Source organism: Polynucleobacter sp. MWH-Adler-W8, from assembly GCF_001889925.1.
Lineage (GTDB): Bacteria > Pseudomonadota > Gammaproteobacteria > Burkholderiales > Burkholderiaceae > Polynucleobacter.
In genome coordinates this window covers 1-57,671 of record NZ_LZFI01000008.1, presented here as the reverse complement: position 1 = coordinate 57,671, position 57,671 = coordinate 1, and the positions used below count along the sequence as shown (strand labels likewise).

Annotated in this window: 50 protein-coding genes, 1 other RNA gene, 1 pseudogene and 1 riboswitch; of the genes and pseudogenes, 33 read left to right on the top strand and 19 right to left on the bottom strand. The window is 46.5% G+C overall.

Going from position 1 to position 57,671, the window contains the following annotated elements; translation table 11 throughout:
* Positions 1-48 precede the first annotated feature (48 nt).
* The 5 genes from AOC28_RS09805 (at position 49) to AOC28_RS09785 (ending at position 5,950) form a co-directional block, all read left to right on the top strand.
* Positions 49-1,353, top strand: a complete 1,305-nt coding sequence (locus tag AOC28_RS09805) for a malonyl-CoA decarboxylase (RefSeq protein ID WP_072583799.1) — start codon at positions 49-51, stop codon at positions 1,351-1,353.
* A gap of 142 nt (positions 1,354-1,495) precedes the next feature.
* Positions 1,496-2,530 (top strand): TRAP transporter substrate-binding protein DctP, encoded by a 1,035-nt coding sequence (dctP, locus tag AOC28_RS09800; RefSeq protein WP_072583798.1) that lies wholly within the window; start codon positions 1,496-1,498, stop codon positions 2,528-2,530.
* Between the two features lies 1 nt (position 2,531).
* A complete protein-coding gene (locus tag AOC28_RS09795) occupies positions 2,532-3,050 on the top strand; it encodes a TRAP transporter small permease (protein WP_072583797.1) in 519 nt (172 codons plus the stop codon).
* Between the two features lies 1 nt (position 3,051).
* Positions 3,052-4,407, top strand: coding sequence for a TRAP transporter large permease (locus AOC28_RS09790; protein WP_072583796.1), 1,356 nt, complete (start codon positions 3,052-3,054; stop codon positions 4,405-4,407).
* Between the two features lie 13 nt (positions 4,408-4,420).
* Positions 4,421-5,950, top strand: a complete 1,530-nt coding sequence (locus tag AOC28_RS09785; RefSeq protein WP_143143928.1) for a malonyl-CoA synthase — start codon at positions 4,421-4,423, stop codon at positions 5,948-5,950.
* On the opposite strand, the gene AOC28_RS09780 is transcribed toward AOC28_RS09785, so the two are convergent.
* From AOC28_RS09780 to AOC28_RS09760, 4 genes are all read right to left on the bottom strand, one after another.
* Positions 5,951-6,769 (bottom strand): sulfite exporter TauE/SafE family protein, encoded by an 819-nt coding sequence (locus AOC28_RS09780; RefSeq protein ID WP_072583794.1) that lies wholly within the window; start codon positions 6,767-6,769, stop codon positions 5,951-5,953.
* A non-coding RNA gene (ssrS, locus tag AOC28_RS09775) (6S RNA) lies at positions 6,770-6,988 on the bottom strand.
* Between the two features lie 295 nt (positions 6,989-7,283).
* Positions 7,284-7,571 carry a hypothetical protein gene (locus AOC28_RS09765; RefSeq protein ID WP_072583793.1) on the bottom strand — a complete coding sequence of 96 codons (288 nt, stop codon included), beginning with the start codon at positions 7,569-7,571 and terminating at the stop codon, positions 7,284-7,286.
* A 27-nt stretch (positions 7,572-7,598) separates the two neighbouring features.
* Entirely contained in the window at positions 7,599-9,566 is a 1,968-nt protein-coding gene (locus AOC28_RS09760) for a TonB-dependent receptor (RefSeq protein WP_072583792.1), read from the bottom strand.
* Positions 9,567-9,708: 142 nt separating this feature from the next.
* A riboswitch (cobalamin riboswitch) is annotated at positions 9,709-9,925 on the bottom strand.
* Positions 9,926-10,007: 82 nt separating this feature from the next.
* Here AOC28_RS09760 and AOC28_RS09755 point away from each other — a divergent pair.
* From AOC28_RS09755 to AOC28_RS09700, 12 genes and pseudogenes are all read left to right on the top strand, one after another.
* The gene (locus tag AOC28_RS09755; RefSeq protein WP_072583791.1) at positions 10,008-10,625 is read left to right on the top strand and encodes a Crp/Fnr family transcriptional regulator; all 618 of its coding nucleotides are present in this window, start codon (positions 10,008-10,010) and stop codon (positions 10,623-10,625) included.
* Positions 10,626-10,830: 205 nt separating this feature from the next.
* Positions 10,831-12,540, top strand: coding sequence for an oxalyl-CoA decarboxylase (oxc, locus tag AOC28_RS09750; RefSeq protein WP_072583790.1), 1,710 nt, complete (start codon positions 10,831-10,833; stop codon positions 12,538-12,540).
* A 49-nt stretch (positions 12,541-12,589) separates the two neighbouring features.
* The gene (gene frc, locus AOC28_RS09745; protein ID WP_072583789.1) at positions 12,590-13,840 is read left to right on the top strand and encodes a formyl-CoA transferase; all 1,251 of its coding nucleotides are present in this window, start codon (positions 12,590-12,592) and stop codon (positions 13,838-13,840) included.
* Positions 13,841-13,922: 82 nt separating this feature from the next.
* A pseudogene (locus AOC28_RS09740) lies at positions 13,923-14,351 on the top strand (PAS domain S-box protein).
* Between the two features lie 139 nt (positions 14,352-14,490).
* A complete protein-coding gene (gene frc, locus AOC28_RS09735) occupies positions 14,491-15,738 on the top strand; it encodes a formyl-CoA transferase (RefSeq protein WP_072583787.1) in 1,248 nt (415 codons plus the stop codon).
* Between the two features lies 1 nt (position 15,739).
* Positions 15,740-16,672 (top strand): methionyl-tRNA formyltransferase, encoded by a 933-nt coding sequence (locus tag AOC28_RS09730; protein WP_072583786.1) that lies wholly within the window; start codon positions 15,740-15,742, stop codon positions 16,670-16,672.
* A 187-nt stretch (positions 16,673-16,859) separates the two neighbouring features.
* Positions 16,860-17,612, top strand: coding sequence for a transporter substrate-binding domain-containing protein (locus AOC28_RS09725; protein ID WP_072583785.1), 753 nt, complete (start codon positions 16,860-16,862; stop codon positions 17,610-17,612).
* A 20-nt stretch (positions 17,613-17,632) separates the two neighbouring features.
* The gene (locus AOC28_RS09720; RefSeq protein ID WP_072583784.1) at positions 17,633-18,292 is read left to right on the top strand and encodes an amino acid ABC transporter permease; all 660 of its coding nucleotides are present in this window, start codon (positions 17,633-17,635) and stop codon (positions 18,290-18,292) included.
* Positions 18,289-19,017: an amino acid ABC transporter ATP-binding protein gene (locus AOC28_RS09715; RefSeq protein ID WP_072583783.1), complete on the top strand. Its 729-nt coding sequence runs from the start codon at positions 18,289-18,291 to the stop codon at positions 19,015-19,017. Before AOC28_RS09720 ends, AOC28_RS09715 begins: the two co-directional genes overlap by 4 nt.
* 2 nt (positions 19,018-19,019) lie before the next feature.
* Entirely contained in the window at positions 19,020-19,691 is a 672-nt protein-coding gene (locus tag AOC28_RS09710; RefSeq protein WP_072583782.1) for an amino acid ABC transporter permease, read from the top strand.
* A 37-nt stretch (positions 19,692-19,728) separates the two neighbouring features.
* A complete protein-coding gene (locus AOC28_RS09705; protein ID WP_072583781.1) occupies positions 19,729-21,168 on the top strand; it encodes an amino acid permease in 1,440 nt (479 codons plus the stop codon).
* A 6-nt stretch (positions 21,169-21,174) separates the two neighbouring features.
* On the top strand, positions 21,175-21,663 hold the full coding sequence (locus AOC28_RS09700) for a cupin domain-containing protein (protein ID WP_072583780.1): 489 nt from the start codon (positions 21,175-21,177) through the stop codon (positions 21,661-21,663).
* A gap of 24 nt (positions 21,664-21,687) precedes the next feature.
* Here the strand turns inward: AOC28_RS09700 and panC are convergent, their stop codons facing one another.
* The 4 genes from panC to metG all read right to left on the bottom strand — a co-directional run bounded on the left by panC (position 21,688) and on the right by metG (position 25,366).
* Positions 21,688-22,539, bottom strand: a complete 852-nt coding sequence (panC, locus tag AOC28_RS09695) for a pantoate--beta-alanine ligase (RefSeq protein ID WP_072583779.1) — start codon at positions 22,537-22,539, stop codon at positions 21,688-21,690.
* The gene (locus AOC28_RS09690) at positions 22,536-23,375 is read right to left on the bottom strand and encodes a ScpA family protein (protein ID WP_237767787.1); all 840 of its coding nucleotides are present in this window, start codon (positions 23,373-23,375) and stop codon (positions 22,536-22,538) included. The genes panC and AOC28_RS09690 overlap by 4 nt, the downstream gene beginning before the upstream one ends.
* Before the next feature lie 28 nt (positions 23,376-23,403).
* On the bottom strand, positions 23,404-23,592 hold the full coding sequence (locus AOC28_RS09685) for a DUF3460 family protein (protein WP_072583777.1): 189 nt from the start codon (positions 23,590-23,592) through the stop codon (positions 23,404-23,406).
* 103 nt (positions 23,593-23,695) lie between these two features.
* The gene (gene metG, locus AOC28_RS09680; protein ID WP_072583811.1) at positions 23,696-25,366 is read right to left on the bottom strand and encodes a methionine--tRNA ligase; all 1,671 of its coding nucleotides are present in this window, start codon (positions 25,364-25,366) and stop codon (positions 23,696-23,698) included.
* Between the two features lie 161 nt (positions 25,367-25,527).
* On the opposite strand from metG, the gene AOC28_RS09675 reads away from it, so the two are divergent.
* The 4 genes from AOC28_RS09675 to AOC28_RS09660 are packed head-to-tail and all read left to right on the top strand — an operon-like array spanning position 25,528 to position 30,168.
* The gene (locus AOC28_RS09675; RefSeq protein WP_072583776.1) at positions 25,528-26,370 is read left to right on the top strand and encodes a formate dehydrogenase accessory sulfurtransferase FdhD; all 843 of its coding nucleotides are present in this window, start codon (positions 25,528-25,530) and stop codon (positions 26,368-26,370) included.
* 40 nt (positions 26,371-26,410) lie between these two features.
* Positions 26,411-26,977, top strand: coding sequence for a dCTP deaminase (gene dcd / locus AOC28_RS09670; protein WP_072583775.1), 567 nt, complete (start codon positions 26,411-26,413; stop codon positions 26,975-26,977).
* A 12-nt stretch (positions 26,978-26,989) separates the two neighbouring features.
* Positions 26,990-27,904: an ion channel gene (locus AOC28_RS09665; RefSeq protein ID WP_072583774.1), complete on the top strand. Its 915-nt coding sequence runs from the start codon at positions 26,990-26,992 to the stop codon at positions 27,902-27,904.
* A complete protein-coding gene (locus AOC28_RS09660; protein ID WP_072583773.1) occupies positions 27,901-30,168 on the top strand; it encodes an arginine/lysine/ornithine decarboxylase in 2,268 nt (755 codons plus the stop codon). Before AOC28_RS09665 ends, AOC28_RS09660 begins: the two co-directional genes overlap by 4 nt.
* A 294-nt stretch (positions 30,169-30,462) precedes the next feature.
* On the opposite strand, the gene AOC28_RS09655 is transcribed toward AOC28_RS09660, so the two are convergent.
* Genes AOC28_RS09655 through argH form a run of 3 tightly spaced genes read right to left on the bottom strand, consistent with a single transcriptional unit; the run spans position 30,463 to position 33,967 of the window.
* Positions 30,463-31,995, bottom strand: coding sequence for a TRAP transporter large permease subunit (locus AOC28_RS09655; protein ID WP_072583772.1), 1,533 nt, complete (start codon positions 31,993-31,995; stop codon positions 30,463-30,465).
* A complete protein-coding gene (locus AOC28_RS09650; protein ID WP_072583771.1) occupies positions 31,992-32,543 on the bottom strand; it encodes a TRAP transporter small permease subunit in 552 nt (183 codons plus the stop codon). The genes AOC28_RS09655 and AOC28_RS09650 overlap by 4 nt, the downstream gene beginning before the upstream one ends.
* A gap of 5 nt (positions 32,544-32,548) precedes the next feature.
* Positions 32,549-33,967 (bottom strand): argininosuccinate lyase, encoded by a 1,419-nt coding sequence (gene argH / locus AOC28_RS09645; RefSeq protein WP_072583770.1) that lies wholly within the window; start codon positions 33,965-33,967, stop codon positions 32,549-32,551.
* Positions 33,968-34,010: 43 nt separating this feature from the next.
* On the opposite strand from argH, the gene hemC reads away from it, so the two are divergent.
* Both hemC and AOC28_RS09635 read left to right on the top strand, forming a co-directional pair.
* Positions 34,011-34,976 (top strand): hydroxymethylbilane synthase, encoded by a 966-nt coding sequence (gene hemC / locus AOC28_RS09640; RefSeq protein WP_072583769.1) that lies wholly within the window; start codon positions 34,011-34,013, stop codon positions 34,974-34,976.
* Between the two features lie 23 nt (positions 34,977-34,999).
* Complete coding sequence (locus AOC28_RS09635) at positions 35,000-35,824, top strand: uroporphyrinogen-III synthase (RefSeq protein WP_072583768.1); 825 nt, start codon at positions 35,000-35,002, stop codon at positions 35,822-35,824.
* 9 nt (positions 35,825-35,833) lie between these two features.
* Here AOC28_RS09635 and AOC28_RS09630 read toward each other — a convergent pair whose 3' ends face one another.
* Both AOC28_RS09630 and AOC28_RS09625 read right to left on the bottom strand, forming a co-directional pair.
* Entirely contained in the window at positions 35,834-36,406 is a 573-nt protein-coding gene (locus tag AOC28_RS09630; protein ID WP_072583767.1) for a chorismate lyase, read from the bottom strand.
* Positions 36,407-36,408: 2 nt separating this feature from the next.
* The gene (locus tag AOC28_RS09625) at positions 36,409-37,944 is read right to left on the bottom strand and encodes a DEAD/DEAH box helicase (protein ID WP_072583766.1); all 1,536 of its coding nucleotides are present in this window, start codon (positions 37,942-37,944) and stop codon (positions 36,409-36,411) included.
* A gap of 65 nt (positions 37,945-38,009) precedes the next feature.
* Between AOC28_RS09625 and AOC28_RS11415 the strand changes: the two genes are divergently transcribed.
* A complete protein-coding gene (locus tag AOC28_RS11415; protein WP_158009060.1) occupies positions 38,010-38,183 on the top strand; it encodes a hypothetical protein in 174 nt (57 codons plus the stop codon).
* Between the two features lie 56 nt (positions 38,184-38,239).
* Here AOC28_RS11415 and AOC28_RS09620 read toward each other — a convergent pair whose 3' ends face one another.
* Positions 38,240-39,637 (bottom strand): coniferyl aldehyde dehydrogenase, encoded by a 1,398-nt coding sequence (locus AOC28_RS09620; RefSeq protein ID WP_072583765.1) that lies wholly within the window; start codon positions 39,635-39,637, stop codon positions 38,240-38,242.
* A 49-nt stretch (positions 39,638-39,686) separates the two neighbouring features.
* Here AOC28_RS09620 and msrA point away from each other — a divergent pair, with 49 nt between their 5' ends.
* Positions 39,687-40,259 (top strand): peptide-methionine (S)-S-oxide reductase MsrA, encoded by a 573-nt coding sequence (msrA, locus tag AOC28_RS09615; RefSeq protein ID WP_072583764.1) that lies wholly within the window; start codon positions 39,687-39,689, stop codon positions 40,257-40,259.
* A gap of 13 nt (positions 40,260-40,272) precedes the next feature.
* Here msrA and pdxH read toward each other — a convergent pair whose 3' ends face one another.
* Positions 40,273-40,908 (bottom strand): pyridoxamine 5'-phosphate oxidase, encoded by a 636-nt coding sequence (pdxH, locus tag AOC28_RS09610; protein ID WP_072583763.1) that lies wholly within the window; start codon positions 40,906-40,908, stop codon positions 40,273-40,275.
* Positions 40,909-40,930: 22 nt separating this feature from the next.
* Between pdxH and AOC28_RS09605 the strand changes: the two genes are divergently transcribed.
* The 5 genes from AOC28_RS09605 (at position 40,931) to pepN (ending at position 47,757) form a co-directional block, all read left to right on the top strand.
* Positions 40,931-41,680, top strand: a complete 750-nt coding sequence (locus AOC28_RS09605; RefSeq protein ID WP_072583762.1) for a tRNA threonylcarbamoyladenosine dehydratase — start codon at positions 40,931-40,933, stop codon at positions 41,678-41,680.
* 302 nt (positions 41,681-41,982) lie between these two features.
* Positions 41,983-43,308, top strand: coding sequence for an amino acid permease (locus tag AOC28_RS09600; protein ID WP_237767786.1), 1,326 nt, complete (start codon positions 41,983-41,985; stop codon positions 43,306-43,308).
* A gap of 12 nt (positions 43,309-43,320) precedes the next feature.
* Positions 43,321-44,439 carry an alanine dehydrogenase gene (gene ald, locus AOC28_RS09595; RefSeq protein WP_072583760.1) on the top strand — a complete coding sequence of 373 codons (1,119 nt, stop codon included), beginning with the start codon at positions 43,321-43,323 and terminating at the stop codon, positions 44,437-44,439.
* An 87-nt stretch (positions 44,440-44,526) separates the two neighbouring features.
* Positions 44,527-45,102: a TMEM165/GDT1 family protein gene (locus AOC28_RS09590; RefSeq protein ID WP_072583759.1), complete on the top strand. Its 576-nt coding sequence runs from the start codon at positions 44,527-44,529 to the stop codon at positions 45,100-45,102.
* Between the two features lie 45 nt (positions 45,103-45,147).
* Positions 45,148-47,757 carry an aminopeptidase N gene (pepN, locus tag AOC28_RS09585; RefSeq protein ID WP_072583758.1) on the top strand — a complete coding sequence of 870 codons (2,610 nt, stop codon included), beginning with the start codon at positions 45,148-45,150 and terminating at the stop codon, positions 47,755-47,757.
* Between the two features lie 4 nt (positions 47,758-47,761).
* On the opposite strand, the gene AOC28_RS09580 is transcribed toward pepN, so the two are convergent.
* On the bottom strand, positions 47,762-48,145 hold the full coding sequence (locus AOC28_RS09580) for a type II toxin-antitoxin system VapC family toxin (protein ID WP_072583757.1): 384 nt from the start codon (positions 48,143-48,145) through the stop codon (positions 47,762-47,764).
* Positions 48,146-48,147: 2 nt separating this feature from the next.
* Positions 48,148-48,351 (bottom strand): DUF2191 domain-containing protein, encoded by a 204-nt coding sequence (locus AOC28_RS09575; protein WP_072583756.1) that lies wholly within the window; start codon positions 48,349-48,351, stop codon positions 48,148-48,150.
* Positions 48,352-48,538: 187 nt separating this feature from the next.
* Between AOC28_RS09575 and AOC28_RS09570 the strand changes: the two genes are divergently transcribed.
* On the top strand, positions 48,539-49,519 hold the full coding sequence (locus AOC28_RS09570) for a class 1 fructose-bisphosphatase (RefSeq protein WP_072583810.1): 981 nt from the start codon (positions 48,539-48,541) through the stop codon (positions 49,517-49,519).
* Positions 49,520-49,589: 70 nt separating this feature from the next.
* Here the strand turns inward: AOC28_RS09570 and cphA (AOC28_RS09565) are convergent, their stop codons facing one another.
* Entirely contained in the window at positions 49,590-52,160 is a 2,571-nt protein-coding gene (gene cphA / locus AOC28_RS09565; RefSeq protein ID WP_072583755.1) for a cyanophycin synthetase, read from the bottom strand.
* The gene (cphA, locus tag AOC28_RS09560; protein ID WP_072583754.1) at positions 52,161-54,353 is read right to left on the bottom strand and encodes a cyanophycin synthetase; all 2,193 of its coding nucleotides are present in this window, start codon (positions 54,351-54,353) and stop codon (positions 52,161-52,163) included.
* A 204-nt stretch (positions 54,354-54,557) separates the two neighbouring features.
* Here cphA (AOC28_RS09560) and AOC28_RS09555 point away from each other — a divergent pair, with 204 nt between their 5' ends.
* Complete coding sequence (locus AOC28_RS09555) at positions 54,558-56,891, top strand: ABC transporter ATP-binding protein (RefSeq protein WP_143143927.1); 2,334 nt, start codon at positions 54,558-54,560, stop codon at positions 56,889-56,891.
* On the top strand, positions 56,888-57,355 hold the full coding sequence (locus AOC28_RS09550) for a DUF1854 domain-containing protein (protein WP_072583753.1): 468 nt from the start codon (positions 56,888-56,890) through the stop codon (positions 57,353-57,355). Before AOC28_RS09555 ends, AOC28_RS09550 begins: the two co-directional genes overlap by 4 nt.
* The last annotated feature ends 316 nt before the right edge of the window (positions 57,356-57,671 follow it).

Genomic DNA, 57,671 nt, shown 5'->3' with positions numbered 1-57,671 from the left:
TTAGTAGTCAACCCTCACCCTTTGGGTTGAATTCTTTGAGAGATACACATGCTTGAAAAGCTAGCAAAAGCCCGTTACTTTTCCCGCGTTACCGGCGCGGTTAATCGACTCATTTCCGAGCGCGGCGAATCGAATGCCGTCAGCATGGCTAATGATGTGATCCACAACTATCGCAAGCTCTCTAAAGATCAACACTCTAAATTTTTTAATTTTCTATTTGAAAAACTCAATCCTGATGCTGCTGCGGTCATGGCTGCTGCGCAAAATTTTTCAGCAGAAGCAAGTGCGCGTAATTACATTAAATTACAACGCGTGACTGAGCCTCCGAGGCAGGAATTGTTTCGTCGACTTAATCGTGCAACCAATGGAACTGCTGCGCTTGTAGGTATGCGTCGTGATCTGTTGCAATTACTTGAAAAGCAGCCGGAGTTAACAGCAGTTGATTTTGACTTGCGTCACCTGTTGTCTTCTTGGTTTAACCCAGGATTTTTAAAGATGCATCGGGTGGATTGGAAGTCACCTGCCGAGGTTCTGGAAAAACTGATTCAGCATGAGGCTGTGCACGCAATTGATGGTTGGGATGACCTGCGCCGCCGCTTGCAGCCTGATCGTAGGTGTTTTGCCTTCTTTCACCCGCAGCTTCCAAACGAGCCTTTGATTTTCGTTGAAGTAGCGCTTTTGCCAGAAATTCCCGCTGTGATTACGCCTTTGGTAGATAAGAAGGCAGAGACAGTTCATCAAACTTCACAATATAAAGTGGCTGCTTTTTATTCTATAAGTAACTGCGAGCCAGGCCTGCGCGGTGTTTCAATGGGTAATTTCTTGATTAAGCGCGTTGCCGAACAGTTACATGCAGAATTTCCTGGTCTCAAAACCTTTGTGACGCTTTCTCCAATTCCAGGCTTCATTGACTGGGTCGCAGCTGGTGCAGATATTGGCAGCGAAAAGACAGGTACCCAACTCAAGCCGGCAGTTCGCACAGCTCGTGAGCAATCCCTGGAGATCCTTGGACTTGCTAATCGCTCTTGGTCTGAGCGCTTAAGTGCTGGCTGGCATCCAGACAATGCTAATGAAAAAGAAAAGGCCGCTTTACTGTGCCTCGCAAGTATTTACTTGGGTTTAGGTTCTGCTGGCCGTAACGGTAACCCGGTTGCCAAGTTTCACTTGGGCAACGGCGCCAAGCTTCATCAAATTAACTGGGCTGGAGACCTCTCTCGCAAGGGTTTACGACAGTCCGCGGCACTTATGGTTAATTATTTATATGATCTTTCGGCTGTTGAGGAAAATCATGAGCGATTTACCCGGGGTGAAATTGATTATTCCCGTGCGGTTGGTCGTTTAATGCAGCCCTAAGTAAGAAATTTAGTAGAGGAGACGCTAAAGCAGAATTCACAGAGTATTCGCTTTAGAATGGAACATGAAGAAGCCGGCGGTCACAAAACTGGCAGTACCCACAGTTGTAAGTAGAAAAATAATAGTCATTTAGGAGATGAACATGACAGATTCAAAAGAAATTTCTCAATTGCGTCGCACATTGTTGCTGGGTGCGGCTGGAGCATCCCTTGCTGGTTACGATCTGAGCGCGTTTGCTCAATCAGGCGCCAAAAGTTTAAAGATTTCTCACCAATTTCCAAGTGGCACAGACTTCCGTGATCGCTTATGCAAGAAGTTCGGTGAAGAGGTTACTAAAAAAACAAACGGCGAATTGAAGTTCGACGTTTATCCGCAATCCTCATTAATGAAAACAAATGCTCAATTTAGCGCTCTCCGTAAAGGCGCCCTTGACTTTAGTTTCTACCCAATGCCTTATGCGGGTGGAGAAGTTGTTGAGGCTAACATTGGTCTAATGCCAGCGCTAGTTACTAGCTATGAACAAGGCGCTAAATGGAAAAATGCTGAAGTTGGCAAGATCTTGAATAAGGTCATGGAGTCCAAGGGCATTGTGATTGTTAGTTGGGTGTGGCAGGCTGGTGGCGTTGCTACACGTTCTGGTCCTATCGTGGTTCCGGACGATGTTAAAGGCGTTAAGGTGAGGGGTGGTAGTCGTGAATTTGATGCCATGCTCAAGGCGGCCGGTGCATCCGTAATGACCTCGATTCCTTCAAATGAGATTTATCAGGCCGTGCAAACTGGCTCACTAGAGGCAGCCTACACATCATCGGCAAGCTTAATGTCATTCAAGCTTGCGGAGTTAACTAAAAACTTTACTTCCGCCAAAAATAAATCCTATTGGTATATGTTAGAGCCGCTCATGATGTCAAAAACGGTGTTTGATTCTTTAACACCAAAACAACGCGATGTCATTATGGCGGTCGGAGTGGATATGGAAAAATTTGGTACCGAACAGGCCAAGTTGGATGATATTGATGCAGCGATTGCATTTGCTAAAGCCGGCAACAAGGTTTTTGAAATGGATACGTCGGTAGTTGATAAATGGAAGGCGGTAGCTAAAAATTCTGCTTGGAAAGAATTCTCCGAGCGTAATGAAACTTGTGCTGCAATGATACGCTCAGCAGAGAAGATTTCATAAAATGATGTGGATTCTAGAGGCTGCCGACAGAGTGATGTCGGCAGTGAATAAATTCTTGGTGTTACTGGGCTCACTGGCCCTGATGGCCGCAGCTCTCATTCTGAGTTACAGCGTTATGTCTCGTGGTTTATTTCATACGGCAAACGACTGGCAAGATGAAGCTGCTCTATTTTGCTTGGTGGGCGTAACTTTTCTCTGCAGTTCATATGTGCAAGAGAGGCGTGGCCATATAGGAATTTCTGCAATTGAGGGCCTGTTGCCTCACCCGGTTAATAAAGTGCGCGGAATTGTTATTGATGTGATTTCCTGCCTATTTTTTGCCTTTTTTTCTACGAAAACTTGGGATTTGCTTCAGGAAGCATGGGTAGATGGTCAAGTAACTAACTCCACATGGGCTCCTCCCTTGTGGATTCCCTATTTAATGATGTTTGCTGGCATGGCATTGCTCACATTTCAACTATTTCTACAAATTTTCATCAGAAAAACGATCGCTACTGATGTTGTGAGTGGGGGTCACTAATATGTCTATTCTTACCATTGGTCTTTTATTTGCTTTTGTAACCCTGGTGATTATGTTTTCGGGGATTTCAATTGCTTTTGCTTTAGGTATTGTTGCAATTATTTTTATGTATTTCTTCATGCCTGCTTCATCATTAGATACGGTTGCGCAGAACGTGTATGAGGAGATGTCCAGTATTACTTTGATGTCCATACCATTGTTTATCTTGAAAGGCGCCGCTATTGGCCGTTCACGTGCGGGTAAGGATTTGTATGATGCTCTTCATGTATGGATGGGTAAGATACCTGGCGGCTTAGGAGTTGCGAACGTATTTGCTTGTGCGCTGTTTGCTGCTATGGCCGGATCTAGCCCCGCAACCTGCTCTGCAATTGGTAGCGCAGGAATTCCTGAGATGCGTAAGCGTGGCTACTCTCCAGGTTTTGCAGCAGGCATTATTGCTGCTGGTGGCACCTTGGGAATTTTATTGCCACCTTCAATCACCATGATTTTGTATTCTGTGGCAGCAGAGCAATCATTGGGGCGCTTATTCTTGGCGGCTATTGGCCCTGGCGTAATGTTGGTCATATTCTTTTCCGTCTACACGGTCTATCGCTTCCGTAAAGAGTACACCAGCGCTTACGAGGCTTATGCCGTGACTAAGGTTTCTACGCCCATATTGGAGCGTCAAACCTACACCATTCAGCAAAAAATGAGCTCATTGCCTAGGGTGCTGCCTTTCTTAGTTTTATTGATCGGTGTAATGGTTGCCTTGTACGGAGGATATGCAACGCCTGCTGAAACAGCGGGCTTGGGCGCAGTCTTTGCATTTCTATTAATTGCAGTGATTTATAAGATGTGGCGTTTCAAGGACCTGTACCCATTATTAGATGTCACGATCCGCGAATCCGCGATGTTGATGTTCATCATTGGCATGTCCCTCTTATTTGCAAATGTGATGAGTTACTTGCATTTAAGTCAGTCTGCTGCACAGGCAATTGTTGATCTAAATACTTCCAGATGGGTGCTATTGGGAGCCATTCTACTAATGGTGATCGTCCTAGGATTCTTCTTGCCACCTGTCTCGATTATTTTGATGACTTCGCCAATTTTCTTGCCACCTCTGCGTGCCGCTGGCTTTGATTTAATCTGGTTTGGCGTGGTGATGACTATTGTGATGGAAACGGGCTTAATTCATCCACCAGTTGGCTTGAATATTTTCGTTATTAAGAATATTGCCCCTGATATCACCTTGCGTGAAATCATCTACGGCGTGATGCCATTTGTATTCATCATGCTTTTTTCTGTTGTATTGCTTTGCGCATTCCCAGAAATCGCCACTGGATTATCTAATTGGGTAATGGGTGCGCCTCTAGTTTAAGAAATCAAGGAATATTTTCATGAATTTGTATTCAGTATTGGAAAAAGGTTTTCCAAAGGATAAAAAAGCGTGCGCTCTCGAGACACACGACGGTCTTTATTACTCTTGGGGTGACCTTGAGTCAGCAACCGCCAGGCTGGCTAATTTACTTGCTAGCTTGAAGCTTCCAAAAGGAGCTAGGGTTGCAGTGCAGGTTGAGAAGTCTCCTGAAGCACTTTTTCTTTATCTAGCAACGATTCGTGCGGGCTATGTGTATTTGCCGCTGAATACTGCTTATCAGTCAGCTGAAATCCAGTACTTCCTAGAGAATGCTGAGCCAGCAGTGGTTGTGTGCAGCAGCAAGAATCTCTCTTGGGTTTCTAAGGTAGCTTCCAAGGCTGGCACTAAGCATGTATTCACGCTGGACGAGAATCGTATGGGTACTTTATTAGAGCGTGCAGGAAACCTGAGCGACAAATTCAAGACCGTTCCAGCGAAGGATAATGATCTTGCAGCGATTCTGTACACCTCCGGTACGACAGGACGCAGCAAGGGCGCAATGCTGACTCATAAGAACCTTGGCAGCAATGCACAAGTGCTGCAAAAGTTCTGGGGCTGGAAAAAAGGCGACGTATTGCTACATGCTTTACCTATCTTCCACGTTCATGGATTGTTTGTGGCGGCGCATGGCGCATTGATTAATGGCAGCAAAATGATTTGGTTGCCACGTTTAGATACGGCGCAATTGATTAAGCACATGCCACAGTCCACAGTGATGATGGGTGTACCTACATTCTATGTACGCCTATTGGCTGACAAAGGATTTACTAAAAAAGTAGCAAGCAATATGCGTCTATTTGTTTCCGGCTCAGCTCCTTTGCTGACAGAAACATTTAATACCTTCAAAGAAGTGATTGGCCAGCCGATTCTTGAGCGTTATGGCATGAGTGAGACGGTGATGTTGGTTTCTAATCCTTACAAAGGCAAGCGCGTAGGTGGTTCAGTTGGCCTACCATTGCCTGGCGTTAAGGTGCGTGTAGTGGATGAAGATAACAAGCCATGCAAAGTAAACGAGATTGGCAGTATTCAAGTGAAGGGCCCGAACATATTTGCAGGCTACTGGCGTATGCCTGAGAAGACTGCCGAAGAATTTACCAAAGACGGCTGGTTTAAAACTGGCGACGTCGGTCGTTGGGGTGGCGATGCCAATGGCGGTAAAGCTCCAAATGATTACTTGTGCATTGTTGGTCGCAGCAAGGATTTGATTATTTCTGGTGGCTACAACGTTTACCCGAAAGAGATCGAAAGTTTTATTGATGACATGACTGGCGTTGATGAAAGTGCTGTGATTGGTATTCCGCACCCTGATTTTGGTGAGGCAGTGATGGCAGTAGTGGTGCCTAAGGCCGGAGCAAAACTCAATGCAGAAGCCATGATTGCTACTTTGAAAACACAAATTGCAAACTTTAAGATTCCAAAGCGCGTAGAGATTGTTGCTGATTTACCTCGTAACGCTATGGGTAAGGTGCAAAAGAATATTTTGCGTCAGCAGTACACAGCGTAATTAGAAGCCGAATGCCTTGCGGCTTTCATTAAACATGAAGGCTGCAAGGAAAAAAAGCATGATGCCAAAAACTCGTTTGAGTTGAGCAATATCGAGTTTTCTGGCCATCTTTGCACCTAAAGGTGCAGTAAAAATACTGACCGTCACGATGCACGCAACCGCTGGTAAATATACAAAGCCCAAAGAGCCTGCTGGAAGATCGGGGTTGCCCCAGCTCCCGTACATATAACCAATAGTTGCGGCTGCAGCAATTGGAAAGCCCAAGCCAGATGAAGTAGCCATTGCTGTATGCGGCTTGACGTTGCACCAAAGCATAAATGGCACAGTAATAAATGCCCCACCTGCGCCTACTAAGCTTGCAAGGGCTCCAGCAAAGGTGCCAAACGAAAATAATCCAAGCGTCCCAGGTAAGTCTCTGCCTGCCTTAGGCTTCTTATTGAGCAACATCTGGATTGAGGTGTAAACAATAAAAACGGCAAAGAAAAGTGAGAGCCAAGAAGTTTTGAGCGCTTCAAATAATTCGCTGCCACCAACCAGTCCGCCAAAAACCATTCCGGGACTTAAGGATGCAACCAGCCTCCAATCAATTGAGCTATGTTTGTGATGTGCCCAAATAGCAGAAGTTGTCGTAAATAAAATGGTGGCCATTCCGGTGGCAATTGCCATATGTACGATGACTTCTTGGCTAAATCCCAGATGGTTAAAAACCAAGATCATGAAGGGCACCAGTATCATGCCGCCACCAATACCCAGCAGTCCAGCCAAGTAGCCAGAGATCGCGCCGCACAACATCAACATCAAGATATCGCTTAGTAACATGAATTCCCCGCCTTAGCCGCTAGGCCGTCATCCTGAACCCTAAGGTTCAAGGTGGAACGGCTACTCTGCTTCGGGTGCATTAAGAGGCTCAGGGAGTAACCAAGTCTAAGTTGGCACTGTGAACTTGCAAAACGCTCACGCCCACAAGGTAAAGATCGTTCCGGATGCTTGCGCATCGGTTCAAGGAACTATTGGCCTTGGCGAACCAGGCAGGGAAAGGGTTTGCATCAAAGCATCTACTTGACCTTCAAGCACACGAATCTCACCTTGAAGGCGAGTGACTTCATCTGTGCTGACATTGGAAGAGCTGCTTTGGTGCGATGGATTTTTTTGTAAGGTAATAAGATCGCCAGCAATTTTGAGTGCGGCCATCATGCTCGCTCTTTCAATGCTGCGGTTACCACCATTAATAGCCAGTTGAATTTGTTCGTCTACCAAGACACACGCTGCACGGAGTAATGGCTCATGCTCGGCACTGGTTGCCAGAGTAATTTTCTGACCGGCAAGACTTACCTCAATGCGTTGTTGGCTCATTGTCATCCTCGGGGTTATTTGGTGGGATAGCTTCGCCTAGTAGATTGAGTTGGCGACCGTCGCTTTGTTCTGGCAGGCGACTTAGGATATGTTGAATACGCTTTTGCGCATCTTCAATCTTGTTTTCGAGTTGCGCTCGATTTTGGTTTAAGTTTTGAACGGCTTCAGCAATAACCTGAATTTTTCCAGCCACTCGATTGATGGATGCGCATAGCGCATCCATACCTAAGGCTAGGTCGCCAGTGGAAAGAGGGGAGGTCTCGCTCATACTGGCATTGTAGTCTGAAAAAAGAGCTTATTTCATAGCGTAACGCAGCCCTACAAATACGTTTGAGCCCGGGGTGTTGTAGCCATAACTAAGTTGGTAGGTCTTATTTAAAGCATTATTCCAGCGGGCAAAGACGCTCAGGTCTTTCTCTAAATCGTAATTAGCATAGAGATTGAAGATGGTGTAGCCGCCCATGCCAGTGTTTGCACCCTGAAAATCGTCCCTTCTTCCGGAAAAAGTAGCCCCAATTCCGGTAGTTAATTTGAGATAAAGATACTCGCCCGCCACATTGCCGTATTGCTTAGCCTGTTTTATCAAAGTGCTATTAGTGCTCTCGTTTACCGGGTTTTGTTGTGTGAAGGAGCCTTTTAAGCTGAGTGAAGACATTTGTACGGCGCCACTCAAAGTGCTGCCAGTAATTTTGGCGCTGGCCACGTTGGATGCACAGCCAAAAATACCTGTTCCCACTGGGCAAGTATCTGAATTGCTAACTTGAATTAAATTTGAGATGGAATTACTAAAGACCACAACATGCCCATCAAGACCTGGTTTTTCATAATGCAGTCCTGCTTCAGTGTTTTTACTTTTCTCAGGAAGGATGGCTGTATTTCCGTATCCTGGGTAGTAGAGGTCATTAAAGGTTGGTGCTCTAAATCCAGTTCCGTAGTTGATGTTCGCACGCCATTCTTTGGTGAAGAAATAACCATAAGCCGCGGCACCGGTAGTTTGTGGTCCATAACCTGTAATGCTGTCATTGCGGAGCGAGAAGTTAGCTAAGTGCGCCTCTCTTTTTAGTTGATAAGCAATAGCACCTGAATTGGTATTACGAGTTTGACTAAAGCCTAAAAAAGGATAGGGCGCTGTCAAGTTGTTGAAGTCACCGTTGTTGTAGTCCAGTTGATTGCTGGAAACTTTTTGGGTTTTTCTTTCCGCTAATACTTGCAAAACATCAGTGCCAATAGCGAAATCATTTTGCCAGGTGTAGGTATTTTGTCTTTGATTCAGGGTGCTGTCGTATGCTGGGTTATCTGGCGTGCCAGGAGCATGGTTTAGTGCGGTTCCTGTTTGTGCGGATGCTTGCAGGAGGCTGCGCCAGTTTTCCATCACTTGATTTTTAGAGTAGAGGGAATAGGTTCCCAATTGAGAAACTTGATTTTGAGTTTGTTGATATAAAAACTCTTGTGGGTCAAACCCAGGTAGTTGGTTATTTAGACGACTATTTAAAAACTGTAATCCAAACTCTTGTCCCTTACTCCACTCCTGGGATAGTCTGCCAGTAATACTGTCTTGAACGTAGCCCGTTCTGCCTGATGCGCTAAGCCCATCCTTATTGTTCGGTGCGATGGTATTAAAGCCCATAGAGAGGGTTTGGCTTGCGGCAAGCGAGTAACGAATTTTTTGATCGCCTTGCGTAGAGCCATTAATGCTGGCTTCACTGATGCTCGTGCCGTAACTGCCGTATCCAAAAGAGGCGCCCACCTTAGCAGGGCCATCGCTTTTTTTGGTAAAGATTTGCACTACGCCACCGATGGCATCAGAACCATAAAGACTGCTCTGAGGGCCAAATACGATTTCAATATGATCAATGATGGTCAGTGGGATAACTGACCAGTTGGTGCCGCCATTTATTGCATCATCAATACGCACACCATCGATTAATACCAGAGTCTGATTATTGGTAGTGCCTCTTAAGAAAACGCTGGCATTGGATCCGCCTGTTCCGTAACTAGAAATGGTCACACCCTTTTGTCGTTGCAGCAATTCAACTAAGCTCGTCTGTCCGGCTTGCTCAATTTCTTCAGGACCAATGTAAACGTTATCGGCCAATACATCGCTCGCTTTGGTTGGCGTGCGCGTTGCGGTGACGATGATGGGGTTAAGTGGACTAGATGTGCTTGCTAAAACTAGTGGTGAGTTGTTTTGTGCGAAGGCATTGATGCTGATGAGGGTGCCCAATAGAAGTGCGGCTTTTTTGTTGTTGAACTGCTGCTTCATGATTCACTTTCTGTTATCGATTGCCTAGCTAACTTCCCCGTTAGCTGGGTCGAACAGAATTTCCCGTGCAGGAGTTCAGGCGTCAATTGGGCGCAGTATCGTGAAACTCGGCGCTTTATTGGCGCGCGAAGATCCCCGTCCGCAAAATTCCACCTGTCTTGGCCGGTATCCGGGCTAGTAAATATCAGAATCTGGCCTTCCCATGCGATTGACGCGCACAGTGGCTTTGTCAGATTCCTGACGCCCCAAATAAACCAAAAAGGGCGCATTTACCTACCGTTGCGGGGGCAGCACACGTTTAGTGTTTCCCGTTTAACTTTATTGCACTGCAATAAAGCACCACTACCTCATCATTCTAGCAGATTTGAAGTGCGCCAAGAGGGGATCCAAGGCTTTGAGAGGTAAAGAAGCCTACAATAGAGGGTCTTGGAGCAAGGATTCATGACCGTATTAGATAAGCATCCCGAAAAAAACCTGATTCGCTTACAGTTGAGTCAAAACTCGGTCTTAAAAAGCTTGGATCCCTCAGCAATGGCTGATTTAGAGCGCCATTTAGAAATTGCGGACCTCAAAAAATCAGAAATTTTGCTGCATCAAGGTGATCACCAGATGGAGCAGTACTTCGTTTTGGATGGCATTCTGAAGCGGATTGTTTCAAGCGCTGATGCCAAAGAGATGATTTTGCGTTTTGCCATCGAAAAAGATATTGAAACGAGCTATGCCGCATGGCGCTTAAAAACCGCTGCCCCCTACAGTATTGCGTGTGTCACTAAGGCGCGTGTGGCCCGGATGCCCATGAAGAAGTGGGCTGAATTTCTTGAGGAGCACAAACCTCTCAAAGAGAGCTTTGAGTTCGAGGTAATGCGCCTGATGAGTGAAATCATGGCCCACACCATTACCTTGCATATGCTCGATGCCCCAGGCCGGGTAGAGCGTTTCTTGCGTAAATATGAGGATTTGTTCGAGCTTCTACCAAAGAAGGAGCTGGCAGCCTATCTCAATCTCTCTCCTGAGACCCTAAGTCGCCTTAAAACGAAGCATAAAGAGCTCTTTGTTTAAGGGGCAAAACCGCCCGTAATTACAGGATTTAGGGGGGAAATTGACCGAAGTCAATGATGAACTTCTCCCCCAAGCCTAATATTCATCTCAGCCTAAGCGGGACACAAAACCCGTTATGCGATTTATAACTACATTGGAGACGTTAGCGAAAGCTAAATTGCATTGGCTCTACAAGAGCAAACCCGCAATTTCTATATCAATTTCTATGACAACTGATAATCAAAACACACAATTAACCGATGGCTTTCACCTCGTCATTGACGCCCTGAAAGCAAACGATCTCGATACTATTTTCGGCCTCGTTGGTATTCCAATTACTGACTTATGCCGTTTAGCGCAAGCAGAAGGTTTGCGTTTTATCGGCTTCCGCCACGAACAACACGCAGGTAATGCTGCCGCTATTGCTGGTTACATGACGCAAAAGCCAGGTATCTGTATGACTGTTTCTGCTCCTGGTTTCTTGAACGGTTTGACAGCTTTAGCTAACGCCACTGTGAACTGCTTCCCAATGATTTTGATCTCTGGTTCAAGCGAACGTGAAATCGTTGACTTGCAACAGGGTGACTACGAAGAGATGGATCAGCTGAATGCTGCTAAGCCATACTGCAAAGCTGCATATCGTATTAATCATATTGAAGATATCGGTATCGGTTTTGCTCGCGCAATCCGCGCTGCCGTTTCTGGTCGTCCAGGCGGCGTGTATTTAGATTTGCCAGCTCAGCTGCTTGCTCAAACCATGCCTGCTGATGAAGCTAAGAAATCCATTTTCAAAGTAATCGATCCAGTTCCACGTCAAATCCCAGCGGCTGATGCAGTTGCTCGTGCATTGGACGTGCTCAAAGGCGCAAAGCGCCCCTTGATTCTCTTGGGCAAGGGCGCTGCTTATGCTCAAGCCGATAAAGAGATTCGTGACCTAGTTGAAAAATCAGGTATCCCTTACTTGCCGATGTCGATGGCTAAAGGTTTGTTGCCAGACAATCACCCACAATCTGCTTCTGCAGCGCGTTCATTTGTATTGGCTGAAGCTGATGCAGTGTTATTGGTTGGTGCACGTTTGAACTGGTTGCTGGCACACGGTAAAGGTAAAACTTGGGGCAAAGAGCCTAAGAAATTTATCCAAATTGATATTCAAGCAAACGAAGTGGATAGCAACGTTCAAATTGCTGCTCCATTGATTGGTGATATCGGTTCATGCGTTGGTGAACTCTTGAAGGGCATCTCTGCTGTTCCTAAGCCAAGTGCTGAGTGGATTGCTGCGATCACTGAGAAGAAGGATAAGAACTTAGCCAAGATGGCAGAGACATTGGCTAAAGAAGCAAATCCAATGAACTTCCATGGCGCATTACGTGTGATTCGTGATGTGATCAAGAAGAACCCAGATGTGAACTTGGTAAACGAAGGTGCAAATACACTCGACTATTGCCGTGCAATCGTTGATATGTACAAGCCACGTAAGCGTTTTGACTCTGGTACTTGGGGCATTATGGGTATCGGTATGGGTTATGCAATTGGCGCGGCCGTTACTAGCGGCTTGCCAACAGTTGCAGTTGAAGGCGATAGCGCATTTGGCTTTAGCGGTATGGAATTGGAAACAGTTTGCCGTTACAACTTGCCAATCACGACTGTTGTATTCAACAACAACGGCGTATACCGCGGTACTGACGTTAACCCAACAGGCGGCGCTGATGTTGCACCAACTGTGTTCGTTAAAGATGCTCGTTACGACAAAATGATTGAAGCATTTGGTGGTGTTGGTTACTACGTAACTACCCCAGCAGAATTAGAAGCAGCGTTAACAGAAGCGATTGCTGCCGGTAAACCAGCCCTCATCAATGCTGTTATTGATGAAACTGCAGGTACTGAGAGTGGACGTTTAACGAACTTAAACCCATCCACAGCAGCTGCTAAGAAGTAATTCCAGACTAATTTAGAAGTAAACAAGAAAGACTTAAGGAGAAACAAACATGACTAAACCATTAGAAGGTATTCGCATTATTGACTTCACACACGTACAGGCAGGCCCTGCATGTACTCAGTTGTTGGCTTGGTACGGCGCTGACGTAATCAAGGTTGAGCGTCCAGGTTCTGGCGACGTAACTCGTAGCCAATTGCGCGACATTCCAGGTGCAGATGCTTTGTACTTCACAATGTTGAACGGTAACAAGCGTTCATTGACTTTGGATACTAAGACTCAAGAAGGTAAAGAAGTTTTAGAGAAGATGATCAAAACTTCTGACGTCATGGTTGAGAACTTTGGCCCAGGCGCTTTGGATCGTATGGGATTCTCTTGGAAGCATATCCAAGAATTGAACCCAAAAATGATCATGGCTTCTGTTAAAGGCTTTAGTGATGGCCACTCATACGAAGACTTAAAAGTGTATGAGAACGTTGCTCAGTGCGCTGGCGGTGCTGCTTCTACAACTGGCTTCTGGGATGGTCCTCCTACAGTTTCTGCTGCTGCTTTGGGTGACTCAAATACTGGTATGCACTTGGCAATCGGTATCTTGACAGCTTTGATGCAACGTCAAAAAACTGGCAAAGGTCAAAAAGTTTCTTGCTCAATGCAAGACGCTGTATTGAACTTGTGCCGCGTGAAGTTGCGCGACCAACAACGTTTGGACAAAATTGGTTACTTGGAAGAGTACCCACAGTACCCACACGGTTCATTTACTGACGTAGTTCCACGTGGCGGTAACGCTGGTGGTGGCGGTCAGCCAGGTTGGGTGTTGAAGTGTAAGGGTTGGGAAACAGATCCAAACGCATACATCTACTTCACTATTCAAGGTCACGCTTGGGAGCCAATTACTCGTGCGATTGGTAAGCCAGAGTGGGCAACTGATCCAGCGTACATGACTGCTGAAGCGCGTCAAGACAAGATTTTTGACATCTTCGCAACTATTGAAGACTGGCTCAAAGATAAGACTAAATACGAAGCTGTAGACATTCTCCGCAAGTTTGATATTCCATGTGCCCCAGTTCTCTCCATGAAAGAATTGGCTAACTCACCTGACTTGCGTAAGAGCGGTTCTATTGTTGAAGTGGACCACAAAGTACGTGGTAAGTATTTGACTATCGGTAGCCCAATCAAGTTCTCTGATTTGGAAATCGAAGTTGGTCCATCACCAGTATTGGGCGAGCACACTGACGAAGTATTGGCTGACCTTGGCTATAGCGCTGATGACATCGCTAAGTTGCACACAGCTAAAGCAGTTTAATAACAAGTAACATTGGCATTAATTTGAAGGCGCTCCTAGTGAGCGCCTTTTTTATTTCTTAAAAACTCTATAGACTGATCACATGAACACCAATATTGATTTACACTAGTTAGTAGAGTGCGTAGGCGATGCGATTGTGGTTGCCGATGCTGATGAAAAGATCGTGCTGTGGAATCCTGCGGCCACACGTATCTTTGGATACTCAGAGCAAGAAGCCCTTGGAAATACTTTAGATCTCATTGTTCCTGAGCGTCAGCGCCAGAAACACAATGAGGGATACAACCATTCAATGGAGACGGGCACGACCCGTTATGGCGCATCCTTATTGAAAGTGCCAGCCAAGCACAAGGATGGAAGCACTATATCGATTGCATTCACTGTAGGCATGCTGTTTGACGCCTCGGGGAAGGCTAGCGGGGTGGCTGCCATTATTCGGGATGAAAGCGAGCGTTTTGCCGAAGAAAGGGCCCTTAAAAAGCGACTTTCTGAGCTTGAAAATCCCCAGGCTTAGTCGCATATAGACCCTAACAAGAGTAAATGCAGGTTTAGACGGAATATATGCCCAAAAAGCGGGCACGCCTCAATTTCCCCTATATCCCACTGGTAAAATCGTCTTAATTCAAAATTTCATTCTTATTGGGACTTAAATCATGGCAAAAGCACTAGAAGGGGTCAAAATTCTCGACTTTACGCACGTTCAATCAGGTCCGACCTGCACTCAGTTGCTGGCTTGGTTTGGTGCAGATGTTATCAAAGTAGAAAAATCCGGTGAAGGCGATGCAACGCGTGGCCAATTGCGCGACATCCCCGATGCGGATAGTTTGTATTTCACGATGTTGAACCATAACAAGCGTTCCATTACCGTGAATACCAAAACCCAAAAGGGTAAAGAAATTCTAGAGCGCCTCATTAAAGAGTGCGACGTATTGGTTGAGAACTTTGCACCCGGCGCACTTGATCGCATGGGATTTTCTTGGGAGCGCATTCAAGAACTCAATCCAATGATGATCATGGCTTCTGTCAAAGGCTTTGGTCCTGGTCCATATGAAGATTGCAAGGTGTATGAGAACGTAGCGCAGTGCGCTGGTGGTTCTGCATCTACTACTGGTTTTGATGACGGCCCTCCAATGGTGACTGGTGCACAAATTGGTGACAGCGGAACCGGTTTGCATTTAGCACTTGGTATTGTTACAGCTCTATACCAACGTACGCACTCTGGCCGTGGTCAGAAAGTATTGGCAGCAATGCAAGATGCAGTCTTGAACCTGTGCCGCGTGAAGTTGCGCGATCAACAGCGTTTAGAGCGCGTTGGTCTGATGCAAGAGTACCCACAATTCCCGAACGGTGAGTTCGGTGACGCTGTACCCCGTGCTGGTAATGCTTCTGGCGGTGGTCAGCCTGGTTGGATTGTGAAGTGTAAGGGCTGGGAAACTGATCCAAATGCTTACATGTATGTGATCGTACAAGCGCCAGTTTGGGAAGCAATTTGCAAAGTAATCGGCCGTGAAGATTGGATTACCGATGTGCGTTTCGCATCGCCAATGGCACGCTTGCCACACCTTATGGAAATCTTCGGTGAGATCGAAAAGTGGACCATGACCATGACGAAGTTTGAAGTCATGGACGTATTGAATAAATATGACATTCCATGCGGTCCAATTCTTTCTATGAAAGAAATTGCTGAAGAGCCTGCATTGCGCGCGACTGGGACAGTTGTTGAGGTTGATCATCCAATTCGTGGCAAGTACCTCACTGTTGGTAACCCAATCAAGATGTCTGATAGCCCAACCGATGTGACTCGTTCACCTTTGCTTGGTGAGCATACTGATGAGATTCTTAGTGAGTTAGGTTACTCAACTGATGAATTGATCGCATTACGTCACGAGAAGGTGATCTAAGATGCGGGTTGCTTTAATTGGGAGTGCGGATTTTGGTAAGGCGGCGCTAGAAGCCTTTTTAGATCGCGGCGATGAAGTGGTTGCCGTTTTCTGCCCACCCGGCAATCCTAAATCAAGCAAACCCGAAGTCTTAAAAGAAGCGGCGTTAGCAAGGGGCTTAACCCCCTTGCAGTTTTCTTCCTTGAAGGGTCCAGAAGCTGCTCAAGCCATGATTGATGCCAACGCAGACATCTGTGTAATGGCTTATGTGCTTCAGTTTGTGCCGCAAGAGCTTTGTAAGATTCCGAAGCACGGCACGATTCAGTACCACCCATCCTTGCTGCCTAAATACCGTGGTCCGAGCGCCATCAATTGGGCAATTGCATTGGGTGAAGAGAAGACTGGTTTAACCATCTTCCGTCCATCCGATGGCTTAGATGAAGGCGAAGTGATTTTGCAAAAAGAAGTAGCCATTGGGCCTAATGACACATTAGGCAAGATCTACTTTGATCATTTATTCCCGATCGGTGTACAAGCCCTCCTAGAGACTGCTGATCTTGTAGTTGTAGGTAAGCATCAAGAAGTTGTTCAAGATGAATCGCAAGCGAACTACGAAGGTTGGTTTGATGCGAATGCCGCACAGATTCATTGGGCGACTCATATCACTCAAATCTATAACCTGATTCGTGCATGCAATCCTGCGCCTGGTGCATGGACTAAGTTTGGCGAACAAAAAGTACAGATCTATGATTGCCACAAACATGTGGCAGCAACGTTTGGTGCCGTTAAAGGTAAGCCAGGTGAAGTGACTCAAATCACGCTAGATTCTTTCTTCATCACCTGCCATGGTGGACAGATTGAGGTCCTGAAGGCTAAAGGGGCTGCGGGTAAAGTGACTGGTGCTGAATTGGCTAAAGAGTTGAATCTAGAGGTAGGACAGTTCTTTACTCTTTAGATTGGTTGGCAAACAGCCCGATGAGTCAATCAACTGCGATGCTCTGCAGTTCCTGCCGCAAGATCATCGTTTACAAATTGCTCTTCCGCTGCTATCTTTTGATGGAATGCTTTTAAGGCTAATTGACTTGAATTAGCTTGTTTAGCTTAGAAGGCGCCATTTGATTTTTACTACAAGGATTTTGTCTATGAAACGCCGATTTTTGCTATTACTGATTTGTGCCCTAAGTCTAGGAATGGTTGCCTGTTCTAAAGGCACTAATTCAAGTGAAATTAAGGTTGCTGTATCGCCTGCATCACCACCGATGCTATTTGATCAGAATGGGCAGATTGTTGGCGTAGATATGGATATTTTTCAGGGCTATTGCAAATCTCGTGGCTGCACCTTAAAAGTCACTCCTTATGATTGGCAGGGAATGCTTGGTGCAGTGTCAAGCGGTCAAGCTGATGTTGCCTTCTCTGGCATCTCGATCACAGATAAGCGCAAAGAGGCGATGGATTTTTCTCAGCCTTATTACGATAACTCTTGGCATTTGGTAAGTCTTAAAAGTAAAAATATCAAGATTACAGATTTAAATCAGCTCAAGAAATATTCCATTGGCTACCCACGTGGCATGGCTTACGATGACTTGATCAGAAATGAGCTGGAGCCAAAAGGCTACTACTCTTTAAGCAAGGTAAAGCTTTATCCCTCATATGCTGAGGTGGTGACAGATCTACAGAATGGCAATATTGATTTGGCATTCATTGAAGAGCCTGTGCTCTTGAACTATGAAAACAAGCTGAAGCTACCATTGGAAAGTGCTTATGTATTTAAGGGTTACGATAAATTGGGATTTGCCTTTGCCAAAGGATCCAAGTTGCGTGATGACTTTGATAAGTATTTAACAGAGCTAGGACCAGAAAAAATTCAAGCGATCTTAGATAAGTGGATGAAGTAATCCTCTAGCAAAAGTTCGTCATGAGTCTTTTAGATATTCTGCTGGAGCTCTGTAAGGGTGTTATCTACACCGTTATCGTGACACTGGTTTGCAGTATGACCGGCCTTGTTGTCAGTCTACTGCTTTCTAGTCTTCATCGACTCTCCATCAGAAGTGTTTCATTTCTTATTGATATCTACACCTACGTCTTTAGGGGAGTGCCGGTACTTGTTCTCCTGTTTATGGTGTACTTTGGCCTTCCCGGAATTGGTATTAAACCTCCGCCTTTAATGGCCATGGCCCTTAGCCTAGGTTTAGTAGCTGGCGCTTATCTCACAGAGGTCTTTCGTGGAGCATTTAATTCTGTCGATCCAGCCGAGATAGTTGCCGCACAGGCAATGGGTATGAGTCGCATCCAGGTGCTTCGTTATATTGAAATTCCGCAGATGCTCCGCTTTTCCATTCCCGGCATGGTGAATGAATTTACCTCCGTTCTGAAATACTCACCTTTTGCCTACACCGTTGGCATTCCAGAGATTACTAAGGAGGCCATGACATTGACAGCTAATACCCTAAAGGGAATTGATGTTTATTTGATGGTTGGAGTCCTCTATTTTGTTATTTATCGGATCTTGTTATTCGGCGTTCAGTTGATTCAAAAACATTATGAGATTCCAGGTATGAAAGAAGCAGCAGTATGACCGTCATCACCATCCGAGACCTCACTAAGGAATTTGAGGGTCAGTTAGTACTCTCCGGGATTAATCTGGATTTACAGCAGGGCGAAGTGAAAGTCCTGATGGGTTCTTCGGGGAGTGGTAAATCTACTCTCTTAAGATGCTTGAATCGCTTAGTAGAGCCTACCTCCGGATCAATTCGTTTTAAGGGCAACGAGATCCTGGGCCCCAATGTAGATGTTCGGCAATTGCGCAAGCAAATTGGTTTTGTATTTCAGCAATTTGCTTTATATAGCCATCTCACTGTCTTAGAAAACGTCACATTAGCATTACGTAAATTAGAGGGTATGGGGCTTAAAGAGGCCAATGAAAAGGCTTTACATGAGTTGTCTCGATTTGAGATGACATCCCATCAAAGCAAGTACCCATCTCAATTATCTGGCGGACAGAAGCAGCGCGTTGCTATTGCACGAGCTTTAGTAATGGACCCAGCCGTGTTGCTGCTTGATGAGCCAACCTCAGCACTGGATCCCATCATGTCTCGTGATGTGGGAGATCTCATAAATCGCCTGCACCACAATGGAATCACCATGATTTGTGTAACTCATGACTTGGGTTTAGCAAGCACCATTTCAGATCGGGTGCTATTTTTGGATAAGGGCGTCATTCGTGCAGACGAGTGCATTGATGTTCTTGCCAACAATCATTCTGATCCAGAGCTGCAAGCTTTTTTTGGTAAGAGAGAGTAGTCATGGCGGGATCTTGGAGCGGTTTTGAGCGTGATCTTCTTGAGCAGATGCCGCTCATATTGGCTGGACTTTCTAATACTCTCCAATTGGCAGTTGTAATTAGCATTACAGGATTTTTATTGGGTGTTGTTGTTTTCTATCTGACGCTCAGTAAGAACCCCTTCATACGCAATGCCGTCAATGGCTATATTTCCTTTTTTATTGGCATGCCCTTAATCGTGCTTTTGTTCTTAATGTATTACGGACTCCCTCAATGGGGGGTCCGACTCAATCCATTTACAGTGGCAGTGATCGGATTTACCTTAAATGTGGCTGCTTACAATGCTGCATATCTAACAACGGCATTTAATGGCCTAGATAAGACCCAGTTGGAAGCTGCTAGAGCACAAGGCTTTGAGCCGTCACAGGTATTTCGTTTAATTACTCTGCCGCAAGTGTTGCGTACTTCAGTGCCAGCACTAACCAACCAGGTAATAGGCAACCTTAAAGACAGCTCGATTACGTTTTTGATTCAGTACACCGAGTTCTTTGCCCGTATGCAAGAGCTGGCTTCCACTAATTTTCAGTTCTTCAAAGCCTACTTACTCACCGCTTTAGTGTATTTACTCTTGGTTTCCGTGATTGTCTTAGTTGCTAGAAGGATTGAGCGGCGGGTGCTAATACCGATTAGCTAAATTCAGCTAAATTTGTTTCACCAGAAATTGGATTTGTATGGAAAGTAATCATAAATTAGAGCGCGGTTTAGGTCAGCGACAAATCGAAATGATCGCTATCGGCGGCTGTATTGGCACCGGCTTATTCATGGGCTCTGGCAAGACCATATCGATTGCTGGCCCCAGCATCATTTTGATCTATGCCGTCATTGGTTGCATCTTATATTTTGTGATGCGGGCTATGGGGGAGTTGCTCCTATCGAACCTCAATTACAAATCCTTTGTTGATTTTTCAGAAGACTTACTGGGGCCGTCAGCAGGATTTTTTATGGGCTGGACGTATTGGTTTGCCTGGATTGTAGCTGCGATTGCTGAGATTATTGCGATTACTGGCTATATTGCTTTCTGGTGGCCCAACTTACCCCCTTGGATATCTGCTCTTTCCATTGTGCTTTTATTACTCACTCTAAATATTCTCAGTGTTAAAGCATTTGGGGAGCTAGAGTTTTGGTTGGCCATTATCAAAGTGGTCGCCATCATTAGTCTGATTGCTCTCGGGATTTACTTATGTATTACCGGCTTTGTTTCTCCGAGTGGGGTTACCGCCCACATTAGTAACCTATGGTCCTACGGAGGACTGTTTCCTAATGGGGTCTCGGGCTTGCTGGGGGGTCTTCAGACTGCCATCTTCGCATTTGCTGGCATGGAAATCATTGGCACCATGATGGCAGAAACAAAGGATCCAGAGCGGATGCTGCCCGATGCAATTCATAAAATACCTTTCCGCATCATGATTTTCTATATTGGCACGGTCATGGTTTTAATGATGGTGACTCCTTGGGTGGATATCTCTCCTAACGAAAGTCCTTTTGTCGGAATGTTTTCGCTGGTGGGTATGGTGAGTGCTGCATCCTTGATTAACGGCGTGGTGATTAGTTCGGCAACGTCTTCGAGCAATAGCGGCATATACGCTACATCACGCATGGTGTATGGCCTAGCAAAGAATCATCATGCACCATCCATCTTTGGAAAGTTGTCTTCTCATAAAATTCCAACTGGTGGCATCTTTTTTGGAACAGGTCTTGTGCTATCGGCATCCCTCATACTGACAACTACACAGTCCATGATGAGTGCATTTGAATTGGTTGGTAGCGTAACGGCCATCCTCTTTATTTACATATGGTCGATGATTTTGTTGGCCTACCTTGCTTATCGCAAGCGTCTACCCCAGGCTCATGATGAGTCGAAGTTTAAGACTCCTCTGGGTAAAACGATGATTTATGTAGCATTTGTATTTTTTGCTATCGTGATCTACGCTCTAGGCCTAAATGAGAACACACGCATTGCGCTGTACTTCTTGCCATTATGGTTTGTGGTGCTTGGATTTTTCTACTGGTTTAAAACTCGTAGAAGTGTGAATCAGAAAGCATTGATTGCAGCCTTTAAGAAAAAAGTCATCGAGCAAAATGTTGCTGCAAAAATATATAGGGCTCGATAGGAATATATGCAAACAGTGAATTCTCTAGTAGAAGATCTCAGTCTTCTCCCGCATCCTGAGGGTGGCTTTTATCGTGAAATGTATCGTTCGCCAACTATGGTTAGTGCTGAAGGCGCAGGACTAAAGAGTGCCTACACCAGTATTTATTATCTGCTATCAGGCGGCGACTTCTCATCATGGCATCGGATTAAATCAGATGAGACTTGGTACTTTCATAGTGGTTGCGATGTCAGTATCTATTTCTTTGATAAGAATAAAGAGCTGCAAACCATTCAATTGGGACTGGATTCGAAATGCTTGCAAGCCACTATTTCAGCCAATACTTGGTTTGCTGCCAAACCCATGCATCAAAACTCGTTTTGCTTAGTGAGCTGTGCTGTAGCGCCCGGTTTCGAGTTTGTAGATTTTGAAATTGGTCAGCGGGAGATCTTGTTAAGAGAGCTTGGCCACTCTGCAGATAACATCAAGGCTATTGAGACTCTTACGAGGGCTTGATCAATATTTTGACTGACCCCAGACTTAAATCTCGAGGTTGTCAATCAGTCTTGTTTTACCGAGCTTAGCTGCCGTCAGAATGACGAGCGGCTCACCAGCTTGTAATTGCTCATTGCTTGCAGGGGCTAAATCACTTTGTTGACGAATGGCGATGTAATCCGGTTGCCAGCCACGTTTAACCAAGCTGGCAACTGCTGCTTTTTCAATCTCAGAGATCGATTGGCTATTGCGATCCTTCAGTTGGATGACGCGTTCCCGAACTTCTTTGAGCGCCTTCATTAACTCTGGTGCTTCAGCACGTTCCTCAACAGAGAGATAACCATTGCGTGATGAGAGGGCAAGCCCATCTTCTGCGCGGATGGTTTCACCGGGAATGATGTCGACTGGCAAAGCAAACTGCTTGGCCATCTGGCGAATAATCATCAGTTGTTGGTAATCTTTTTTGCCAAACACGGCAACCTTGGGTTGCACGCATGAGAAGAGTTTGAGAACAACGGTGCAAACCCCTTTAAAGAATCCCGGGCGGAATTCACCTTCGAGGATGTCACCCAATTGCTGCGGTGGATCCACTCGATATTCTTGTGGCTGCGGATAAAGGTCGCGCTCGGTAGGTGCAAACAGAATGTAAACACCTTCTTTTTCCAGCTTATCAATATCCGCCTGCATGGTGCGTGGGTAGCTATCAAAGTCTTCGTTAGGACCAAACTGCAGGCGGTTCACAAAGATACTGGCCACAACTGGATCGCCATGCTGTCTTGCAAGACGCATCAATGAGAGGTGACCTTCATGAAGGTTACCCATTGTTGGTACAAATGAAGCGCGGTTTTGACCTCTTAAATGGTCACGTAATTCTTGTATGTCGCTAATGATTTTCATGCAACGGGTGTGTAGGCAAGGCGCACATAAATCGGCGCATAGGGCTCAGCTTGGGTAATTTCTACTAAAGCTTCGCGTGAGAGCTCAAGCATCGCAATGAAGTTCACGATAACAACCGGTATGCCTTTGCCGGAATTGATGGCATCTTCAAATAACTCGCTGAACTCAACAAACTTAGTGCTCTGCAAGCGGCGCAAGATGCGGGTCATAAAGTCACGTACCGATAATTCTTCACGGGTAATCGTGTGATGCTGAGTGAGTTTGGCGCGGTGTAAAACATCACGCCAAGCCATTTGCAAGTCTTCTACATTGACATCTGGCCACGCAATTGCGACGGTGGTATCCACATAGCCGTGTGCTACCTGGAAATCACGCCCTTGCTGTGGAATCTGATCAAGCTCTTGTGCAGCAAGCTTCATACGCTCGTACTCTAAGAGACGACGTACTAATTCTGCGCGTGGATCTTCTACTTCTTCTTCGCTATCTGCCTTCTTCATTGGCAGGAGCATGCGGGATTTAATTTCAATCAACATGGCAGCCATGAGTAGATACTCAGCAGCCAGTTCAAGATTGTGATGACGGATTTGATCGACATAGCTCAGGTACTGTTGAGTAACCTGTGCCATTGGAATATCGAGAACGTTGAAGTTCTGTTTGCGAATCAAATACAGCAATAGATCTAATGGACCTTCGAATGCCTCTAGAAAAACTTCTAGTGCATCTGGTGGAATGTAAAGATCAGTAGGGAGCTTAAAAAGCGGTTCGCCATATAGTTTGGCGAAAGCGGCCGACATGCCATCGGTAACCGATGGAGTGCTATCGAGTAAATCCGACATTGGCTGAGCGCTAGGCTCATTGCCTTGATTAGTCATTCGAGTACACGTAGGCGCGTTGCTTGAGTTTTGCAGCTTTGGCACGGCGCTGATCTTCAACGCTCAATGGCTCTTTGTCCCACAGGAGGGCGCGACCAGCCTGTTGTTCAGCTTCGAGCTGTGGATGCTCGGTTTTGAGTTCAGTTAAGAACTGGGTGATTTCAGATTGATATCTTGCCATGGCATTTCCTAAAATACTCAATAAATTCAATAACTTATGAAATCAATTCGAAAAGTTATCTAGGGACTACAACCGCCATTATAGGTGCTTTTTAGGGCTATTTTTACAAGTTTGCAGCCAGCAAAGCCTCAATTTGAGGGGCTTCCACCCGGGTCATGAGGTGTTTATAGGGCTTAATAGGGTTCTTGCTGGAGAGCGGGGTATTAATGTCTGACCATGAAAGGGGTGGCAAGGAGAAGAATTCTTCAACGCCAACTGCAACTTGAGGAATTACTGGCTTGAGGTACAGACTCATCATCCGGAATGCTTCCAGGGTAATGCTGCAAACTCGCTGTAAATCTGCTTCACGTTCTGGATCTTTAGCGATTTCCCATGGCTTGTTCTCATCTACAAAGCCGTTAACTTTGTCAGCTAACTCCATCACGGTACGCAATGCTTTTGCATATTCGCGTCCCTCATAGAGTTCAGCAATTTTTTCGCTAGCAGCAGCAATCTCTTTGAGCAGTGGATTACTCATCGCTTCATCAGAAACCACGCCACCAAATCGCTTCACTAAGAAGCCTGCGCTACGACTAGCAATATTGATGTACTTACCGAGTAGGTCACTATTCACGCGCGCAACAAAGTCTTGAAGATTTAAATCTAAATCTTCCATGCTGTCATTAAGCTTAGTCGCAAAGTAATAGCGGAACCACTCAGGATTAAAGCCGCACTCAATCACGCTGTTTGCAGAAATTAAAGTGCCGCGTGACTTACTCATCTTCTCGCCATCTACGGTTAAGAAGCCATGAGCAAATACGTTGGTTGGTGTGCGATAGCCGGCAAACTTCAAAGTAGCAGGCCAGAATAAAGTGTGGAAATACAGAATATCTTTGCCGATGAAGTGGTATTGCTCGGTAGTGGTATCTGGCTTAACCCACTCATCAAAATTAAGGCCTTTAGCTTGGCAGTAATTGAGGAAGCTGGCATAGTAGCCGATCGGGGCATCAAGCCACACATAGAAGTATTTACCTGGTGCATCAGGGATCTCGAACCCGAAATATGGGGCATCGCGGGAGATGTCCCAATCGCCCAGTTTGCTTTCGCCGGGCTGGCCAACCCATTCTTTCATCTTATTGCGAGCTTCAGGCTGCAATGGAGTTTTGACTTGAGTCCAGTCACGTAAAAACTCTTCGCAACGTGGATCAGATAACTTAAAGAAATAGTGATCAGAAATCTTTTTGATAGGGGTTGCACCGCTGACTACTGAAAAAGGATTCTTCAGGTCTGTAGGTGAATACGTTGCGCCACACTTTTCACAGTTGTCACCATACTGATCTTTAGCGCGGCACTTAGGGCACTCGCCCTTGATGAAGCGATCCGGTAAGAACATTTCTTTAACAGGATCGTAAGCTTGCTCAATCGCACGCTTTTCAATCAAGCCAGCATCACGCAGCTTGAGATAAATACTTTGCGCTAACTTCTCATTCTCAGGGCTATCTGTGGTGTAGTAGTTATCAAATGAGATGAGGAAGTTATCAAAGTCCCGCTTATGTTCTTTCCAAACATTAGCAATGAGTTCTTTAGGGGTGATGCCTTCTTTTTCAGCGCGCAACATGATAGGGGTGCCATGCGTGTCATCAGCACCAACATAGTGAACCTCATGACCACGCATTCTCTGAAAGCGAACCCAAATATCAGTCTGAACGTATTCCACCAAATGGCCGATATGGATCTGACCATTGGCATACGGTAAGGCGGAGGTGACAAGAAGGCGGCGTTGAGAACTGCTCATGTAGTGCGGACTTAAATAAGAATGTAAGAAGGTTAAATAGGGTGCAGCGCTCAATTATGCTGGCTAATGCAGTGATTTTAGTCTGCGGTTAAAGTAAGGCTCCTCGGAGTGTTCCTAAACCCCGATAAAATTGAGTTCAGCCCGACCTTAGAGAGTATTTTATGGCAGCAAAACCAACCATTCAGATGTCTTGTGCCTCAGTGCCTTTGGTGCATGAGGTCGAGGTTATGGATGAGCTGGGTCGCCTTAAAACTACCCATATTCCGGGGGAGCGCCCTTTAACCATTTATTTGGATAAGCGTGAAGTGGTGACGCTGATGACCTTGGGAAGTGCTCCAGAACCCCTGGTCTTGGGCTATTTACGTAACCAGCGCCTCGTGGAGTCTCCTGATGACATCGAAAGCATTCAGGTTGACTGGGAGACCGATTCGGCTGCTGTTAAAACCCGCCGGAGTACGGTGGATATTGATGCCCTAACCAGCAAGCGGGTAGTAACGACTGGTTGCGGTCAGGGAACCATGTTTGGTGGCTTAATCGAGGAGATGGATGCGATTCAGCTTCCCGAGGGACCGCTACTCTCTCAAGAGGCAATAGTTGCCTTGATTGACTCCATTCGAATCCATGACACCATTTATAAGAAGTCTGGTTCGGTTCATGCCTGCGCAGTCTATGAGCGGGACGGGCAGGATGGGGTGCGACTGCTGCACTTTATTGAAGATGTTGGTCGCCATAATGCGGTCGACTCGATTTCTGGCTTGATGTGGCTAGTGAATAAACCGGGCAAGGATTTGATTTTCTTTACTACTGGGCGCCTGACCTCAGAGATGGTGATCAAGGGGGCTCAGATGGGCATCCCTTTCCTTCTGACCCGCTCTGGCGTGACCTTGATGGGTCTGGAGCTGGCGCGCAAGACTAACCTCACCATCCTCTCCCGTTGCTCCGGCAAACACTTTGAGATCTATAACGCCCCGGAGAGGGTCGTTTTTAGCCAAAAACCCCAATAAATTCGTCAGCAGGTAAGGGTGAAGGTTTTACAATTCGGTCATGACTATTAAATCAGACCACTGGATCCGCCGCATGGGCGAGCAAGGCATGATCAGCCCATTCGAACCTGGGCAAGTTCGCCAAGATGCCGCCGGCAACAAAATCGTAAGTTATGGCACTTCAAGCTATGGCTATGACATTCGTTGCGCAGACGAATTCAAAATCTTTACGAATATCAATACCACCATCGTTGATCCGAAGAATTTCGATGAGCAATCATTCGTCGATTTCAAGGGTGATGTTTGCATCATTCCACCAAACTCTTTTGCATTGGCAAGAACGGTTGAGTACTTTAAGATTCCACGTAGCGTATTAACCGTCTGCGTTGGTAAGAGTACTTATGCTCGCTGCGGCATTATTGTGAACGTCACGCCATTTGAGCCTGAGTGGGAAGGTTATGTCACTTTAGAGTTTTCAAATACTACACCATTGCCTGCAAAGATTTATGCGGGTGAAGGTTGTGCGCAAGTACTCTTCTTTGAGAGTGATGAAGTGTGTGGAACATCATATAAAGATCGCGGTGGTAAGTATCAAGGTCAGCGGGGCGTAACCCTGCCTAAGACCTAAGCCATTACGGCAGTGCGTAAATTTCTATTTAATCGCCGTCCATCACGGATTAATCTAGAAGAATATCGCGCCACACTCTCGCGCTCAGAAATGGCGCGTCCAGAGAATAATTTCTACCATTGGCTGCTAGGTACCACCTGGACTAGCTTTATGTTGCTAGTCGTTTTTGTATATCTCGGTACAAATCTTATATTTGCTTTTGCTTATATCGCATGTGGAGACGGGGCCATTACCAATGCCCGACCAGGCTCTTTGTTGGATGTCTTTTTCTTTAGTGTGCAAACGATGGCAACCATTGGATATGGCCGAATGACTCCGGTTGGTAGTTGGCCAAATGCGATTGTGACGTTTGAGGCGTTCTTTGGAATTGTTTACTCCGCATTAACTACGGGTCTGGCCTTTGCGCGCTTTACTAGGCCTACCGCAGGCATACGTTTTTCTAAAGTAGCTGTAGTGGGCAACCATGACGGCATCAAAACATTGAAGTTCCGAGTAGCCAATGATCGCAGCTCCCATATTGTGGAGGCGCAGTTACGCTTATGGCTCATTGCAGAAAGCATGACAAGCGAGGGTGAGCGCTATCGTCGATCTGTTGAATTGCAGCTGCATCGCTCCGAGAGCCCAGTCTTTTCCTTGACCTGGACGGCGATGCATAGCGTGGATGAGGCAAGTCCACTAAAAGATTTCTTGGGTAAAGCAGAATTGAATGGTCATTGGCATCTTTTAATTACCTTTACGGGGTATCACGAGAGCCTGGCCAATCAAGTCTATGCTCGCCATGTTTACTTACCAAGAGATGTGCAGCAAAATGCGACTTTTGTCGATATAGTCACGGTTTCGCCAGATGGCGGCCGGATAATAGATTTAGCCAACTTTGAGAAGTGGGTTCCGAATGTCTCGGATAAATTAGCAGGGGAGTTTTTATGAAATTTCGTTTTCCAATCATCATTATTGATGAAGACTTCCGCTCCGAAAATATTTCGGGTTCGGGAATTCGTGACCTCGCCGAGGCGATTGAGAATGAAGGCATGGAGGTTATTGGCTTAACGAGCTATGGTGACCTGACTTCGTTTGCTCAGCAAGCTTCTCGTGCATCGTCATTCATCGTCTCGATTGATGATGAGGAGTTTGACTCTGACTCAGAAGATAATGATCTTCCAGCCTTAAATAACTTGCGTGCTTTTATTACCGAAGTACGTAAACGTAATGAAGATATCCCTATCTTCTTATATGGTGAGACACGTACCTCACGTCATATGCCTAATGACATCTTGCGCGAGTTGCATGGCTTCATTCATATGAATGAAGACACCCCAGAATTCGTGGCACGTCACATTATTCGTGAAGCCAAAGTGTATTTAGATTCATTAGCGCCGCCATTCTTCCGCGCTTTAACTAACTACGCTTCTGAAGGTTCATATTCTTGGCATTGCCCAGGTCACTCCGGTGGCGTTGCTTTCTTAAAAAGCCCAGTAGGAAGAATGTTCCATCAATTCTTTGGTGAAAACATGTTGCGCGCTGACGTTTGTAACGCAGTGGAGGAGTTGGGCCAGCTCCTAGACCATACAGGTCCAGTGCTGCAGAGTGAACGCAATGCAGCGCGCATCTTTAATGCAGACCATTTATTCTTTGTAACCAATGGCACATCGACTTCCAACAAGATTGTTTGGCACTCTACGGTTGCACCTGGCGACGTGGTCTTGGTTGACCGTAACTGTCATAAGTCAGTCATTCATTCCATCACCATGATGGGCGCGATTCCCATCTTCTTGATGCCTACGCGTAATCACTTGGGCATTATTGGACCCATTCCGAAGGAAGAGTTCGAATGGAAAAACATCAAGAAGAAAATTGATGCCAATCCGTTTATCAAAGATAAGAATGTTGTACCTCGTGTAATGACGCTGACGCAAAGCACTTACGATGGCATCGTTTACAACGTTGAAATGATTAAAGAGATGCTTGATGGCAAAGTAGATTCATTGCATTTTGATGAAGCTTGGTTGCCACATGCCGCATTCCATCCTTTCTATAAAGACATGCATGCGATTGGTTCAGATCGTAAGCGCACTAAGAAGAGTTTGATGTTTGCAACGCAGTCTACCCATAAGTTGCTGGCTGGTTTATCCCAGGCATCACAGGTGTTGGTTCAAGATGCAGAAGATACCAAGCTTGATCGTGATTGCTTTAATGAAGCCTATTTGATGCACACCTCTACTAGTCCTCAGTACGCAATCATTGCTTCATGCGATGTTTCTGCGGCCATGATGGAGTCTCCTGGCGGCACGACGCTCGTTGAGGAGTCTATTGCTGAAGCAATGGACTTCCGCCGCGCTATGCGTGAGGTAGATGATAAGTTTGGCGCAGACTGGTGGTTCAAGGTCTGGGGCCCAGATCATTTGGCGGAAGAGGGTATTGGCGAGCGCTCAGATTGGGTCTTGGAGCCATCAGCAGCTTGGCATGATTTTGGCAAATTGGCCAAAGACTTCAATATGCTCGATCCCATTAAGGCGACGGTTGTTACGCCTGGATTGGATATTGAGGGCAACTTTGGCTCTATGGGCATTCCAGCGAGCATCGTGACCAAGTATCTTGCTGAGCATGGCGTGATCGTGGAGAAGTGCGGTCTCTACTCATTCTTCATCATGTTCACGATCGGTATTACCAAAGGTCGTTGGAACACGCTCGTAACAGAGTTGCAGCAATTCAAGGATCACTTTGATAAGAATGCGCCACTCTGGAAAGTATTGCCTGAGTTTGTCGCTAAACATCCACGATATGAGCGCGTTGGCTTAAAAGATATTTGTCAGCAAATTCATGAGTTCTATAAGAGCCGCAATGTAGCGCGCATGACTACTGAGATGTACACATCCGATATGGTGCCGGCCATGATGCCTTCAGAGGCATGGGCGAAGATGGCACATAAAGAAGTAGATCGTGTGCCGCTGGATCAATTAGAGGGGCGCGTAACAGCCATGTTAGTTACTCCCTATCCTCCAGGCATTCCATTGTTGATTCCAGGCGAGCGTTTTAACAAACGCATCATTGACTACCTCTACTTCGCTAGAGACTTTAATGAGAAATTCCCTGGATTTGAGACGGATATTCATGGGCTCGTTAAAGCCAGTATCGATGGTAAGAGTGAGTATTACGTCGATTGTGTCAGGCAAGGGCGGGACATCACCCTTTAATCTCACCTCTTAGTTGAGCTAATGCCCTGAAAATTTCAGGGCATTTTTTTATTTGCCGATCTAAAAACGGTACTGTATCTTGCTTAATAATTATTTTGAAAGAGTGAGATTTTAATGGGCAAGAAACGCGTACCAAAATTTTTATTAGGCCATCCTCTAAACTCTACGCATGCTGATAAGGGTATGACGGAGACCTTAAATCTATTGAGGTGGCCAGCAAATGCTAGGCATCTTAGCTTATCCATTGCCCAATATTTAAATGGCAAGAAAAAGAAATATTGACGCGATTAGTTTTTATTTAATCGGTTTATCTAACTGAAATGTTACAGGAGTATCCTCATCCGTCTTCGTTGATGGTGCTTCTGGCTTACCCTCTTCGCCCCCTGTGAAATTAAAGTCTTTGCTCTCGATCACAGCAGCAGGCTTATCTAAGAGTGTTGTTACCAGCGCGGGGAAGGCCATCACCAGCACGACCATCACTAGCTGCAGACCTACCCAGGGGAGTGCGCCCCAGTAGATATCACTACTCTTCACCTCTTTGGGCGCTACGCCTCTCAGGTAGAAGAGGGCAAAGCCAAAAGGGGGATGCATAAAAGAAGTCTGCATATTCACACAAAGCATGACCCCAAACCACACTAGTGCTGCACTGGCTGCTGCTTGAGGATTGCCATTCATGGAATCGAGTAATACCGGTGAGAGTAATTTCACTGCTACTGGTGCCAACATTGGCACAACAATGAAGGCGATTTCGAAGAAGTCTAAGAAAAAGGCCAAAAAGAAAACAAACAAATTCACAACGATTAAGAATCCAATCCAACCACCAGGAAGATTAGAGAAAAGCTCTTCTACCCAGAAGCCACCATCTACTCCTTGAAACACAACAGAAAAGCAAGTAGATCCAATCAGAATAAAAACCACCATGGCAGTAATACGCATCGTGTTTTGATAGGCCTCTTGAATCAGTCCTTTGAGATTCGGAATGCTTGCGCGGCGCAGCCAAGCGAGAAGAAGTGCACCCATTGCACCCATGGCACCAGATTCTGTGGGCGTGGCAATGCCAGTCATGATGGTACCCAGAACCAGGAAGATCAGGACCGCTGATGGGATGATCCCCATGAGACATTTTTTCCAAAGTGCCCAGCCTTTGAGCGTGAGATCGCTTTCAGGTACGGGCGGTAGATAGTCGGGGCGAACACGACTCAGGGAGAAGGTATATAGGGCAAAGAGGGCGATCTGCAAAAGCGATGGACCCCATGCACCGAGATACATGCTGCCCACATCCGCACTGCCGCTTTGTGTTTTAAGTTGGTCTGCCAACACAATCAATACTAATGATGGGGGCACTAACTGTGTAATGGTCCCAGAGGCTGCTAAAACGCCCGTAGCGTAGCGCATGTTGTAGCCGTAACGCATCATCACCGGCAAGGAAATCATCGCCATAGCGATCACCTGAGCGGCGACAGTACCAGTGATAGCGCCCAAGATAAACCCAACGATGATGACGGAGTAACCAAGACCGCCACGTACGCGCCCAAATAGTTGGCCCATCGAGTCGAGCATTTCTTCTGCGAGGCCGCAGCGCTCTAAGATGGCGCCCATAAAAGTGAAGAAGGGAATGGCTAGCAGTAGATCATTGGCGAGCACGCTACCAAAGATGCGCTGCGGAATAGCTTGCAAAAATGGGATGCCAAAGAAACCCTCGCTAATCGCAATGGCTGAGAAAAATAATCCTGCAGCCATTAAAGAGAATGCAACCGGAAAGCCGATCAACATAAAGACGATCAGCCCACCAAACATCAAGGGCGGCATCCACTCTAATGGAATCATTGCATCGGCTTTTCGTAATGGAGGTCTTCGGCGGGGAGGGTTGTTTTGCCCTGCAAAGCGCCGATACGTTTAATGATTTCTGAAACGCCTTGCAGGCTCAGCATCAAAAATCCAAAGGGCACTACAAACTTAATGGGATAGCGCGCTAAGCCGCCAGAGTTCAGTGAATGCTCCATGACCAGCCATGATGGGTAAAAGAGCGTTGTCCAGGAGAGCCAAGCAAATAAGAGGCAGGCTGGCATTAAAAAGAACACCAAGCCAAAAAGATCAACCCACAAGCGCCCGCGATCAGAAAGCTGTGAGTAAATTAAATCCACCCTGACATGTTCATTACGTTTGAGTGTGTAAGATGTGCCGAGCATAACGGCTGCAGCAAATAGATACCATTGAAGCTCTAATGGCCAGTTGTTGCTGACGTCGAATCCATAGCGCAGCAGGGCATTGAGTGCTGACACGACACAAGACAGCAAAATCATAATGCTGGCTGCCTTGCCCAGAAGCTGGTTTACGTAGTCAATCCCTGCAGAGAGTTTGGACCAAAACCCCATGTACTTTAGAGGTCTGCGCGACCCCGTTTAATAGCAGCGAGAACCTGCTCTGGGGCGGTGCCACCAGCATGTTGGCGTGATTGCACTGAGCCATCAACGGTGAGTAATGCAAACACATCATCGCTAATCAGTTCAGGACGATTATCAAGACCGCATGCAAATCGAAGTTCTGAGAGACTTAAATCTGTCAGCATGCAGTTTCTGCCAACGCAAGCCTTAACAGCGTGTGCAACTGCTTCATGGGCATCGCGGAAAGCCAAACCTTTTTTAACTAAGTAGTCAGCCAAGTCGGTTGCTGTTGCAAAACCTTCTTCAGCAGCCTTCTTCATCACTTCTGCTTTCACTTCAATATGCGGAACCATGTCAGCAAAAATGCGCAAGGTATCTTGAACAGTATCTACTGCATCAAATAAAGGCTCTTTATCTTCTTGATTATCTTTGTTGTAAGCCAGTGGCTGACCCTTCATGAGAGTCAATAAAGAGATCAGATCGCCATATACACGGCCAGTCTTACCACGAGCTAATTCTGGAACATCTGGGTTCTTCTTTTGCGGCATGATCGAGCTACCAGTGCAGAAGCGATCTGGTAAATCAATGAAGCCAAAGCGGGGGCTCAGCCACAAGATTAGCTCTTCAGATAGGCGTGACACGTGCATCATCAAAATCGATGAGAAGGCACAAAACTCAATTGCAAAGTCGCGATCGGATACAGCATCTAATGAGTTATTGCAGATACCATCAAATCCTAAGGCCTTAGCTACTTGTTCGCGATCGATCGGATAGGTGGTTCCGGCTAATGCGGCCGCACCTAAAGGCAGGCGATTGAAACGAGCACGCAAATCTACTAATCGACTGGCATCACGGCTAAACATTTCAAAATAGGCCATCAAGTGGTGACCAAATGTAATCGGTTGCGCAACTTGCAAATGCGTGTGGCCAGGCATGATGGTGGCAGCATGCTTTTCAGCTAAATCCAATAGTGCAAGACGTAAAGACTTCAGGGTGACTGCAATGTCATCAACGTTGCTACGCAACCATAGGCGCAAATCCGTTGCTACTTGGTCATTACGTGAACGACCGGTATGCAAACGCTTGCCAGCATCGCCTACTAATGCGGTTAAGCGTGCTTCGATGTTCAGGTGTACATCTTCTAGCGCCAACTGCCAATTAAATTGTCCGGACTCGATTTCACTCTTAATTTGAGCCATACCCTTTTGAATATCGGCCAAATCTTGGCTGCTAATGATCTTTTGGGTAGCCAGCATTTCAGCATGGGCTAGGGAGCCGGCAATATCGACCATGGCAAAGCGTTGATCAAAGCCAATAGAGGCGGTATAACGCTGAACGAGTTCGTCGACAGGTTCTGCAAAACGGGCCGACCAAGCTTGGGCTTTGTTGGCTAAGGAATTATTTGATGAGCTCATAAACACAGTATATTGGTGTAGGTCTTTGATTATTTTAAATGTTATGTCGCCAACCCTGAATTCTTCCCCATCTGACGCTCCAAAGCGCCTCGTAATCGCTTCCCGTGAAAGTCGCCTAGCCATGTGGCAGGCTGAGCATGTCCAGGATTGCCTTAAAAAGCTCTATCCAGGCTGCGATGTCCAGATTTTGGGCATTACTACCCGTGGGGATCAGATTTTGGACAGAGCCCTCTCTAAAGTGGGTGGTAAGGGCCTTTTTGTGAAAGAGCTGGAAACCGCATTAGAGGATGGGCGTGCCGATCTAGCGGTGCATTCCTTAAAAGATGTCCCAATGGTGATGCCTGAGGGATTCGATCTTTCTTGCGTCATGGCCAGGGAAGATGCGCGTGATGCCTTTGTTTCTAATGATTACGCCAGTCTTGAGGATCTTCCTCATGGGGCTATTGTGGGCACATCGAGTTTGCGACGTGAGTCAGTACTGCGCGCAAAGTTTCCACATTTGGTCATACAGCCATTACGCGGCAACTTAGATACTCGCATGAGCAAATTAGATCGAGGTGAATATCAAGCTATTATTTTGGCTGCTGCTGGCTTAAAGCGTTTGGGTTTAGAGTCCCGCATTCGTGCTTTTTTGCCATATGATCCCTACACTCCCGCTGCAGGCCAGGGTGCCTTAGGTATCGAAACTTTAAGCAAACATCCCAATATCAAACAGTGGCTTACTCCACTCAATGATTTGCCGACTTTGTTTGCTGTTTCTGCTGAACGTATGGTGTCTCGCCAATTAGGCGGGTCATGTGAAGTGCCGCTGGCTGCACACGCAGTATGGGATCAGAACCAAATGAACATTCGCTCTTTTGTAGCGAGTGTTGATGGCCAAGCAATTTGCCTGGCTAATGGTAGTGCTCAAGTGAAATCAGTTGAAGATGCCGAGGCCTTGGGCCTTGCAGTGGCAAAAGACTTGCTGTCACAGGGCGCGGCTGATTTAATTCCAGCACTTCCTAAGTAATACAAAGCGCAATCTTCGTCAGCATGAGCACCAAAACAATCATTGTTACTCGGCCTGCTGGTCAAGCGCGTCAATTGATTGAAGTGCTCACCAGGGCAATCGAGGCAAGCGGTGTAGGAAAGCGTAGTCTTCCAGAAATACTCTCTCTGCCTTTGCTAACGATTGTTCCAAAGTCGGATGGGCATTTAGCTGACCATATCGCTAGCACCCTGAGCGACGCAGATCTTGCCATCTTTGTAAGTCCTAATGCCATCGAGAGTGTGATGCGTTTATTGGAGCGAGATTGGCAAGATTTTTCTAAGAAGATTATTCCGATTGGTGTGATGGGTGGCAGCAGTCATCTTGCCCTGAGAAATCATGGCGTCGGATCGGAAGACAATCCCACTCCCATCATCATTCCAGGAAATAACGAAAACTGGGACTCTGAAGGTTTGTGGAAAGAGCTTCAATCCCTGAAATGGAATTGGCAGGGCAAAAAAGTAGTGATCTTTAAAGGTGAGGGTGGCCGTGATTGGCTGGCTGACACTTTGAAAAAGGCAGGGGCAACTGTGGAGGCTATTTCAACCTACACGCGCGTACCTTTGGATATTGATAACCCTGCTTGGCAACTTGTACGAGAAATGGATTTGAGTAAATCACTTTGGTTGCTCACTTCTTCTGAGGCGGTGCGTTATCTCGGCGAAGTTATGAAAGACCAATTTACGCAAAACCTCAATGTCGCCAGCGCACTATGTCCACATCACAATATTGCGGATGCGGCCGAAATGATTGGGTTTGGTGAAGTCTTTACGAGTGAGCCAGGCGATGAAGCTTTGATCAAGTCAACCTTAGCTTGGCTGACAATCTAAAAATAGAAGTTAAGCTTTGGTAGCTATCAGTAAGCTAGGTAAGAAAATCTCATTTACCAAGATGGGATGACCCTTTAAGCGATAGAGGGTGCGTCTTGCCCATAAGGGTGAGTCCAAGCCAGCAAAGTGCTTAGAGCACTTTTTCCACAATTCACTGCTTTTATCTAGACGTGCAATATCGCGCGGTGGCTTGGCCTTGGAGTGTTTGCGAGTTTTGCTAAACAAGACTGCGCCCAAGGGCTTAGTGCCTAAGCGCAAGACCTGATGATTACTGCCACTGGAGCTGAGTGTTGGAATAACGCTGTGTGCCATCACTAAAGGAATGCCATTTGAGCAGAGCAGTACTTCACGTACTCTGCAGCGTCTGAGCTTTAAATGAAAATAGCGACTTTCGTCGCTATTAAGTGATTGAGGACAGTCGCGCAAAACCTGAACTTCTAGCTTTTGCCCAATTGCCTTCTCAATTTTTTGGGTGAGAGACCCTATATCGCTTAGCCAAGGTTGCCACTCGCGTGGCGCCCGATGGATTTCACCGGAACCGACCCGATTCCATGCAGAACGGAGACGATTTTGGTGAATCATTTTTAGCTACCGCTAAAGCTGCGACGTTGACCGCCGGCCTTTGGTTTAGCAAAACGCGGGCCGCCTGCTGGACGTGAGTCACCAGAGCGTGCCGGACGTGAGTCAGCAGAACGCGCAGGACGTGAGTCAGCAGAGCGAGCTGGACGTGAATCGCCTGAACGACCACCACCAGCATTACCACCACCGAAGCCACCGCCAGAACGAGACTCTGAGCGAGCGCCTGAGCCATAACGACCACCACCACCGCCAGAGCGATTGCCACCGCCGAAGCCACCACCAGAACGACCGCCACCAGAGCGATTGCCACCACCGCCACCACCAAAGCTTGGCTTGGCTTGTGGCTCAAGACCAGCGATGACTGAAGCAACGATATCTTGCTGTGTGAAGCGTTCGATATTGCGGATCTTCGCGCGATCACGATGTTCAACCAAAGTGATAGCAACACCATTGCGACCTGCACGACCTGTACGACCGATGCGATGCGTATAGTCTTCTGGTTTCATTGGCAAGCCAAAGTTAATCACGTGACTAATACGTGGCACATCGATACCACGAGCTGCTACGTCAGTCGCAACCAAAATCTTGGTGTGACCCTTACGTAAGGACTCGAGACGACGCATACGTACAGCTTGAGGCATTGCACCGTGTAGGGCAGTAGCTTCATAGCCATTGGCACGCAATGTGTCAGCAATTTTTTCGCTCTCAACCTGAGTGCTTGCAAACACAACCGCTTGATCCAAATCAGCATCAGCCAAAATGTGCTCGAGCAATTTATGCTTGTGTGACATGCTGTCAGCCCAATGTAACTTCTGTTCAATGTTGGCGTGCTTTTCACCTGCGTGAGCAAGTTCAATACGCTTGGCATCTGTAGTCAACTCGTTTGCTAAAGACATGATCTTTGGCGCAAAAGTTGCAGAGAACATTAAAGTTTGATTACGGCCTGCGCAACGCTTATCAATTGCCTCAAGGTCATCAGCAAATCCCATGTCAAGCATGCGGTCTGCTTCATCGATAACGAGTTGTTTAACATCATCTAAGCGAATTGCTTTGCTATCGCACAAGTCGAGCAAACGACCTGGAGTTGCAACAACTAACAACGCACCTTTCAATGCCTGGATCTGCTTGCCGTAAGGCATGCCACCCATCACAGTTGCAATACGGATACCTTTCATGCCACGAACTAAGTTCACTGCATCAGCGGCAACCTGTTGAGCCAATTCACGAGTAGGGCAGAGCACTAACACTTTAGGTTGTGCGCGACCTGGTACAGGTGAGTTGTTCGGGTTGTCTTCAATGAGTTGATTAATCAAAGGCAATAAAAAGGCTGCGGTTTTACCGCTACCGGTTTGGCTGCTGACCAATAAGTCACCACCAGCTAAAGCCGCAGGAATCACCTGAGCTTGCACGGATGTGGCTTGGGTATAACCCAGTTCAGCAACGTTTTTAAGGAGTGATGCCGCTAGGGCAAAATTCTGGAACTCAGTTCCAGTGCTCTTTGAGTCTTTCGACTCGTGATTAGTTTCTTTAGAAAAAGTCATGCTATTACACATCCCCTTTAAGGGATGTCTCCGTATGTTGCACCCATTGTTTTTTATAGGGTGCGATGGTCAAAGGCATCGACCATCAGACAAGCGGCAGCGTTGTTGTGTTTATGACTTCTAAACTAATCGCTGAAATAGAGCTGGGGGGCGATGAATCAAATTGCTTTAAAAAGCCTCCTATTATGGCATTTTCAGCACTCGATTACAAGGGTTTTCCCGACTTAATTCAGAAATAGAGGCTTAAAGCTTCATCTTCTGAGCTTAGTAATAGAAGTATCGCTTGTTTATCTCTTTATTTGAGATAACGCAAAAGCCACTTAGTCATCTTTCCATATGGAGGGCGCGCAGTTTTAGTTCCCTTGAAAAGGTTTAAACCAAAGAAGCCGCGCACTTCCAGAATCGACTTTTGATGACTAAAGGTGTTAAAGCCTGCTTTGCCGTGATAACTTCCCATGCCACTCACACCCACTCCACCAAAAGGAAGGTCTTCAATGGTGATATGTAGGAGCGTGTCATTAATGGTGACGCCACCAGAACACGTTTCATTTAAAACCCGCTTCATATTCTTTTTATCTTTGCCAAACCAATATAGAGCCAAGGGATTGGGTTTGTTGTTGACATAAGTAATCGCTGCCGAGGTATCTGCAACAGTTACGATCGGCAGAATGGGCCCAAAGATTTCTTCATGAAGAATTCGGGCTTCCGGCGGAACATTGACCAATGCAATGGGCTCGAATGGTCTTGCACCAGCACCAGGGTTATTGAGCAAAGGAATCACTTTTGCACCACGGTCTAGAGCGTCGCTGACTAGATGCTGCCAGTATTCCAGTTGTCGCTCATCAATAGGGCCTGTCAGTTCTTCAGGGTTGCTAAATTGGGTTTGAGCAGCAGTTTGTAATTCTTGAATAAATTCTGCTTGAATGCCTTGCTCTAGCAAAACATAGTCAGGGGCAATGCAGGTTTGACCGCCGTTCAGTAATTTGCCGTAAGCAATAGAGGCTGCAGCATCTTTGAGTTTGGCGCTCTTATCAATGATGACGGGTGTTGTACCGCCAAGTTCCAAAGTGACTGGCGTCAGATTTTCTGCGGCAGCACGCATCACTTTTTTACCAATAGTGCCTGAGCCAGTGAAGAAAAGATGATTAAAAGGCAGTGCTGAAAATTGCTCGGCTACTTCTGGGCCACCAGTGGTGACGCAGAACTCGCTAGGGTGGAAATACTCTTGAATTAAGCTAGCAATAAATCCAGAGGTGCGTGAGCTTCGTTCAGATGGCTTGAGCCAAGCGCGATTACCAGCAGCAAAAGCGGCGATTGCTGGAATAAGCGCTAATTGAACCGGATAGTTCCAGGGACTCAGAATGCCAACTACGCCTAGTGATTGACTTTGAACCCAAGCCTGCGAGGCGCCCATATGGGATGGAACTTCTCTTTGCTCAGGCTTCATCCATTCTTTGAGATGCTTGCGGGTGTGCTTGCAGGCCTGATAAATCATCTGGCATTCAGCAAGTCTCGTTTCTACTGGGTGGCGCACCCCGAAGTCAGCCTCGAGGGCTTTGCAGATTTTTTCTTCATTTGCCTCAATCATTTTTTCAATGCGAGCAATTCGATCCAGTCTCACTTCGAGGGTAGGGTTTGGTTCTGCAGCGTAGGCTGCTTTCATTTCATCGAGCTGGATAGTGAAGCGATTCATAGTCTATTAATAGTTGGCAGGTATTGGAATAAGGCATTAGGATAAAGCCATGGAAACAAATTTAGATAAAAAAGAACCGCTTTTAGAGCGTGCCACCTTAGGTGGGGGCTGTTTTTGGTGTTTGGAAGCGGTTTACCAGCAAATTTCTGGGGTTCGGTCTGTCGTTTCTGGCTACGCCGGTGGCGCTAGACCTAATCCAACTTATGAGGCTGTTTGCACGGGTGTATCAGGCCATGCTGAAATTGTCGACATCTTGTTTGACCCACAAATTGTTTCATTTAGGGATTTATTAGAAATCCTTTTCGTGATTCATGATCCGACTACCTTGAACTATCAAGGCAATGATCATGGCACGCAATATCGCTCGGTGATTTTTACGCACAGTGAAGCGCAGTCCAAGATTGCGCACGAGGTAGTGCAAGAGCTTGAGGAATCAAAAATCTATGCCAATCCAGTGGTGACGCAGATCGATGCTGCGCCAACCATTTATCCCGCAGAAGACTATCACCAGAATTATTTTCAGCAGCATCCTAACCAAGGATATTGCATGGCGGTAGTCGCGCCTAAGCTGGCTAAATTTAGAGCGAAATTTAAATCGCTCATAGCGCCACAATATTCCTGAGGGTTAACAGTTTCTAGGGTGCTAGGCGATTCACTCGCCAGTCGGCACCTTCTAGTTTGTAGTGCATGCGATCATGCAATCTAGATGGACGCCCCTGCCAGAATTCAATTTCAGTAGGGCGTAAGCGGTAACCACCCCAATGCTCTGGGCGTGGAGGTGTGTCACCAAACTCTGCCTTAAAACGTTTTTCCGCTTCTTCTAAGAATTCACGGTTTGGGATAGCAGTGCTTTGAGGCGAGGCCCAGGCACCAATTCTGGAGGCGGCTGGGCGAGAATGGAAGTACTCATCACTTTCGGCTGTACTAACCCGTTCAACAATACCCTGAATACGTACCTGGCGCTCTAATTCATGCCAATGGAAGAGGAGGGCTGCTTGAGGGCGGATGGCCAAGTCTTTGCCTTTTTGACTCTCGTAGTTAGTAAAAAAGGTAAAGCCATTTTGGTCTGCGCCTTTTAGTAAGACAATACGGGCTGATGGATTGCCAGCTTGGTTAGCTGTTGCCAAGGTCATTGAGTTGGGTTCAGGACATTCTGCTTTCACAGCTTGATCAAACCAAAGCTTGAAAAGCGGGAGCGGGTCTTGGGGGACCTCGGTCTCTGAGAGCTGACCAAAGGTATAGTTTTTGCGAAGTTGTGCAATGGAGTCCATTTATTCAGTATAAAGAGAAGCTATGGCAGAAGACAAGGTAGAAAGTAGCTTAGAAAATCGTCGTTTTGGCGGGGTCTCACGACTCTATGGGCCAGAACTGCGCGAGCGCTTTCTGAATGCAACGGTAGTGGTGGCTGGTCTAGGGGGTGTTGGGTCCTGGGCGGCAGAGGCCTTAGCTCGCACGGGTATTGGACACCTTGTCATTATTGATTTTGATCATATCTCCGAAAGCAATACCAATCGACAGCTGCACGCCATAGAAGGGCAGTTCGGCAAAGCAAAAGTCGAGGCGATGAAGGAGCGCATTCTGCAAATTAATCCAGAGATCAATTTGACTGCTTGCGATGAATTCTTGGAGCCAGAAAACTTAGATCGACTTATTCCAGCAAATGCATTGATATTAGACGCGACCGATTCAGTACAAACCAAAATTGCTTTATCAGTGTGGGCCGTGAAAAATAATCGTGCTTTAGTCATGTGTGGTGCTGCTGGTGGTAAGTCAGATCCCACATCGGTGCGCTGCGAAGATCTTTCTCGTACCGAACAAGATGCTTTATTGGCTAAGGTTCGCCAGGGACTCAGACAAGATCATGGGTTCTCCAGAAATCTGAAGAAAAAAATTGGCATTCGTGCAATTTATTCGCATGAACCACGAGCGGGAGCTTCCAGCGGAGGTCTGGCCTGCTCGGGCTATGGCTCCACCGTGATGGTAACGGCTGCTTGTGGGCTTGCAGCTGCCGCAGAAATTCTGAATCTCATCGCTGCACAGTAATTTTTTCTCAAAAATTACTGTAAATCCTTAAGGGGATTCCCTGTAGGAAATTACTGATTCTGTTGCAATCAGAAATAATTTATTTCAAACTCGGCGTTGATTTCAAAGACATTTCAATATTTTCCTAAATAGATTTATTTAATTAATCACTTTAGTAATTTTTCTCCCCTAGTGCTGATCACCAGTCCTCCCTAGACTTTGCTCCGTTGGCAAGTTGCCAATGACAAATCGAAAGGAGGTCTCCCTTGCAGACTGAACACTCTGGCTTAAAACGTCACCTCAAAGTGCGGCATATTCGTTTGATGGCCTTAGGCTCAACGATCGGCGTTGGATTATTTTTAGGGTCGGCAAGCGCAATTCAAATAGCAGGCCCATCCATTCTTCTAGGTTATTTGCTGGCAGGCATTGTTGCTTTCATTGTTCTGCGGACACTTGGTGAGATGGCGGTGCATGAACCTGTAGCCGGTTCTTTCGCAGCCTACGCCAATACCTATTTGGGTCCGCTGGCGGGGTATATGGTGGGCTGGGGATACTGGACTTATTGGATTGTGGTTGGAATTGCTGAAGTTACTGCGGTTGGCATCTATATGGGCATTTGGTTTCCCGAGACCCCGCAGTGGATTTGGGCACTTTCTTCTATTGTGATGATGGGCTTAATCAATCTGATTGCAGTAAAGGTATTTGGAGAATTTGAGTTTTGGTTTGCTCTGATCAAAGTGGTAGCGATTGTCGCCATGATTGCACTTGGAGGTTCGGTCATCTTGTTTGGCTTTACCAATGATTGGCAGCCCATTGGCCTGAATAATTTATGGCAACACGGCGGCTTCTTTCCAAATGGCATCAGCGGAATGTTGTTGTCATTGCAAATGGTCTTGTTTGCTTATGTTGGTATAGAAATGATTGGTCTCTCTGCAGGCGAGGCTGAGAGCCCACAAAAAACCATTCCGATGGCCATTGATTCATTGGCTTGGCGGATTCTCATTTTCTACATGGGTGCCATCCTGGTTATTTTGGCAATTTTTCCTTGGAATCAAGTTGGGCAGCAAGGCAGTCCATTCGTAGTAATGTTTGAAAGGCTGGGTTTGCGAGGAGCAGCGGGCTTAATTAACTTTGTCGTGATCACTGCAGCACTCTCTTCATGTAATGCAGGCATCTTTAGTGGTGGACGCTTGCTCTACTCCTTATCGTCTAACGGCTACGCTCCTAGATCTTTTTCAAAGCTTTCAAAGTATGGCGTTCCTCATCGAGCGGTGATGACTACAGTCGGGGTCTGTATGTCAGGTGTAGTGCTGAACTACTTTGTACCTGACAAAGCCTTTCAATACATGATGGCTGCAGTGACCTTTATTGGCTTAATGGTTTGGATCGCGATCTTGATTACACAGATCAAATTCCGTCGCTCGCTATCCAAATCCCAAGTGGCGGAGTTAGGGTATCGCGCTCCTTGGTGGCCCTATTCCTCATGGTTCGCTCTGGCATTCATCGGATTAGTGGTGGTGTTGATGGGCTTTCATGAGGATGCACGGATCGCACTCATAGTGGGGCCGTGTTTATTGGGCGTGTATCTCGCAATGTTTTATGTCGTGGGCTTACATCGCAAAACAGCAATCCAACGTGACTTTAAATAATAGGAGAAGGCAATGATTATTGGCGTACCTCAAGAGGTAAAAAATAATGAGTTCCGGGTGGGATTAACCCCGGGTAATGTCAGCGGACTTTGTAAGCAGGGACATTCTGTCTTGATCCAGCGAGGTGCTGGCGAGCAAATCGGCTTAACGGATGAGTCTTATCGACTTGCTGGTGCTAGCCTTGTCAATAGTGCAGCAGAAGTGTTTCAAAGGGCGGAGATGATTGTGAAAGTCAAAGAGCCTCAGGCGCAAGAATGCGCCATGCTGCGCGAGGATCAAATTTTATTTACCTATTTACACTTAGCGCCAGATCCGAGGCAGACAAAAGCTTTGTTGCAATCAGGTGCTACCTGCATTGCCTATGAAACAGTGACTGCTATGAATGGCGCTCTCCCTCTTTTGGCGCCCATGAGTGAAGTAGCGGGTCGCATGTCCATCCAGGCAGCTGCATCGCATTTAGAAAAAACCAATGGTGGCTTAGGTGTGTTGATGGCGGGTGTACCTGGCGTATCACCGGCCAAGATTGTCATTCTGGGCGGTGGCGTCGTGGGCCGTAACGCTTTGCAAATGGCAGTCGGCATGGGGGCTGATGTTTGTATCTTTGATCGTGATATTGATCGCTTGCGTCAGATCGATATGTTCTATGGCAATCGCGTCAGAACTTTTTATTCTGACAGCTTGTTGATTGAGCAAGAAGTGTGTGAAGCGGATGTCGTGATTGGAGCAGTTTTGCTACCTGGGGCAGCAGCTCCCAAATTGGTGACGCGTGAAATGATTAAAACAATGAAGCCTGGTTCGGTTGCGGTGGATGTTGCCATTGATCAAGGCGGCTGTTTTGAAACATCCAAACCTACTACGCATGCTGATCCAACCTTTTTAGTGGATGGTGTACTGCATTATTGCGTAGCCAATATGCCCGGAGCAGTTGCTAGAACATCTACCTTTGCTTTAACCAATGCGACTTATCCGTTTGTTGAGGCTTTGGCAAACCGGGGGGTGATGAAAGCGCTCTCAATTGATCATCACTTGCGCAATGGTTTGAGTGTGCATAAAGGGATGTTGACATCAAAGCCAGTTGCAATGGCTCAGGGCCTAGACTATGCAATGGCCGAGGAGCTTTTAGTAGCGTAGCAATATATATCCAAAATGAGTGGGTCTAGTGAGCGCTAGGATTTAAACTATCCCTGACACGCAAAACTTACTGGACCTACTTCATTTATGGATTTTTCAGCCTTAACCCTCTCTGCTGGGGTAGTTGCTCTGGCGGAGATGGGGGATAAAACCCAATTACTCTCATTGATGCTGGCGGCTCGCTATCCCAAGCAGGCGTTAGCCATCATTGCAGGCATCTTTATTGCCACAATCGCAAATCATGCTTGCGCTGCCTTATTGGGTCATTGGCTAACCACCCTGGTATCACCTGATGTAATGCGTTGGATTTTAGGATTGAGCTTTTTAGGAATCGGCCTGTGGTTACTGGTGCCAGATCATATTGATGATGCAGCCGGCTCTAAGGTAGCTGATAGGGCTCTCCAAGTATTTTTGCTCACGGTAGGCTTATTCTTTTTAGCCGAGATGGGTGATAAGACGCAAATAGCGACCATTGCCTTAGGCGCTCGTTACGAGGATGTATTCTCCGTAACGGTTGGCACCACATTGGGGATGATGCTGGCAAATGCCCCTGCCGTCTGGATTGGTCAGAAATTCACGAAACGCATGCCAATTAAGTGGGTGCACGCGGTTGCAGCCGTTACCTTTATTGCTATTGGCTTGGCTACCCTGATATGGGCCTGAGATAGCGAACTAACCCGTCTGCCAGCCAAGACTTAAAATAGGCTCATGAAAACTGATCTCCCCCAGAGCTTTCGTAGGCTCGAATACCTCCCGCCTGCATACACCTTCGATCATGTCGAACTCGACATCGCTCTGGATCCAGCGCGAACCATTGTGAAAAGTTGCATTGAGGTTTTGCCAGGCAAAAGTTTTAAGGCAGGAGCCCCCTTGGTTTTGGTCGGGCAAGAGCTCGAGTTTGTTAGTTTGCGCATCAATGGTGAAGCCCATCGTCATTTTGAATTAACACCAGAAACACTGACGATTCATTCGCTGCCAAATGAAGGTAAAGAAAAGTTTGTCGTAGAAATTATTTGCGTTTGCGTCCCCGAGAAAAATACTACTCTGATGGGCTTGTATGTTTCCAACGGGAACTTTTTTACTCAATGTGAAGCAGAGGGTTTTGGAAAGATTACTTACTTCTTGGATCGCCCGGATGTGATGGCGCGTTATCGCGTGACATTGCGTGCGCGCGAAGCAGAGTGTCCGGTGCTGTTATCCAACGGCAACTTACTGACTACAGAAAAACTACCTAATGGGTGGCATAGTGCTACTTGGGAAGATCCGTTTCCTAAGCCATCCTATTTGTTTGCCTTGGTTGCTGGTAAGTTGGAATGCATTGAAGAAACTATTACCACTAGTAGCGGTGCTAAGAAGTTACTGCAGATCTGGGTTGAGCCGCATGACCTCAAGAAGACTCGACATGCAATGGACTCCCTGATTGCCTCTATTCATTGGGATGAAAAGCGTTTTGGATTGGAGTTGGATTTAGAGCGTTTTATGATTGTGGCCGTAAGTGACTTCAATATGGGTGCAATGGAAAACAAGGGTTTGAATATTTTCAATACCAAGTTTGTTCTTGCCCAGCCAGAAACTGCGACAGATGCAGACTTTGCCAATATTGAGAGTGTTGTTGCTCATGAGTACTTCCATAACTGGACAGGTAACCGCGTTACTTGCCAGGATTGGTTTCAGTTATCCCTGAAAGAGGGTTTGACTGTATTTAGAGATCAAGAGTTTTCTGCTGATCAAATGGGTAGTGAATCCGGCAGGGCAGTAAAGCGGATTGAAGATGTTCGCTTGCTTCGTCAATTGCAATTTCCTGAGGATGCAGGCCCAATGGCGCATCCGATTCGCCCGGATGAGTATCAAGAAATCAATAATTTCTATACCGTTACTGTCTATGAGAAGGGTTCAGAAGTTGTTAGGATGTATCAAACTCTTTTGGGTAAAGACGGCTTCCGCAAAGGAATGGATCTCTACTTTAAGCGCCATGATGGTCAGGCGGTTACCTGCGATGATTTCTTGGCTGCGATGGCAGACGCCAATGGTAAGGACCTGACTAAGTTTAAGAATTGGTATAGCCAGGCAGGCACCCCAAGGGTTAAGGTGCAAGAGCACTATGACTCCACCAAAAAACAGTACCAACTGACGCTGACGCAAAGTTGTGCACCTAGTCCGGGTCAGCCGGAGAAGAAGCCCTTTCATATTCCATTGAAGATGCGCTTAATTACAAAGGCGAATGACCAAGCAGAGCAGTTATTGGAATTAACACAAGAAACTCAAACTTGGACTTTTGACAATATCGAAGAACGTCCAGTTCTCTCGATTAATCGCAACTTCTCAGCGCCAATTAATTTAGATTTTGAGCAATCCGAGGCAGATCTATTAACACTTTTCTCAAGCGATGATGATGCATTTAATCGTTGGGAGGCTGGTCAGAAGTTGGCGATGCAAATGATTTTAAATAATCGTTTGCCTGATGAAAAACTGATTGAGGCGTATCGCAATATCTTGCTAGACCCTAATTTAGATCCCGCCTTTAAGGATCTGGCTTTAACGCTGCCTGCAGAGTCTTATTTGTATGAGCAATGCACGAGCGTTGATCCTCAGAAGATATTTACTGCGCGACGCGCTTTCCGTAAAGAAATTGCGAAACAGTTGCAACTTGAGTGGGCCGCCTTGTATCAGCAGATGCAAACCCCTGGACCATTTAAGTCTGATGGGGTTGATGCTGGTAAGCGTGCCCTGAAAAATCTAGCATTGAGCATGTTGCTAGAGGCGGCACCAGCAGTATGGGCACCAATGGCAGCCAATCAATATCAAATTGCTGACAATATGACTGACCGTTATGCAGCCTTATCTGCATTAGTGGTACACGGCGCAAAACAAGCTAAAGATTGCTTAATTGATTTTTACAATCGATTTGCGAATGATGCTTTGGTAATCGATAAGTGGTTTGGCTTGCAATCTAGTCGTCCCCCTGTTGACGGTCTTGACTCCACTCTCACCGAGGTGAAGAAGCTCCGCGAGCATCCTGCATTCAAGTTAAACAATCCAAACCGAGTTCGCAGCGTGATTCATTCGTTCTGCGCTAACAATCCAGCTAGCTTTCATCAGGCGGATGGCAGTGGTTATGAGTTCTGGGCCGATAGCGTATTAGCTCTTGATCCCATCAATCCTCAGGTAGCGGCTCGTCTTGCAAGAGCGCTGGACCGCTGGCGTTTATTTGCCCAACCCTATCAAGATCATATGAAAGCGGCTCTAGAGCGTGTTTCTGCATGCCCAACACTCTCTCCCGATGTAAGGGAAGTGATTGGAAAGGCGCTGGGTAACTAAGAAGTTAATGGAGCTTATTGCTGTACGAAATACCCAATCGAATTGCAAGCTTTTCCAGGTTCTTATCCAGAGTCCAAAGCTGGGCATTTTCTGAAAGCAGAGTTGATGTAAGGAGTGATACATCAATTGCCCCACATCCAGATTCTTGGAGTTGATGCTTTTCAATAAACTCCAATATTTCATAAGGGGTGGCTATAGTTGCTTGTCGTAATTTTTTAATATAGCCCAAGGTTTTAGAGCGTGGCGATGGGGGTGATCCGCAGGCTAATTCTATTTGGATTAGGGGATGACACAGTATTTGGTCATTTAGTAGTAGAGCTTCGAAAGATACATTTGACTTTCTAAAGTGAGCTACCCAGACTGATGTGTCAACTAAAACCATGGTCATGATTACTGGCCATCCTTCGGTTTGCGGCGAGGAATAGTCTTCATCTGAGGTGATTTACCACCCAATGCTACCAACCTCTTAGCAACTTGAACTCTTATGAATACGTTAATGGCCTCCCTAAAGAGATCAGCTTTATCCATATCAGGGTCAGCAAGATCCAAACCTCTTTGATATAGATCGTCGTCAATCGTGACAGTAGTTCTCATATATATCCCTCATCATTATTGATGCATTATAACATCTAAAATAACATCAAAATTAGAGTGGTTTATTGCCCAAATGATCATTTAGATGGGAAATATCAATATTTTGAGGTTGGCATTCGGAACAAGGCAAAATAGACCTTAATTTCAATAGAGCTTTGGAGAAATACCTTTGTCCTCAAGTACCCATATCAATTTCAAGCAATATTTAGCCTCCACAAAGCCGGCTGGCGATGCTATTCCGGCTGGATTGCAAGATTTGCTGACCGCGGTTGTTAACACCTGCTCAACTCTCAGTCATGAAGTAGCGCAGGGCGCCTTGATTGGCTTGTTGGGTTCCGCAGGCACTGGCAACGTGCAGGGTGAAGTTCAGCAAAAACTTGACATCATTGCAAACGATTTGCTGATCGACGGCGTAAAGGGTTGTAAATCACTCGCAGGTTTAGCCTCAGAAGAAATGGAGCTTCCAGTTCCAGTTCAAGGTACAGGTGATTACCTGCTGTTATTTGACCCACTCGATGGCTCATCCAATATTGATGTGAACGTATCGATTGGAACTATTTTTTCAGTTCTCAAGAAACAAGATCCGAATGCACCTTTGCAGACCTCTGACTTTTTGTTGTCAGGGCGTCATCAAGTTGCTGCGGGTTATGTAGTGTATGGACCTCAAACCACGATGGCCTTGACCTTGGGTGATGGTGTGGTGATGTTTACCTTGAATAAAGTGACTGGTGAGTTTTTGCTCATTAAGGATGCGGTAAAGATTTCTCATTCAACCAAAGAGTTTGCAATCAATATGTCCAATATGCGCCACTGGGCTGGCCCAGTACGTCGTTATGTTGAGGAGTGCTTAGCTGGCGTCAGTGGCACCCGTGACAAGGATTTCAATATGCGTTGGATCGCTTCGATGGTGGCGGATGTGCACCGTGTTTTATCTCGTGGCGGGGTATTTATGTACCCATGGGATCAGCGTGAACCGCACAAGCCAGGTAAGTTACGCCTGATGTACGAAGCCAATCCAATGAGTTTCCTGGTAGAGCAGGCGGGTGGTGCCTCTACCAATGGAACGGATCTCATTATGGATTTGCAGCCAACAGATCTGCATGAGCGTGTTTCTGTGATGCTAGGCTCTAAAGAAGAGATTGATCGCATTCAGAGCTATCACTCATAAGTGCACTATTGCTTCACTAATAAAAAACCCAATCAAGCGATTGGGTTTTTTAATGACCATACAGTTGTGATTAAGGTCTCACCTGTTGTTTAAGGTAGGCAAGAGACTCTTCCACTTGGTCAATCAGAATCAAGCAAATATCGCCTGCAGCGAGATCATTTAGAGCTGTATCAATAGCCTTAAATTCACCATGAATCTCTTTGACTTGTTTGGCCTTAGTGGCGCCAACTAAGCCTTCTTGCAATAGCTTTAATACTTCGCCATCTTCACGGCCACGTTGGCAGGCATCTTGATAAAGAATGACGTTGTCAAATGAGTTACCCAAGATACGGGTTAGATCACGGATATCTTCGTCACGACGATCGCCTGCACCGCTAATAACCACGTGGCTCTTCTTGGGTTTCATGGCCTCAACGGCGCTAGTAAGGGCGCGCATAGCATCGGGGTTGTGACCATAATCAGCAATGACGGTGGCGCCATTATGTTGAAATTGATTAAAGCGTCCCGGTACGGAATTCGGATCGCTTTCAAAGCTATGTAAACCGCGAGCAATCTTTTCGGCATCAAGACCAAGAGCCCAGGCTGCGCCAATCGCAGCCATGGCATTTTCAATTTGGAAGCCTAGTACGCCATTTTGGGTCAGGGGAATTTCGCTAACGGGGAAGCGATACATCACACGCGATCCCTTGGAGGCAACAATGTAGGTGCCATCAAAATAAATGACTTTTTTATTCTTAGCGCGATGAGCGGCAATGACTGGGTGATGTTGATTTTGGGCAAAGAAAATCACTCGACCAGAACACTTGTCACCCATCTTCACAACCATTGGGTCTGCCGCATTGAGTACTGCGGCACCGGTTGGGGCAACGTTTTGCACAATCACGCGCTTGAGAATGGCTAAATCTTCAACGCTAGTAATGTAATTAAGGCCTAAGTGATCACCTTCGCCAATATTGGTTACCACCGCAACTTCGCAGCGATCAAAGCCAAGACCTTCGCGGAGCATTCCACCGCGAGCAGTTTCAAGTACGGCAGCATCTACATCGGGATGCATTAATACATTGCGAGCACTTTTAGGACCACTGCAATCGCCGGTATCGATGAGGCGATGATTGATGTAAACGCCATCAGTTCCTGTCATGCCAACGCGTAGGCCAGTTTCATTTAACAGGTGAGCAATAAGGCGCACCGTAGTAGTTTTACCGTTCGTGCCGGTAACCGCTACCACTGGAATGCGACCATCTTCACCTAGTGGGAACATCATATTGATGATGTCTTCGCCAACGGGGCGTCCTTTGCCATATGAAGGCTTGAGGTGCATACGTAAACCGGGCGCGGCATTGACTTCAACGATACCGCCACCTTGTTGTTCTAGTGGCTTATAAATGTTTTCACAAAGGATATCCACGCCAGCAATATCAAGACCAATCATCTGAGCTGCAGCTACTGCACTTGCCGCAACATCCGGATGAACATCGTCAGTAACATCAGTAGCGGTACCACCAGTGCTGAGGTTGGCATTGTTACGAAGAAGAACGCGTTCGCCAGTCTTTGGCACGTATTGTGGGGTAAGACCTGAGCTTGCGAGATGCGCCATGGCAATGTCATCAAAGCGAATTTTGGTAAGCGCTGTTGCATGTCCGTCGCCACGCAATGGATTTTTATTCTCGATTTCAACTAGCTCTGCAACGGAGTGACTGCCATCGCCAACTACTTGTGCTGGCTCACGGCGAGCAGCGGCCGAGAGGCGGTTGCCAACGACGAGCAAGCGGTAGTCTGCACCAGGGAGGTAGCGCTCAACAATGGTTTCCCGACCAAAGGCTTGGGTCACAATAAAGCCAGCGCGGACCTCTTCTTCGGTTTGAATGTTGGCAACAACGCCTTTGCCTTGGTTACCATCTTTCGGCTTTAAAACAATCGGACCGCCAATTTTTTGAGCAGCACGCCAAGCATCATCAGCAGTGGTAACTACTTCGCCAATAGGAACGGATACGCCAGCAGCAGCAAGTAAGTTCTTGGTGAGTTCTTTATCTTGGGCAATCGCTTCAGCAATCGCGCTGGTATCGCTAGTCTCTGCAGCTTGAATGCGTTTCTGTTTGCTACCCCAACCAAACTGCACCATGCTGCCTTCGGTCATCCGGCGGTAGGGGATGTTGCGCTGTACTGCTGCATCAACAATGGATCCAGTGCTTGGTCCAAGGCGAACGTCTTCGTAAAGAGCTTCTAACTCTGAGAGGGCGGCAGCGAGATCAAACGGTGCATCGTTGAGGGTGGCTTGAATCAAAGCAAAACCAAAGTCGAAAGCCATGCGACCCACGACTTCTTCGGTGTATTCCACTACCACTTGATAAACACCAACATCGACTGTTTGCACTGTGCGACTAAAGGTAACGGGGCAACCTGCTTGAGCTTGAAGGCCAAGCGCTGCATGCTCAAGAGCATGAGCTAAAGAAAGCACTTCATTATGGCCACCGCGACGCATGCTGCCTAATTGAGGAAAGCGCTCACGAATCTTGGTTTCAAATTGAGGGATAGAATCGATTGAGCGTTCAGACTCATCACAAGAAACAATCGCTTCTAAAGCGGTGTGGCGGCTCCATAAATTTGGGCCGCGCAACATGCGAATACGAGTAATTTCCAATTAAGCCCCTGTAGCAGTAGTGGCATCAGGCACGAATGTTTCTGCGCCTGCTTCGATAACGTTGAATGGAATTTCAAGAGCCCAGGCTGCTGCTATAGCTGCACCTAAATTCATGGTCTTCCAAGGAGTAGAGTGGTTGGCTTCAGAGTGACGTGGCACAGGAATGGATTTCTGATCCAGCTTTCCAGACTTCAGGGTAATTTGCTGTTTGCCAATGACAACTGCACGACCACCGTTTGCTAAGTGGGATTTGACAATCTCAGAGTCTGAATTCTCGCTAAAGAAGATCACCTGACCATCACAAAGCTCGGCCATTTGTACGCACATTGGATCATCAGCATTGAGTACGGCAACACCGGTTGGAAGAACGACATCAACCTGGGTGCGTACAACGCTGAAGACTTGGTCTTCATCATAAATTGCGTATTGCGGGAAGTTTGCCTTTGGATCAACATTGAGTACGACGCCAACTTGACAGCGATCGTAGGCCAATCCTTCTATCAACATTGACAGATGATTGTTTTCAATTACAACTGCCTCTACTGCGCGATTAAGTAGGGTGCGTCGGGCATTCTCCCAATTTGATGCATTGGAGTTTGGAATCGCGCGGTTACCAAAGAACAAGCCTTTGCTGCAAGAAAGGCCAACATAGACATTCGTTAGGCGTAAGAAATGGGCAATCATCTCGGCGACAGGGGTTTTGCCGTGTTCACCGCAGACACCAACTACCGGAATACGGAAATCTACCCCAGGTGGAAAGAGGTGATTCGCAATTTCTTTGCCAACAGGCTGAGGTTTACCGCTTGCGGGTTTGAGATGCATCAGTAGGCCGGGGCCTGCATTGACTTCAACAATGGCAGCATTTTGATCTGCCAATGGTTTGCTAATGTCCTGCGCTACTAAATCAACACCGGCAATTTCAAGGCCAACAACACGGGCAGCTAAGGCTACTTGGCTAGCAACATCAGGATGAATTAAATCAGTAACATCAAACGCAACGTTGCCGTTGCTTTGAATGAGTACTTTGTGATCTATTGCAGGAACACTGTCACCTTTTAGTTGCTGACGTGCCAGTTCAAGTTCTACTGCAGAATCAATGCGAACAGGATTGAGAGGGTGCTCTTCTGCGGTGCCGCGACGGGGATCAGAATTAATCTGTATTTGAATCAGTTCATGAACAGTATGTTTCCCATCACCAGTGACCCATACGGTTTCACCTTTTGCCGCAGCAACTACCTTATTGCCTACAACTAACAAGCGGTGCTCATCACCAACAATGTGGCGCTCAACTAAAACTTCGCTACCTTCATCAATGGCAACGGCATATGCAGCTTCAATTTCTTGTTGGGTATAGAGGTTGATAAATACACCGCGGCCATGATTGCCATCGATCGGCTTAACCACTACAGGTAAGCCAATGTCTTGCGCGGCTTCCCAAGCATCATCAGGGCTGGTAACGGTTCTACCCTCGGGTGTTGGAACTCCGGCGCTACGTAGCAAGCTCTTAGTTAAATCTTTATCGCGAGAAATGGTTTCCGCAATTGCGCTTGTTTGATCGGTCTCTGCTGTCCAGATGCGGCGTTGTTTAGCGCCGTAACCCAGTTGAACCAGGTTGCCTTCAGATAAACGAATCGATGGAATGCCACGCTCTTCAGCTGCATTCACAATACATGCTGTACTTGGACCCAGCAAAAGATCGTCGCCAAGATCACGTAAATTTTCGATGATGGTTTGCACAAGAGCAACGCAGTCAGCATTGTCTTGCGCTAGAGCTAAATAAAGATCACGCGCATATTTGAGAGCGGTGAGTGTGACCTCCTCATTGATTGCGCTAACCATCACTTTGTAAACACCACGCCTATCGCCGTCACGTGCCTTACCAAAACCGCCAGGGATACCGGCTAAGTTTTGTAACTCAAGAGTTAAGTGTTCGAGAATGTGAGCAGGCCAGGTGCCTTCTTCAACGCGCTTTAAAAATCCGCCAGTTTCACCATAGCTACAGCGATGTTCAACGAGGCTTGGGAGGGCTTTAACTAAGCGTTCATAAAAGCCAGGAATGACGTTAGAGGGGTAGTCCTCTAAATCGCCAATATCGAGCCAAACCTCAATCACGGGATGGTAAGTCCACATATTGGGACCACGGAGATGCTTAACGCTCAGAATCTCGATGGATTTATCTAGTAATTGGGGCATATGCAGTATTGCGATGGTCAGCGCCAGCTTTTGGCGTTGACGCGTCAGACAGTCTCTCTGTTTCTAATAGTTATTTGAAAAACTCACAAAATTGGCAAAAATACATAAAAGGGCCTACTTAGACAATTTAACGGCTTTTGACCCCCTAAAGTTGACAGGAGCAATAAATCTAAAAAATTCAGCTCCACTATACTTTTAAGGTCAATGAAGCCACAAATCCTACCTTTTGCCCCCGTACTACCGAGTTATTGGTTGGCTGTTTTGGAGGCTGAAACTTCCCCAGTAAAGAGCCCTGAAGCCCTACTAGCTTGGGTTGAGCTCGATTTGGGCGCCGATTTACGCTTTGAAAAAAGCCTGCTTTTGCTCAACGAAAAAGGTCTATTTTGGACGGACGGCAAGGTATTTGAGTCCTGGAAGTTGGAGACGGACACCCATTTAATTCACGGTGATCATGCTGGAGTAGGGCATCTCCGCCTAGAAACCCCCGATAAATTGTTGAGAGCCTGGAATTTCACCCTGGCGGTAAATCCCCAAGTGCTTCGCCTGCAATCTAGTTTTAAGCAATTAACTCGTGGCGAGGAAATGAGCAATGGTGAGGTCAGCGAGTATGACAAGCAGGTCTGCCAGGTTTGCTTAAGTCCTAAGCCCGCTAATTCTGATTCTTGTCCGACTTGTGATCCTGAGGATGATGCACCGCCATCTACTTGGACGCTCTTCAAGCTTTGGCGTTTTGCACGCCCTTACAAGAAACAATTGTTGTTGGGTTTTGTGTTGACTCTGTTATCTACAGGCGCGACTTTAATTCCGCCGTATCTCACTATGCCCTTAATGGATCATGTGTTGATTCCATATGAGCGCGGCAATCCAATTGATTTTCATTTGGCCAGCATGTATCTGTTGGCATTGTTTGGCGCTGCAATTGTTGCTTGGGGTCTGGGTTGGTGGAAGACCTATTTACTTGCATTGGTGAGCGAGCGCATTGGTGCTGATTTACGCAATACTACTTTCGAACATCTACTTAAACTTTCGCTGGAATACTTTGGCGGCAAGAGAACAGGTGACTTGATTGCCCGCATTGGCGCTGAGACCGATCGTATTTGCGTTTTCCTCTCCTTATACGCGCTGGACTTTGCTACCGATGTGTTGATGATCACCATGACCGCGGCCATCCTGGTATCTATTGATCCTTTGCTGGCCTTGGTTACCTTGGCACCATTGCCATTCATTGTTTGGATGATTCATGTAGTGCGTGATCGTTTACGTTTTGGGTTTGAAAAGATTGACCGCATCTGGTCTGAAGTAACTAATATTTTGGCGGACACTATTCCAGGCATTCGAGTAGTTAAAGCATTTGCACAAGAAGATCGCGAACTTAAGCGCTTCGTGGATTCTAATAAGCACAATCTACAAATCAATGATCGCGTGAATCGCGTGTGGGGATTGTTTTCTCCCACGGTAACTTTGCTTACTGAAACCGGTTTGCTAGTGGTGTGGGGTTTTGGTATCTGGCAAGTTGCGCACCAGAAAATTTCTGTTGGCGTCTTGATTGCATTCTTGGCCTATATCGGGCGTTTTTATATTCGCTTAGATTCTATGAGCCGGATCGTTTCTCATACCCAGAAAGCAGCCGCTGGCGCTAAACGTATTTTTGATATTTTGGATCACGTCTCTAGCGTTCCTGAGCCTATCAATCCAGTGCCTTTGGGTGAAGTCAAAGGCCGCATCTCCCTGCGTGGCGTAGGCTTCCGTTACGGTAATCGTGCTGTTTCTAAAGGTATTGACTTAGATATCGCGCCAGGCGAAATGATTGGCCTAGTAGGTCATAGTGGTTCTGGTAAGAGCACTTTGGTGAACTTGATCTGCCGCTTCTACGATGTGAGTGCAGGATCGATTTCTTTGGATGGTCGGGATATTCGCAGCATCAGAATTGCTGACTATCGCAAGCGTATTGGTTTGGTATTGCAAGAGCCATTTTTATTCTTTGGCACGATTGCAGAGAATATTGCTTACGGTAAACCTGATGCGACTCGCGAAGAAATTATTGAGGCAGCACGCGCCGCTCATGCCCATGAATTTATTCTGCGCCTCCCTCTAGGTTATGACTCCTTAGTAGGAGAGCGTGGTCAATCACTCTCTGGCGGTGAACGTCAACGCATATCAATTGCACGTGCACTGCTTATTAATCCAAGCATTTTGATCCTGGATGAAGCAACATCATCGGTTGACACCACTACTGAAAAAGAAATTCAGCGTGCTTTGGATAACCTGGTTAAGGGCCGCACTACGATTGCAATCGCCCATCGCCTCTCCACCTTAAGAAAAGCAGATCGCTTAGTGGTTCTAGATAAAGGTGAGATTGTGGAAATAGGCTCTCACGATCAGCTGATGGAAGCCCGGGGCGCGTATTACACCCTGTATCAAGCCCAGCTGCGTCATGCTGCAGAGCTCGTTGAAGGCGGTGCTATTGGTGAAAGTCTGGAAGAAGAGCAAGAAGAAAAACTGGAAGAAGTAGCTAAGCACATTGGGGGTGGAGTATGAGTCAGACTCATCAGTTAGAGCGTGATGCGCTAGGCCGTCTAGTCTTTATCGACAACAAAGGTGAGCGACACATTGGCGTTCATCCTGTCAGAGCTTTTCCAATTACTGCACCTGCTGCTGGTATTAGCATCATGAATCAATCTGGAAAAGAGCTTTACTGGTTTTCGGATATCACCGCTATTTCTGAAGCGGAACTTGGATTGATCGAGGAAGAATTGGCTGAACGCGAGTTCATGCCCGTTATTGAGAAGATCACTAAGGTTTCTACGTTCGCTACCCCTAGTATTTGGGATATCGAAACGGATCGAGGCCCAACTCGAATTCGCCTCAAGGGCGAAGAAGACATTCGTCGAATTGCCGGGAATACATTGCTGATTGCCGATTCCAACGGACTACAATTTATCATCAAAGACTCTACGCAATTGGATAAAGTCAGCAAAAAACTGCTAGATCGGTTCCGCTAAAAAAGATTTACCCTGCCAATCCCAGTTCGGCAGGCGCCACCAGGGCATCCCCCCCCAATTGAGTGAATTCTCTGTCAAAACAGAGGGTTACGACTTGCGCATCCGTGTTTTAGGCCTGCTGCACTGCATTAGTATTAGGGTTATAATCTAGGTACTAACCCTTAAGGAGATTCAAATGACTGTTTTATTGAATATGATCAACCAGCTTTTTTCTGAAAGCAAGCCAAGCCAAGACAAGCCAGCTCGTCACTATGATTTTGACGGCGCTTACCGCGGCATGTAATTTAAAAATTACAGCAATTCAAAAGCCACCTTC

What these genes read in the sequence shown, in the direction of transcription:
- AOC28_RS09805 (WP_072583799.1), top strand. Translation starts at nt 49, where the DNA reads ATGCTTGAAAAGCTAGCAAAAGCCCGTTACTTTTCCCGCGTTACCGGC.
- dctP (WP_072583798.1), top strand. Translation starts at nt 1,496, where the DNA reads ATGACAGATTCAAAAGAAATTTCTCAATTGCGTCGCACATTGTTGCTG.
- AOC28_RS09795 (WP_072583797.1), top strand. Translation starts at nt 2,532, where the DNA reads ATGATGTGGATTCTAGAGGCTGCCGACAGAGTGATGTCGGCAGTGAAT.
- AOC28_RS09790 (WP_072583796.1), top strand. Translation starts at nt 3,052, where the DNA reads ATGTCTATTCTTACCATTGGTCTTTTATTTGCTTTTGTAACCCTGGTG.
- AOC28_RS09780 (WP_072583794.1), bottom strand. Translation starts at nt 6,769, where the DNA reads ATGTTACTAAGCGATATCTTGATGTTGATGTTGTGCGGCGCGATCTCT.
- AOC28_RS09765 (WP_072583793.1), bottom strand. Translation starts at nt 7,571, where the DNA reads ATGAGCGAGACCTCCCCTCTTTCCACTGGCGACCTAGCCTTAGGTATG.
- AOC28_RS09760 (WP_072583792.1), bottom strand. Translation starts at nt 9,566, where the DNA reads ATGAAGCAGCAGTTCAACAACAAAAAAGCCGCACTTCTATTGGGCACC.
- AOC28_RS09755 (WP_072583791.1), top strand. Translation starts at nt 10,008, where the DNA reads ATGACCGTATTAGATAAGCATCCCGAAAAAAACCTGATTCGCTTACAG.
- oxc (WP_072583790.1), top strand. Translation starts at nt 10,831, where the DNA reads ATGACAACTGATAATCAAAACACACAATTAACCGATGGCTTTCACCTC.
- frc (WP_072583789.1), top strand. Translation starts at nt 12,590, where the DNA reads ATGACTAAACCATTAGAAGGTATTCGCATTATTGACTTCACACACGTA.
- frc (WP_072583787.1), top strand. Translation starts at nt 14,491, where the DNA reads ATGGCAAAAGCACTAGAAGGGGTCAAAATTCTCGACTTTACGCACGTT.
- AOC28_RS09730 (WP_072583786.1), top strand. Translation starts at nt 15,740, where the DNA reads ATGCGGGTTGCTTTAATTGGGAGTGCGGATTTTGGTAAGGCGGCGCTA.
- AOC28_RS09725 (WP_072583785.1), top strand. Translation starts at nt 16,860, where the DNA reads ATGAAACGCCGATTTTTGCTATTACTGATTTGTGCCCTAAGTCTAGGA.
- AOC28_RS09720 (WP_072583784.1), top strand. Translation starts at nt 17,633, where the DNA reads ATGAGTCTTTTAGATATTCTGCTGGAGCTCTGTAAGGGTGTTATCTAC.
- AOC28_RS09715 (WP_072583783.1), top strand. Translation starts at nt 18,289, where the DNA reads ATGACCGTCATCACCATCCGAGACCTCACTAAGGAATTTGAGGGTCAG.
- AOC28_RS09710 (WP_072583782.1), top strand. Translation starts at nt 19,020, where the DNA reads ATGGCGGGATCTTGGAGCGGTTTTGAGCGTGATCTTCTTGAGCAGATG.
- AOC28_RS09705 (WP_072583781.1), top strand. Translation starts at nt 19,729, where the DNA reads ATGGAAAGTAATCATAAATTAGAGCGCGGTTTAGGTCAGCGACAAATC.
- AOC28_RS09700 (WP_072583780.1), top strand. Translation starts at nt 21,175, where the DNA reads ATGCAAACAGTGAATTCTCTAGTAGAAGATCTCAGTCTTCTCCCGCAT.
- panC (WP_072583779.1), bottom strand. Translation starts at nt 22,539, where the DNA reads ATGAAAATCATTAGCGACATACAAGAATTACGTGACCATTTAAGAGGT.
- AOC28_RS09690 (WP_237767787.1), bottom strand. Translation starts at nt 23,375, where the DNA reads ATGTCGGATTTACTCGATAGCACTCCATCGGTTACCGATGGCATGTCG.
- AOC28_RS09685 (WP_072583777.1), bottom strand. Translation starts at nt 23,592, where the DNA reads ATGGCAAGATATCAATCTGAAATCACCCAGTTCTTAACTGAACTCAAA.
- metG (WP_072583811.1), bottom strand. Translation starts at nt 25,366, where the DNA reads ATGAGCAGTTCTCAACGCCGCCTTCTTGTCACCTCCGCCTTACCGTAT.
- AOC28_RS09675 (WP_072583776.1), top strand. Translation starts at nt 25,528, where the DNA reads ATGGCAGCAAAACCAACCATTCAGATGTCTTGTGCCTCAGTGCCTTTG.
- dcd (WP_072583775.1), top strand. Translation starts at nt 26,411, where the DNA reads ATGACTATTAAATCAGACCACTGGATCCGCCGCATGGGCGAGCAAGGC.
- AOC28_RS09660 (WP_072583773.1), top strand. Translation starts at nt 27,901, where the DNA reads ATGAAATTTCGTTTTCCAATCATCATTATTGATGAAGACTTCCGCTCC.
- AOC28_RS09655 (WP_072583772.1), bottom strand. Translation starts at nt 31,995, where the DNA reads ATGATTCCATTAGAGTGGATGCCGCCCTTGATGTTTGGTGGGCTGATC.
- AOC28_RS09650 (WP_072583771.1), bottom strand. Translation starts at nt 32,543, where the DNA reads ATGGGGTTTTGGTCCAAACTCTCTGCAGGGATTGACTACGTAAACCAG.
- argH (WP_072583770.1), bottom strand. Translation starts at nt 33,967, where the DNA reads ATGAGCTCATCAAATAATTCCTTAGCCAACAAAGCCCAAGCTTGGTCG.
- hemC (WP_072583769.1), top strand. Translation starts at nt 34,011, where the DNA reads ATGTCGCCAACCCTGAATTCTTCCCCATCTGACGCTCCAAAGCGCCTC.
- AOC28_RS09635 (WP_072583768.1), top strand. Translation starts at nt 35,000, where the DNA reads ATGAGCACCAAAACAATCATTGTTACTCGGCCTGCTGGTCAAGCGCGT.
- AOC28_RS09630 (WP_072583767.1), bottom strand. Translation starts at nt 36,406, where the DNA reads ATGATTCACCAAAATCGTCTCCGTTCTGCATGGAATCGGGTCGGTTCC.
- AOC28_RS09625 (WP_072583766.1), bottom strand. Translation starts at nt 37,944, where the DNA reads ATGACTTTTTCTAAAGAAACTAATCACGAGTCGAAAGACTCAAAGAGC.
- AOC28_RS11415 (WP_158009060.1), top strand. Translation starts at nt 38,010, where the DNA reads ATGGTCAAAGGCATCGACCATCAGACAAGCGGCAGCGTTGTTGTGTTT.
- AOC28_RS09620 (WP_072583765.1), bottom strand. Translation starts at nt 39,637, where the DNA reads ATGAATCGCTTCACTATCCAGCTCGATGAAATGAAAGCAGCCTACGCT.
- msrA (WP_072583764.1), top strand. Translation starts at nt 39,687, where the DNA reads ATGGAAACAAATTTAGATAAAAAAGAACCGCTTTTAGAGCGTGCCACC.
- pdxH (WP_072583763.1), bottom strand. Translation starts at nt 40,908, where the DNA reads ATGGACTCCATTGCACAACTTCGCAAAAACTATACCTTTGGTCAGCTC.
- AOC28_RS09605 (WP_072583762.1), top strand. Translation starts at nt 40,931, where the DNA reads ATGGCAGAAGACAAGGTAGAAAGTAGCTTAGAAAATCGTCGTTTTGGC.
- AOC28_RS09600 (WP_237767786.1), top strand. Translation starts at nt 41,983, where the DNA reads ATGGCCTTAGGCTCAACGATCGGCGTTGGATTATTTTTAGGGTCGGCA.
- ald (WP_072583760.1), top strand. Translation starts at nt 43,321, where the DNA reads ATGATTATTGGCGTACCTCAAGAGGTAAAAAATAATGAGTTCCGGGTG.
- AOC28_RS09590 (WP_072583759.1), top strand. Translation starts at nt 44,527, where the DNA reads ATGGATTTTTCAGCCTTAACCCTCTCTGCTGGGGTAGTTGCTCTGGCG.
- pepN (WP_072583758.1), top strand. Translation starts at nt 45,148, where the DNA reads ATGAAAACTGATCTCCCCCAGAGCTTTCGTAGGCTCGAATACCTCCCG.
- AOC28_RS09580 (WP_072583757.1), bottom strand. Translation starts at nt 48,145, where the DNA reads ATGACCATGGTTTTAGTTGACACATCAGTCTGGGTAGCTCACTTTAGA.
- AOC28_RS09575 (WP_072583756.1), bottom strand. Translation starts at nt 48,351, where the DNA reads ATGAGAACTACTGTCACGATTGACGACGATCTATATCAAAGAGGTTTG.
- cphA (WP_072583754.1), bottom strand. Translation starts at nt 54,353, where the DNA reads ATGCCCCAATTACTAGATAAATCCATCGAGATTCTGAGCGTTAAGCAT.
- AOC28_RS09555 (WP_143143927.1), top strand. Translation starts at nt 54,558, where the DNA reads ATGAAGCCACAAATCCTACCTTTTGCCCCCGTACTACCGAGTTATTGG.
- AOC28_RS09550 (WP_072583753.1), top strand. Translation starts at nt 56,888, where the DNA reads ATGAGTCAGACTCATCAGTTAGAGCGTGATGCGCTAGGCCGTCTAGTC.